This is a genomic window from Pseudomonas sp. PvP001 (genome assembly GCF_040546375.1).
GTDB lineage: Bacteria > Pseudomonadota > Gammaproteobacteria > Pseudomonadales > Pseudomonadaceae > Aquipseudomonas > Aquipseudomonas coleopterorum.
Genome location: NZ_JBEPNQ010000001.1, coordinates 2,908,898 through 2,966,568 on the forward strand (window position 1 = coordinate 2,908,898; position 57,671 = coordinate 2,966,568).

Consider the following 57,671-nt stretch of genomic DNA (forward strand, 5'->3'; position numbering starts at 1 on the left):
GGTGGGTTGGTCGCGCAGCAGGCAGCACAACAAGCTCAAGGCGTGTGGCCAGCCTGGCTGGACGGGTTCTCCAGCGTGGGGATCCAATGTCAGCGACCAGTCGCTGCCGGGCGTCAGCAGCAGAGCGACGGCGTACGGCGCCGGTACGTCGTCGATCCAGCGAGCATAGGCGGCCGGAGGCTGATCCTCGGTGACAACCAGCAGTACCGCCGGTGCACCTTCGTGCAGCAGTGCCACGGCTTCCATCACACCGTGTTCCAAGCCATCGCCTGCCGCTGCCAAAGCCGTCATCTCGCTGGCTTCCGCGCGCATGATCGACCACAGGCCAATGATCGCGTTGTGCACCGAGAGGCTGAATTGCGTGGGAGACAAGGGCTGGTCGGCCGCCAGATCGCTGAGGATGTCGAAAGTGCGCGGCGTTTCGCCGTGGCGGGAGACGAATACGAACGGTAGATCGGACAGCCCTTCGGCAAGTGGCCATCCGACATGAAACGCCATGCGCGCCATGCGGCTCAGTCGACGACGCTGCATGGCCGGCAAGAACGAGACATCGGGCGCCGCTTCGGCGGTATCGTTGAGCGCCTCCAGCGTGGGGGCGCAGCTCCACTGCTGCCAGTCGTCCGCTGACGACAATCCTGGTGTCCAGGCACGCCATTGCGCGATATTGAATGTGATCACGGTGCTCGTTCCTGCCCGGTTCAGGGGCTTCCATTCCATGGTGTCGATTGAGGACAGTGCCAACCCTGGTGGGGTACAGGGTGTAAAGCGGCGCGCATTATCCCGGTAGGGTACGGCTGACGCAAATGTGGTTGCATCCGCACCGGCCCAGTCGCTTCTCGACGCATGACGCAATGTGTTTACGTTGCGCTGCGTTGCAAACGCTCCGTGTATGGGTTCAAAGCCGAAAAAAAGGATCTGAAATGTATAGAAAACGCCAAAGAGGCGGGAGGAGGGAGTTTCCCCGAGTGGCGTAGGAAAAGCTGCGCGGTGCTAGCTAATGTCATGTTCGGGCCACTACACTCGACGTTTCACCGCTTACGGAGGGCTGTGCATGCGGCGCGTGGTGTTCAATCAGAAAGGCGGCGTGGGCAAATCCAGCATTGCCTGCAACCTGGCGGCCGTGAGTGCCAACGAGGGCTTTCGCACGTTATTGATCGACCTCGATGCCCAGGCCAACTCGACCCAATACCTTACCGGGCTGACCGGTAACGACATTCCGATGGGCATCGCGGATTTCTTCAAACAGATCCTGTCGTCCGGACCGGCCAGCAAGAAAGGCAAGGTGGACATTCACGAGACGCCTTACGATAACCTGCATGTCATCACGGCTTCTGCAGAGCTGGCCGACCTGCAGCCCAAGCTGGAAGCCAAGCACAAGATCAACAAGCTGCGCAAACTGCTCGACGAGCTCAGCGAAGAGTACGATCGGATCTATATCGACACACCACCGGCGCTGAATTTCTATGCGGTATCAGCCTTGATCGCGGCGGACCGTGTGTTGATTCCCTTCGATTGCGACAGCTTTTCCCGGCATGCGCTCTATGGTTTGCTCGATGAAATCGCCGAGTTGAAGGAAGACCATAACGAAGGCCTTGAAGTCGAAGGTATCGTGGTCAACCAGTTCCAGCCTCGCGCCAGCCTGCCTCAGCAGATGCTCGACGAACTCATAGCGGAGGGATTGCCCGTGCTGCCGGTGTATCTCAACAGCTCGGTGAAGATGCGCGAGTCCCATGAACTGAACATCCCGCTGATCCATCTGGACCCGCGGCACAAGCTGACCCAGCAATTCGTTGAGCTGCACAACCTGCTCGAACAAGCCTGAACCCGCACTGCAAGCCGCGTCCGGCCTTAACGCGGTCTTCCAGGTACACCGCATGCACCGCCGACGCGGCTCGCGCCGCTGCTACAGAAACACCGCGATCCCCTGTAGCAGCGGCGCAAGCCGCGTCCAGCCTCAACGCGGTCGTCCAGGTGCACCGCATGCACCGCCGACGCGGCTCGCGCCGCTGCTACAGGAACACTTCGACCCCCTGTAGCAGCGGCGCAAGCCGCGTCCGGCCTCAACGCGGTCCTCCAGGTACACCGCATGCACCGCCGACGCGGCTCGCGCCGCTGCTACAGAACACCGCGATCCCCTGTAGCAGCGGCGCAAGCCGCGTCCGGTCTCAACACGGTCTTCCAGGTACACCGCATGCACCGCCGACGCGGTATTCCAGGTGCCCCGCATGCACCGCCGACGCGGCTCGCGCCGCTGCTACAGAAACACCGCGATCCCCTGTAGCAGCGGCGCAAGCCGCGTCCGGGCCGCTATGCAATTCTTCAGGTTCCTACCGATCAACAATCCCTTGGGCGCGTAGCCAGCCCACTAACTGTGGCAGCGGCATTGCACCGCTCTGCCGCGCGACTTCCCGACCATTCTTGAACAGGATCAAGCTCGGTATCGAGCGGATCCCAAGTTGCGTGGACAGCTGCGGGTTGGCCTGGCTGTCCAGCTTGGCCAGTCGGCAGCGGCCCTGCAGTTGTGCCGCCGCCTGTTCGAATACCGGTGCGAAGGACTTGCACGGCCCGCACCAGTCGGCCCAGACGTCCACCAGCAATGGCAGGTCGCCTTTGATCTGGCTGGCATAGTCGCCTTGAGTCAGCTCGAAGGGTGTATCGAGCAACACCGCCACCTTGCACCGCCCGCACTTGGGCTGGTCTTTGAGGCGCGAAGCAGGAATGCGGTTGAGCCCGTTGCAATGCGGGCAGGGGATTACCAGTGAGTCGCTCATGCCGGGCTCCGGTTGTATGAATGCACCACAGGTATGTGGAGGCGGCACAGTTGGATATCAACCGGCGCTGTACGTGCCGATTGCCTGCCGACTGTATCTGTAGCGTTTGACCGCTGCCCAGTAGAGTAAAACCCAACTTGCAATCAGGAACAGGCCATGGCGCTGCTCGGCATTCTGGGTGGGATGAGCTGGGAATCATCCGCCTCCTACTATCGACTGATCAACGAAGGCTACAGAGACGCAAAGGGCGGACTTCACTCGGCTCCTTTGCTGCTGCACTCAGTCGACTTCGCCAGCATTGCCGCCCTGCAGAAGGTCGGGGACTGGCAGGCTGCGGGTGTCCAGCTGTCCGATGCGGCGCGCGGATTAGAGCGAGCGGGGGCGGGCGCGATAGTGCTGGCTACCAACACCATGCACAAGGTTGCCGATGCCATCGAGCAAGCGGTCGAGATCCCCTTGCTGCACATCGGCGATGCAGTAGGTGAAGCCCTGCAAGCCGGCGGTTTCCAGCGAGTGGCCTTGCTCGGCACACGCTTCACCATGCAACAGGACTTTTATCGTCTGCGGCTGGCCGAGCGCTATGGTATCGAGGTGGTACTGCCTGAAGAGACGCAAATGACAGAGATCGACCGGATCATTTTTTCAGAGTTGTGCCAAGGACAGTTCACCTCGGTATCGCGAGCGTACTACCTGGCCTGCCTTGAAAGTCTTCACGGCCAAGGCGCGCAGGCAGCCATTCTGGGCTGCACCGAGATCGGCCTTCTTCTGCAGAGCGTCGAGGCGCCGTTGCCGCTGATCGATAGCACTCAGGTCCATGTGCAGAGCGGCCTACGCTGGTTATTGAGCCGCAGTGGCGAGTCTGACTTGGCAAAAACGTGATTACAGCTTCACCGCCTTGAGCTCATGCTCAAGGCTGCGCTGCACGAACTGATTGATGCTGACGCCCAGCGCAGCCGCCGCTTCAGTGACCTGGGCATGCAGCGTTTCAGGCAGCCGGAGCTGAAATTTCCCCGAGTAGCATTTGACTGGCTCGATCCCTTCCTCTGCGCACACTTGCAGAAATACTCGCAGCGACTCGGCGCCTTCGGTCTTCAATGCGCTGACGCTGTCGGCGTGAAAGTCCGCACCGCCATTCAGATTGATGAACTCCCCGCGAAAAGTCCCGACTTCCGGGTCGTACTGGATGACGGCCCGATGGCCGTCGATGATCATGATGTTGTTCATGGTTCGATTCCGTTGACTGCCAGCCAATTGCGGATGCTCGCCACTGCAGCCTTGTCGGTTTCCGGGGACGGATGAGGGCGATGGAACACCCGCACGGTCCCGAAAAGGACTACCGCCACTCGGGAGCCTTCTCGCTCTTGCACCTTGCCACTCAATTCGATGAACAATCGTTCGATGCGTGACCAGCGGATCGTTCCTGACACAGGGCGAGCGTAGATCGCCTCAAGCACGTCAATGTGTTTGAGCTTTGAAGGGGGCATCGTAGCGCTCCGTACTCTAAAATGGTACCAAAAAAAGGTACCGCTTCAGATATGGGTTTCGGGGCACACGATGATGGGCTGGTTGCAACGAAACGACAGTCGGACAGGCTTGAAAGCAATGTAGGCGGTGTCCGATGCATGCCGTTGATGATAGAGAGTCAGCCACCCCTCACGATGAACAACTGATCTCCAGATGCTTGCCCCATTCCGGTGGGCGTTCAGCGTAACGCTCCATGCCCGGTTGCGCTTCGAACGGGTTCGAGAGCACCTGGTGCAATCGCCGCACCTCGGAATAGTCGCCGTCTTCGGCGGCATCGATGGCTTTCTGCGCCAGGTAATTGCGCAGGATGTACAGAGGATTGACCTGATTCATGCGCTCGGTACGGCCGTCGCTCACATCACGATCCATACGCGCCTGATAATCGGCCGCCCAGGCATCGAAGCCCTGGATATCGACGAAGTCATCGCGCAGCACGGCCAGCGCGCCGACTTCGCCCAGGCGTCGGAAGAACAGGTTGTAATCCACGCCGCTGTTCTGCATCAGCCCCAACAGACGTTCGAGCAGCACCTTGTCGCCGTCTTCGGCCAGGGTGAAGCCCAGTCGCCGCCGCATGATGTCCAGATAGGCGGCCTCGTACAGTGGCAGGAACAACCCCAATGCTTCCTGCAGCGCCGGCACCTCGATCAAGGGTGTCAACGACTGAGCCAGGGCGCTCAGATTCCAGTGTGCCACCGGCACCTGGTTGCTGAAGCTGTAGCGGCCTTCGTGGTCGGAGTGGTTGCAGATGAAGTTCGCGTCGAAGTCATCCAGAAAGGCGAACGGCCCGAAGTCGAAGGTAATGCCCAGAATCGACATGTTGTCGGTGTTCATCACCCCGTGACAGAAGCCGTAGGCCTGCCATTGCGCGATCAGCTCGGCATTGCGCTCGACGATCTCGCGGAACATGTCCAGATAGGGTTCGGGCTGGGTCGCGCACCCAGGGAAGTGCGCCGCCAGCACATGGTCGACCAACTGTTTCTGCAGTTCGGGTTGGCGGGTGTAGTAGAAGTATTCGAAATGACCGAAACGCACGTGGCTCGGCGCAAGGCGCAGGAGCATGGCGGCGCGTTCCTGCTTTTCACGCCATACCGGCGTGTCCGACGCGATCACGCACAGGGCGCGGCTGCTGGGAATGCCCAGGGCGTGCAAGGCTTCGGACGCCAGGAATTCGCGGATCGAGGAGCGCAGCACTGCGCGGCCATCGCCTCGGCGCGAGTAGGGCGTGGGTCCGGCGCCCTTGAGGTGCAGGTCCCAGTGTTCGCCGGCGTCGTTGTACACCTCGCCGAGCAGTACACCGCGGCCGTCGCCCAACTGAGGGGTGTAGCCGCCGAACTGATGACCCGAATAGATCATCGCCCGCGGCTCGGTTTCGCTCCACAGCTTGTGGCCGCTGAACAACTCGGCGAACAGCGGGGTTTGGGCACACGCAGGGTCCAGGTCCAACAGGCTCATGGCTGCATCGCTGGCCACCACCAGCCGTGGGTTGTCGATGGGCTCCGGCAGAACGTGAGTGGAAAAGACGTCGCCCAGGCGGGCGAAACGGTTGTCGAAGATCAGTTCGTCGAGGCCTTTCATGTGCGTTCTCCGTGGGCGTAGTGCGCTCAGTCAAGTTTCGAGGGGGGCGGCTGGGGTGCGTCGACGACTCGAGGCGTGCTCGGCGGCTCCGCCTGTGCAGGCGTGGCGGCCGGCTGCAGGGTGCCGGTGCTTTCGCCTGGCTCGGCGGGCACCAGCTTGTACTCTTTGCCGGTGGTGTTCTTCAGGTAGATCTCCATCTGCCGGAACGAAATATTGATGTTCTGGCGTTTGAATTCCTTGTTGATGAACCGATTGATCTCGTCCAGCACCGGGTTGCGGTCGCCCAGGTCACGCACGTGCATGCGCAGCTCGTGGTCCAGGGTGCTCTCGCCGAAGTTGAGGAAATACACCAGCGGCTCCGGTTCCTTGAGCACCCGTGGATTGTCCCGTGCCGCCTTGAGCAGCAGGGTCCGCACCAGGTCCAGGTCCGAGCCGTAGTCCACGCCCAGCTTCAAGGTCACCCGGGTGATGGTGTCGGTCAGCGACCAGTTGATCAGTTGCCCGGTGATGAAGGTCTTGTTGGGGACGATGATGTCCTTGCGGTCGAAATCGGTGATGGTGGTCGCGCGGATACGGATCTTGCTCACCGTGCCCGACAGGTTGCCGATGGTGATGGTGTCACCGATACGCACCGGACGCTCGAAGAGAATCATGATGCCGGAGATGAAGTTGGCGAAAATCTCCTGCATGCCGAAACCGATACCCAGCGACAAGGCCGCGACCAGCCATTGCAGCTTGTCCCAGCTCACCCCCAGGGTCGACAGCGTGGACACGAAACCGACACCGGCAATCACGTAGGACAGCAGGGTAGTGGTGGCGTAGGCGCTGCCCTGGGCCAGGTTCAGCTTGGACAGGACCAACACTTCCAGCAGCCCCGGCAGGTTGCCGGCCAGCACGATGGTGATGCCGATGATCATGGCTGCACCGATGAAGTCGCTCAGGCTGATCGGCACCATGCTCATGGCGGCGCCGGTGCCGCTGGTGTATTCGTACAGGGTGATGTTGTCCAGGTAGGCGAACACGCTGATCAGATCGCTCCAGACCCAATACAGCGCGCCGATGAAACCGGCCAGCAAGGCCAGGCGCACCAGGCGCAGGGATTGCTGGTTGACCTGTTCGATGTCCAGGGTCGGCTCTTCGGCCACCGGTTCGCCTTCGCCGCTGTCCTTGGCCAGCTGTCGCTTGGCCAGCGCCCGTTGGTAGGCCAGTCGCCGGGCGGCGACGCTCAGCCCTCGCACGAACGCGGCTTCGATGACCAGCCAGATCATCAGCAGGTACAGGGTGTCGATCAGCCGGTCGGTGAGCTTGAGCGCGGTGTAGTAGTAGCCGAAGCAGACTGCCACGAACAGGGCGATCGGCAACGCTGTGAACAGCAGGCCGATGGCGCGGCGAAACAGTGAAGCGCTCTTGTGCGTCGGGCTGCTGATCAACAACCGTCCCAGCAGCCAGGCCATCAATGCATAACAGGTGAGCACCACGGCGATGCCGAGCACGTCATCGGCCAGCGCCGAGGGTTGCAGTTCGGCCACCGCCACCACTGAGACCAAAGCCAGCACGACGAAGCCCAGGCGGCGCACCCAGCCTTGCAGAAAGGCCACCTGCGCCCGCTCCCAGCGGAAATGCAGCTCGGCAACGCCGCCGGGGGCGAGGATGCGGTACGCGGTATAGAACACCAGCCACGCCTGGGCGATCTGCAACATGGCCGCGCCCAGGCCGGCATTCTGCCCGCGGGCATCGATCAACAGGGCATAGCCGCACAGTGCCAGGCCCAGGGCCACCGGCATGGCCAGCAGAATGTTGATTAGAATGGCGGCAGGCGTGTGCCACTGGCGGTCGCGCTTGAAGTGGCCGATGTCCTGATGCACTGCATTGAGTTTCTGGTAGAGAAACGCGCGCTTCCACTGCAGCAGACCGATCACCAGCAGCAGCGGCAGGAACAGCAAGGGTCGCTGCACCAGACCGTCGGTCAGCTCGCTCACGCTGGACGCCCAGGGCAGGGTGGTGACCTGGTTTTCCAGGCGCCGCGGCACCGCCTTGAACCACTCGTCATCCAGCGGCTTGTTGCTGGGGATCCAGAACATCTGCTCGTCCAGCGTGGCACGCAGGCTTTGGGCGGTGCTGAGCAGCTGTTTCTGGTTGAGCTGCAGGGTGATCGATTCGTTGAGCAGTGCGCTCAGTTCCCGGTTCAGCCGTTCGAGCAGGTCGCTGCGGGTGACCGCCAGCTCCAGCAGGCTTTTGCGCAACTGCGGCGTGTTCTGGTCCTGCGCCTGATTGGCCAGCAAGTTATCCACATAGGCTGCCGGATTGCTGATGGCTTCCCGCTGTTGGTTGACTTCGAACTGGTACAAACGGATATCGGCGATTTCGTCGGCCAGGTCGCGGTCGACCTTCAGGTGGGGCAAGGCCTGCTTCTGCTTGTAGAGAATCTTGGACAGCAGCAGGCTACCCTTGAGCACGCTGATCTGCTCATCCAAGGCCTGGTCGCTCTGGGTCACGCTGTCGAGCTGCTGGCGGGTCTTGAGGTTCTGCTGGGTCAGTTCGTTGAGGCGGTCGGTGCTGCGCAGCAGGTAGTCGGACAATTTGACGTTGGTCGCACTTTCAGTGGCCAGCACGCTGCTGCCGCCGGCTTTCTGTGCTTCCAGCGATTGCTTGGTGACCGTTTCCTGAGACTGCGCCAGACGCTTCTGATTGATCAGCGTCTGCAGGTCCTGGATTTCCTGATCCAGCCGAGTGGTCTTCTCCAGCACCAGGTCGTGACGGGCGTTGCCCAGGTCCTGCAGGGTGCTGTTACCGGCCAATTCCTGGCGGCGCAGGTTGATCAAGGCGCCGATGGAGGCCTGTTCGGCCACCAGTTGGTTGCGGGTGTCGGGCGTCAGCGCCTTGCCGTCGTTCTTGCCCAGCTTGAGGATGCCGTTGATCTGCTGGATACGGTTCTGGCTGGCACTGATCTCGGTCTGCGCGCGTTCCGGGCGGGTCTGCGCGGTGATGATCAGGCTGTTGGCGTCGGACAGCGCCTTCTGCAGCTCACCTTGTTCGGTGGTGCGCTCGCTGAAGATCTGCTCCAGCTGCGGCACACTCAAGGTCGCATAGCGCTGAGTCACCGGGAGGACCGGCGTGCTCTTGAGGCGGCTCAGTTCGCGCTGTGCCTCAAGGGTCTGCTTGGGGGCATCGGCCAGTTGCTGCTTGAGATCAGCCAGCTTGCGCTCGTTGTCTTCCTGGTTGCCGATCAGGCTCAGGGTCTGCTCGAACACTTGCTGCAGAGCCTTCTGGTCGGCTTCTGGCAGCTTGCGTTCGGCGATCTTGTCGAGGTTCTGTTGCACCGTTTCACGGTTCAGCGGGTCGGCAGCCTGAACACTGGCGACAGCCATGCACAGCCCCAGCAGGGCTGCGGAAAGAAAATTGCGCATAGGTTAAAAGTCGTACAGCTCGAAGAGAGATGGGCAGTTTAGAGGAAGAGCCCAGGCGCTGGACGACTTCCTTCGGGGAATTTGACGCCCACTTTCATGATCCGGTTCCCGTCCATGACCGCGACCGTCCACAGCGTGCCGTTCCACTCCACGTGGTCGCCGACGATCGGCGCGCCGCCGACCCGCTGCATGATGAAGCGGCTGAGCGGCATTTGCGGATCCAGACCGTCGAGCTTGAGGCCGTAGAGCGCCGAGACGGCGCCCAGTTCGGCGTCGCCTTCGAGCACGAAGTCGCCGAAGAAACGCAGGTCCAGACCGCGTTGTGGCGCGCGGCTGAACAGTTTGCCCAGAGCGGGCAGGTTGTGCTCATGGCCGATCACGCACAGCAAGTCGTCCACTTCCAGGACCGTACTGCCCGACGGGTGGAGCAGTTGCTGGCCGCGAAACAATGCGGCGATGCGCGTGCCTTCGGGCATCTTCAGCTCGCGCAGGGCGGCGCCGATGCACCATTTTTCCGCGCCCAGGCGATAGACGAACAGCTCCCACTCGCTGGTGATGTGCACTTCCAGGGCCGAGCGGGAGATCGGCGCCGGGTCCGGCGGCACGGTGACCTTGAGCAGCTTGGCCACCCACGGCAGGCTGGTGCCTTGCACCAGCAGCGACACCAGCACGATGAAGAAGGCCAGGTTGAAGAACAGCTGCGCATCCGGCAGTCCGGCCATCAATGGGAACACCGCCAGGATGATCGGTACCGCACCGCGCAGCCCGACCCAGGAAATGAACGCCTTTTCGCGGCCTTGGAAAGCCTTGAACGGCAGCAGGCCGACCATCACCGACAGCGGCCGTGCGATCAGGATCATCCACAGCGCCAAGGCGAGGGCGGGCAGGGCGATGGGCAGCAGGTCGTGGGGCGTGACCAGCAGGCCCAGCACCAGGAACATGCCGATCTGTGCCAGCCAGGCCATGCCGTCGAGCATGTGCAGAATGCCGTGGCGGCTACGGATCGGTTTGTTGCCCATGACCAGGCCGCACAGGTACACGGCGAGGAAGCCGCTGCCGTGCAGGGCGTTGGTCAAGGCGAACACCAGCAAGCCACCGGCCACTACCAGGATCGGGTACAGGCCGGTGGCCAGGTTGATGCGGTTGACCAGTTGCAGCATGACCCAGCCGCCGCCCAGACCAATCACGCCGCCGATGCCGAACTCGCGCAGCAGGTGGCCGAGCAGGCCCCAATGCAGACCGGTCTGGCCGCTGGCGATCATGTCGATCAGGGTCACGGTGAGAAACACCGCCATCGGGTCGTTACTGCCCGATTCGATTTCGAGCGTTGCGGTCACCCGCTCGTTCAGGCCCTTGCCACCCAGCAGCGAGAATACCGCCGCGGCGTCGGTGGAGCCGACGATGGCGCCGATCAACAGCCCCTGGATCATGCTCAGGTCGAACAGCCAGGCCGCGACCGCGCCGGTCAGCGCAGTGGTGATCAGCACCCCGACCGTGGCCAGCGACAGCGCCGGCCACAACGCCACGCGAAAACTCGAAACCCGCGTGCGCAAACCGCCGTCGAGCAAAATCACTGCCAGCGCCAGGTTGCCGACCAGGTAGGCCGTCGGGTAGTTGTTGAAGATGATGCCGCCACCATCCACACCGGCGGCCATGCCGACGGCGAGGATGATCACCAGAATGGGAATGCCCAGCCGAGAGGACAGCGAGCTGACCAGAATACTTGCACCCACCAGCAACGCGCCGATCAAGAACAGGCTGTTGATGAAGGTGGCGTCCAAGGGCAGTACTCCGTAAGCAGTGGCAGAACCGGCAACATGCAGGCCTCGTGCCAACGGATTCTAACCCGTGTAAACGCATGTATGTCAAAGGATTTGCCCGGCGCCGCCCATACGTCGCAGGCAAGCGCGCAGGGTGCGCGGCCCACAAACACAACGGGCGCCCTGAGGCGCCCGTTGTGTCGAACCGATCAGCTTCAATCGGTCAGCATCAGCCGATGCTCATCAAGCTGGCGTTGCCGCCGGCCGCAGCGGTGTTCACGCTCAGTGCCCGCTCGATCACCAGACGCTCCAGGCAGATCCCGGTTTCACCCTGGGACAGGCCGTGCACGCCGACGATGGCACCACCGCGTTTGGCGACTTGCTCGCAGACCGCACGCAGCTGATCGGAATCACCGTGATGCAGCACTGCGTCGAACAGCACCTCGTCCTTGTTCCACTCCGGTACCAGCTTGACCCGTGCCTGGACTTCCTTGGGCAGACGGGCGCGCACGGCCTTGCTCAAGGCGTTGTCCGGCAGCACTGCGCTGGAGCCCACGGCCATCACCGCCGCCAGTTGCACCAGCAGGTCGGCTTCCACCTCGGCCAGGCACAGCACGTGCTCGCGCGGCAGGATGGTGTAGCTGTTGCGTTCACCGGTCGGGCCATCGAGCAGACGGGTCACGCCGCTCTGCGACTGAGTGGCAAATTCACCGCACAGTTGCGCCAGCTCGGCCTGCTGAGTGCTCGCGGCCCAGGCTTGCAACGCCTGCAACGGCTTGCCCAGGGCATCGCGCAGGCGCACGTCGGGGGCGAGCCCGGCGTCGCTGCGCTGGAACGACTGGGCGATGGCATCGTTGGGTCGGGTCGACAGCAGCCGGTACAGGTACAGCGGGCCACCGGCCTTGGGACCTGTGCCCGAAAGGCCCTCGCCGCCGAACGGCTGCACACCCACCACGGCGCCGACGATGTTGCGGTTGACGTAGACGTTGCCGGCATGGACGTTGTCGATCACCTTGGCGATGGTCTCGTCGATGCGCGTGTGCACGCCCAGGGTCAGGCCATAGCCGGAAGCGTTGATCTGAGCGATCAACTGATCCAGATCGCGACGCTTGTAGCGCACCACGTGCAGCACGGGGCCGAAGATCTCGCGTTGCAGCTCATCGAAGCTTTCCAGTTCGATCAGGGTTGGCATGACGAAGGTGCCGCGCTTGATCTCGGCGCTGTCGGCAATGGCCATCTGATAGACATCACGGCCTTTGTCGCGCATGCCCTGGATGTGCTTCTCGATGCCGGTCTTGGCTTCGGCGTCGATCACCGGGCCAATGTCCACGCTCAGGCGCTCGGGGTTGCCCAGGCGTGCTTCGGCCATGGCGCCCTTGAGCATTTCGATCACACGGTCGGCGGAATCCTCCTGCAGGCAGAGCACGCGCAGGGCCGAGCAACGCTGGCCAGCGGAGTCGAATGCCGAGGACACCACATCGATCACCACCTGTTCGGTGAGCGCCGAGGAATCGACGATCATCGCGTTCTGGCCACCGGTTTCGGCGATCAATGGAATCGGACGCCCTTGCGCATCCAGACGTCCGGCGATGTTGCGCTGCAGCAGCCGCGCCACCTCGGTGGAGCCGGTGAACATCACGCCTTTGACCCGGTCATCGCCCACCAGCCGTGCGCCGACGGTTTCACCGCGGCCCGGCAGCAGTTGCAGCACGCCCTCCGGAATGCCGGCGTCGAGCAGCAGGCGCACGGCCTGAGCGGCCACCAACGGAGTTTGCTCCGCAGGCTTGGCCAGCACCGGGTTGCCCGCGGCCAACGCCGCAGCCACCTGGCCGGTGAAGATCGCCAGCGGGAAGTTCCACGGGCTGATGCACACCACCGGCCCCAGCGGGCGATGGGCGTCGTTGTTGAAATCATTGCGTGCCTGCACCGCGTAGTAGCGCAGGAAGTCCACGGCCTCGCGCACTTCGGCGATGGCGTTGGCGAAGGTCTTGCCGGCCTCGCGGGCCAGCAGGCCCATCAACGGCTGAATCTCGGCTTCCATCAGGTCCGCGGCGCGCTCCAGTACGGCGGCGCGCTCGGCTGGCGGGGTGGCCTGCCAGATCGGGCCGTTGATCAGCGCACACTGAATGGCGTTGTCGACGTCGGTGACCGTGGCCTCCTGAACATGGCCGACCACGTCGCGCAGATCGGACGGGTTCAGCACTGGCTGGGCCGGTTCGTTGCTGGCCTCGCAGCCCAGCAGCGGCAGGGCTTTCCAGTCGTTGTGAGCAGTGGCCAGCAGGGCGGACGACAGCGATGCGAGGCGATGTTCGTTGGCCATGTCGATGCCGGCCGAGTTGGCCCGGTCGCTGCCGTACAGATCGCGCGGCAGGGGGATGCGCGGGTGCGGCAAGCCGAACTGACCTTCCTGGGTCGCCATCCGCTCGATGGTGGCCACTGGGTCGGCGACCAGTTCCTGGATGGAGATGGACTGATCGGCGATACGGTTGACGAACGAGGTGTTGGCGCCGTTCTCCAGCAAGCGGCGGACCAGGTAGGCCAGCAGCGTTTCATGGGTGCCGACCGGTGCATACACGCGGCATGGACGGTTCAGCTTGCCATCGGCAACCTTGCCCACCACCTGCTCGTACAGCGGTTCGCCCATGCCGTGCAGGCACTGGAATTCGTACTGGCCGGGGTAATAGTTCTGGCCGGCAATGTGGTAGATGGCCGCCAGCGTATGGGCGTTGTGGGTCGCGAACTGCGGGTAGATGACTTCCGGCACCGACAGCAGCTTGCGTGCGCAGGCCACGTAGGACACGTCGGTGTACACCTTGCGGGTGTACACCGGGTAGCCTTCCAGGCCCTCGACCTGGGCGCGCTTGATTTCGCTGTCCCAGTAGGCGCCTTTCACCAGGCGGATCATCAGGCGATGACGGCTGCGACGAGCTAGGTCGATGACGTAGTCGATCACATACGGGCAGCGCTTCTGGTAGGCCTGGATGACGAAGCCGATACCGTTCCAGCCGGTCAGCTGCGGCTCGAAGCACAGGCGTTCGAGCAGGTCCAGCGACAGCTCCAGGCGGTCTGCCTCCTCGGCGTCGATGTTCAGGCCGATGTCGTATTGCTTGGCCAGCAGGGTCAGCGACAGCAGGCGCGGGTACAGCTCTTCCATCACGCGCTCGTACTGGGCCCGGCTGTAGCGCGGATGCAGCGCCGACAGCTTGATCGAGATGCCGGGGCCTTCATAGATACCGCGGCCGTGGGAGGCCTTGCCGATCGAGTGGATCGCCTGCTCGTAGGAGGCCAGGTATTTCTGCGCATCGTGCTCGGTCAGCGCCGCCTCGCCCAGCATGTCGTAGGAGTAGCGGAAACCCTTGCTCTCGAATTTGCTGGCGTTGGCCAGGGCTTCGCCGATGGTTTCGCCGGTGACGAACTGCTCGCCCATCAGGCGCATGGCCATGTCTACGCCCTTGCGGATCATCGGCTCGCCGCTCTTGCCGATGATGCGGCTGAGCGACGACGACAGGCCCGATTCGTTGTGCGTGGACACCAGCTTGCCGGTCAGCAGCAGGCCCCAGGTCGCAGCGTTGACGAACAACGATGGGCTGTTGCCCAGGTGCGGGTGCCAGTTGCCGGTGCTGATCTTGTCGCGGATCAGGGCATCGCGGGTGCCCTTGTCGGGGATGCGCAGCAGTGCTTCGGCCAGGCACATCAAGGCCACGCCTTCCTGGGAGCTGAGCGAAAATTCCTGCAGCAGGCCCTGAACGATCCCGGCACGACCGCCCGCGCTTTTCTGGTTGCGCAGCTTCTCGGCGATGCGCGCCGCCAGCTTGTTGGTGGCATCGGCCATGTCGGCCGGCAGGCGTGCCTGCTCCAGCAGCATCGGCACCACCTCAGGCTCGGGACGACGATAGGCGCCAGTGATCGCGGCGCGCAGTACCGACTGCGGCAGGATGCTTTCGGCGAATTCGAGGAAGCACTGATGGGCATGGTCGGGCTGGATGTCGCCCGCATCGTCATTGCCACTCACCCCGGCACTGGTCAGCTCGCTCAGCGTCGCGCCACCTTCCAGCTTCTCCAGGTAGTTGAAGATTGCCTGCTTGATCAACCAGTGCGGCGTACGGTCGATGGACTGCGCGCAAGCCTTGAGGCGTTCGCGGGTCGGGTCGTCCAGTTTGACGCCCAGGGTGGTGGTTGCCATTTCTTGTCCTCATCAGGGCCACGGTGCGTGGCAATAAAGCCGGCGGCAAGATTAGCCGTGCGCTTTGCGGGGTGCAACCAGGTGCAACCTGGATCTCGATGAAAGTTGCACCGCTCGACGGAAAATCTTTTTGCATGGGTTGAATCTGCACAAACCCGGTGCAGATGTGTAGCCGTAAACAGGCAAATGCTCCGAAAGGAAGCACATGCGGGGTGTTTGTCCAGATGTTTCCAAAGGTGCAACTACCTTGCCAAAAGGGTTGCGCCTGTTCGTGGAGCAGGCCTAAAGTTCGGGCCCTTCCAGCCAATCGAGACGTTTTGCAATCTGCCGACCCGCACGCGAAGCGCCTGAGCGCGCTCGCTGGCTCATAAAAACAAATCAAGGAGACACCCCATGAGTGTCAGCAACCCCACTCTGATCACCTTCGTGATCTACATCGCTGCCATGGTCCTGATCGGCCTGTTCGCCTATCGATCCACCAACAATCTTTCCGACTACATTCTTGGCGGACGCAGCCTTGGCAGCGTGGTCACGGCACTGTCCGCCGGTGCCTCGGACATGAGCGGCTGGCTGCTCATGGGCCTGCCGGGGGCGATCTACATGTCCGGTCTTTCGGAGGGCTGGATCGCCATCGGCCTGATCATCGGCGCCTACCTGAACTGGTTGTTCGTTGCGGGCCGGCTGCGCGTGCAGACCGAACACAACGGCGACGCGCTGACCTTGCCGGACTATTTCGCCGGGCGCTTCGAAGACACCAGCGGCCTGTTGCGGATCATCTCTGCGGTCGTGATCCTGGTGTTCTTCACCATCTATTGCGCATCCGGCATCGTCGCCGGGGCGCGGTTGTTCGAAAGCACCTTCGGCATGTCCTATGAATCGGCCCTGTGGGCTGGCGCCGCGGCGACCATCGCCTACACCTTCGTCGGCGGCTTCCTGGCGGTGAGCTGGACCGACACCGTGCAGGCCACCCTGATGATCTTCGCCCTGATCCTCACACCGATCGTCGTGGTGCTGGCCACCGGCGGTGTCGACACGGCGTTCCTGGCCATCGAGGCGCAGAACCCGGCCAATTTCGACATGCTGCGCGGCACCACTTTCATCGGCATCGTTTCGCTGCTGGGCTGGGGCCTTGGCTATTTCGGTCAACCGCACATCCTCGCGCGCTTCATGGCGGCCGATTCGGTGCGATCCATCGCCAAGGCTCGCCGCATCTCGATGACCTGGATGATCCTTTGCCTGGGCGGTACCGTGGCTGTGGGCTTCTTCGGCATCGCCTACTTTTCAGCCAATCCTGAACTGGCCGGACCGGTCACCGAAAACCACGAGCGCGTGTTCATCGAGCTGGCCAAGCTGCTGTTCAACCCATGGATTGCGGGCGTGTTGCTGTCGGCCATCCTGGCCGCAGTGATGAGCACGCTCAGCTGCCAGTTGCTGGTGTGCTCCAGCGCCCTGACCGAGGACTTTTACAAGGCGTTCCTGCGCAAGGGCGCGTCTCAGCGCGAGTTGGTCTGGGTCGGCCGCATGATGGTGCTGCTGGTGGCGCTGGTCGCGATCTGGCTGGCGTCCAATCCCGAGAATCGCGTACTGGGTCTGGTCAGCTATGCCTGGGCAGGATTCGGCGCGGCATTCGGGCCGGTGGTGCTGATTTCGGTGGTCTGGAAAGGCATGACCCGCAACGGCGCCCTGGCCGGCATTCTGGTGGGCGCGGCGACGGTGATCCTGTGGAAACACTTCGAGCTGCTGGGGCTGTACGAGATCATTCCGGGCTTCGCGTTTGCCAGCCTGGCCATCATGATCGTCAGCAAGCTGGGCCGCGGTCCGTCACCAGCCATGATCAGCCGCTTCGAACGCGCCGAGGCGGCTTTCCACCAAGGCAAGTGATGCAGTGCCTGGGCGATCGCCTTCGCGGGCAGAGGGCTCAGCCGCCCGCCCCGCTCCCACATGTTCTCCGCCGTCCTGTGGGAGCGGGCTCTGCCCGCGAAAGGGCCCGTCCAGCCACCGCAAAAATCCCATCCGAAATGCTAGACTCCTGCCCATCTGCAGGAGTCCCCATGAACTATCGTCATGCCTTCCACGCCGGCAATCACGCCGACGTGTTCAAACATATCGTCCTCACCCGGTTGATTGCGCTGATGTCGCGCAAGGAACAGCCGTTCGCCTATATCGACACCCATGCCGGCCTCGGCCTGTACGACCTGCGCGGCGACCAGGCGACCCGCACCGGTGAATGGCTCGAAGGCATCGCCCGGCTGTGGCATGCCACTGACCGTCCCGCGCTGACCGACGATTACGTCAAGGTGATCAACCGCCTCAACGCCGAAGGCGAGCTGCGTTACTACCCAGGGTCGCCCGAACTGGCGCGGCGGCTGATGCGCCAGCAGGACCGCGTGCTGCTCAACGAAAAGCATCCGGACGATGGCCAGTTGCTCAAGGACAACATGAAGAAGGACCCGCGGGTGGCGGTGCACCTGGGCGAGGGCTGGCACGTGCCGCGAGCCTTGCTGCCCGTGGCCGAAAAACGCGCGGTGATGCTGATCGACCCGCCGTTCGAACAACTGGACGAGTTGCAGCGCTGCGCCAAGGCCATGAAGGAAACCATCGGCCGCATGCGCCAGACCGTGGCCGCCATCTGGTACCCGATCAAGGACGATTCGCGCGCCCTCAAGCGCTTCTACCAGGAACTCACCAGCAGCGGCGCGCCCAAGCTTCTGCGCGTGGAGCTGCTGGTGCACCCGCTGGACACGCCACAGAGCCTGAACGGCTCGGGCCTGGTCATTTCCAACCCACCGTGGGGGCTGGAAGAAGAGCTCAACACGCTGATGCCCTGGTTGGCCGATCTGCTCGGCCAGAGCCAGGGCGGCTGGAAGATGGACTGGCTGATCGCCGAATGATCCTCAGGGTGTGAGGCACACCCCGGTTCCGCCCAGCCCGCAATAGCCTTGCGGGTTCTTGGCCAGGTACTGCTGGTGATACGCCTCGGCGTAGTAGAAGGTCGGCGCCGGTTCGATCTGTGTGGTGATCTCACCGTGTCCGGCTGCGGTCAGCTCGGCCTGGAAAGCCTCGCGGGTCGCCTCGGCAGCGGCCAATTGTTGCGGGCTTGTGCAGTAGATCACCGAGCGGTACTGAGTCCCGATGTCGTTGCCCTGGCGCATGCCCTGGGTCGGGTTGTGCGATTCCCAGAACACCTTCAGCAACGCTTCGTAGGACGTCACCTGCGGGTCGAACACCACCAGCACCACTTCACTGTGCCCGGTCAGGCCCGAGCAGGTTTCCTCGTAGGTCGGGTTGGGCGTCATGCCGCCGGCGTAGCCTGCCGCCGTGGTGTACACGCCAGGCTGCTGCCACAGGCGACGTTCCGCGCCCCAGAAACACCCAAGGCCGAAAATCGCCGTTTCGAGTCCCTCGGGAAAGGGACCCAGCAGCGGCTTGCCGTTGACGAAATGCGCCTCCGGTACGCTGATCGCGGTGTCCCGGCCGGGCAGGGCCTGTTGGGCGGTGGGCAAGTCTTGTTTCTTCACCAGAATTTCCGAACGCAGGACCATCGTGCTGTTCCTCTCTCGTGTGCGGGCAAACCCTCAGACCTGCAGTTTGCCCGAATTCGCCGAGAACGTCAGACCGCCGGGCCGCGGGGGTAGCGTTTGAGCCGTTCGATCAGCTCGGCGCCGGGAATCGGCTTGTCGAACAGATAGCCCTGGCCCACATCACAGCGCTGACGGCGCAGGAACGCCAGTTGCTCGGCGGTCTCGATGCCCTCGGCCACCACCTTGAGCTTGAGGTTGTGCGCCATGGCGATCACGGCCGAGGTGATCTCCATGTCGTCCTGGTTGTCCGGGATCTCGTGAATGAAGCTGCGATCGATCTTGATCACATCGATGGGGAATTTCTTCAGGTAGCTGAGCGAAGAATAGCCAGTGCCGAAGTCGTCCATGGCCAGGGTCAGGCCCAGGCGCTTGAGCTGGTCGAGTTGCTGATGGGTGTCCACGGTGGCTTCCAGCAGCAGGCCTTCGGTCAGCTCCAGCTCCAGCAACGAGGCGTCCAGCGCTTCTTCTTGCAGAATATTGGCGATGGAGGCGACCAGGTCGGGGTCGGAAAACTGCTTGGGCGACAGGTTGATCGCCACCTGCAGACGGCCAAGGCCAGCGGCGGTCATGGCCTTGCTCATGCGACAGGCCTGCCGGGCGATCCACTTGCCGATGGGAATGATCAAGCCCGTCTCTTCGGCCACGCTGATGAACTGATCGGGCCGGATCATGCCTTTTTCCGGATGGTTCCAGCGCAAAAGCGCCTCCATGCCCAGCAGGCGACCCGAGCGCAGGCACAGTTTGGGCTGGTAGAACACATCCAGTTCATTCTGGGTCAAGGCGCGCCGCAGGTTGTTCTCCACGAACAGCTTGTAGCTGGCCTCGGCGTTCAGCGCTTCGGTGAACACCTGCACCTGATGCTTGCCGTTGGCCTTGGCCTTGTGCAGGGCAAGGCCGGCGTTTTTCATCAGGGTCTGCGGGTCGCGCCCGTGCAGCGGCGCACAGGCCAGGCCCACGGAGCCGGTGACGTTGATCAACTGGTTGTCCACGAACATCGGCTTGTCGAGGGTCAGCAGCACCTGCTGGGCGATACGCTGGCCGGCCTCCAGGTCGGTGTCGTGCAGCAGCACGGCGAACTCGTTGCTGGCAAAGCGTGCCAGGCTGCCGGCCGGGCTCAGGCTGTTGCGCAGGCGACGCGACAGGCTGACCAGCAGCTTGTCGCCGGTCTGGTGGCCGAGGCTGTCGTTGATTCGCTTGAAGTTGTCGATGTCCACCAGCATCAGGCTGATCGGCCGGTCGCTGTCGTGGGCGAAGCTTTCGTCCAGGCTGCGGATGAACGCCGGGCGGTTGCCCAGATTGGTCAGGTTGTCGGTGTAGGCGAGGCGCTCGATGCGCTGCTGGGCCAGCTTGCTTTGGGTGATGTCCTCGTAGATGCCGATGTAGTGGGTCAGCTCACGGTCATCGCCGTAGACCTTGGAGATCGACAGCTGGCCCCAGTAGGGCTCCAGATTCTTGCGCCGGCTCTTGAATTCGCCTTGCCAGCTATTGCCGTTGGCCAGGCTCGACGGCGCGTCGAACAGCAGTTCGCTGAGGTTTTCCAGGGCCGGTAGGTCCGCCAGACGCTTGCCGTGGACTTCCTCGGTGCTGTACTGGGTGATCGCGGTGAAGCTGGGGTTGACGTACTCCACCACGCCATCGCAATTGACCAGCAGAAAGGCATTGGCACTCTGTTCCACCGCACGTTGAAACAGATTCAAGGCGCTGGTGGCGGCGCGGCGGTCATGGTTGTTGATCACCTGGGCGAATTGGTCGGCAAGCTCGCCGGCGAAGGCAATCTCGTCGGCGCGCCAGACACGTCCGCCGCCACTCTGCTCCAGGCACAGGACACCGACGACCTGACCGTCGATGCGGATACTGGCATCGAGCACGGAGTGAACGTCGCGCAGCGCCAGCAACGGCGCCAGCTGGCAGGTGCGCGGATCAGTGGCCACATCGCTGGCGTCGATGGCACGGCTGGTGTGCAGGGCCCTCAGGTAGTCGGGGTAGTCGCTCAAGTCTACGGCCTGCGGGCAACCATGGGCCTGGCGTTCGCGATGATAGGCGGTGATGGGCGCCAGTTGCTGACCTTGCAGGTTCCACAGGCTGGCGCAATCCACGGCGTAGATTTCACAGGCGTTGCGAGTAATCAGCTCGGCGGCTTCGAGCAAGGGCTTGTGAGTGCCGTAGCGCTGCTGGGCCAGGCTCAGGATCAAGGCCTGCTGGGCGCTGGCGCGCTCCAGATGCTGCAATTGTTCGCGTTGCGCCAACTGGTTCAGTTCAAGCGCCATCTGCAACGGGCTGCTCACGTCGTTTGGCTGCGCAGCATTGTCGAACACGCTATCGACGGCGTCGTCGATGACCACCAGATAGCCGCGCAACAGCTGTCGGTTGCGTTGGCGAAACGCCTCGCCCAGCTCCATCAGGTGCAGGCTGCCTTGGTTGCTGTGCAGGGTGTAACGCACGATGTAATGGGTGCTATCGACCAGTTGCGCCTGGATGGCGTCGTGCAGACGGTGACGGGCCGCCGGTTCCATCAGGCTGGCGTAGGGCGCACCTGTCAGCGAGCACAGTTCTGCCGCAGGCAGACCGAACACGCGTTCGCAGTTCGGATCCAGGAAAAGCAGGGCCCAACTGGCCTCGTTCAGCCGCTCGAAACGCAGCATGCCCAGGCGCGAGGGCACCGGCAGCTGCGTCACTACCTCGGCCACCATGCGGTTGGCGGCATCGGGCTGGCTTTTCATTGAACACTCGCTTCAAGAGTACTGGTCGCGCAGAGACGACAATCCCTACAGACTGGGGTCCCTACAGGCTCGCGCGTGGGGCAAGGTTGCATCATGGCGCTCGGGCTTACAAGCGATACAGTGGCTCGGTGCTTCCATGTTGTCGGCAGGCGCACAAAATTCTGGAATTGGATCCGAAAATAGCGGGTGATGAAGGCATCTACCGTATGGATTGCGTGCGAATAATGAACTTCGGGGTCAAATTCAGGGCAAAAAAAACCCACCGTGAGGTGGGTTTTTCTTATCCGGCCAGCCTTACAGCAGCATGGTACGGATGTCGGTCAGCAGCTCGCCCAGACGCTTGGTGAAGCGGGCAGCGGCAGCGCCGTTGATCACGCGGTGATCGTAGGACAACGACAGCGGCAGCATCAGCTTGGGCTGGAACGCCTTGCCATCCCAGACAGGCTGGATGGTAGCCTTGGAAACACCCAGGATCGCCACTTCCGGCGCGTTGACGATCGGCGTGAAGCCGGTGCCGCCAATGTGCCCGAGGCTGGAAATGGTGAAGCAGGCGCCTTGCATGTCGTCTGCCGAGAGCTTCTTGGTCCGGGCTTTTTCAGCCAGGGCCGCGGCTTCGGCAGCCAGTTGCAGCAGGCTCTTCTGGTCGACGTTCTTGATCACCGGCACCAGCAGGCCGTCCGGCGTATCGACTGCGAAGCCGACGTTGACGTACTTCTTGCGGATGATCGCCTTGCCGCTAGGGGCCAGCGACGCGTTGAAGTCCGGTAGTTCCTTGAGCAGGTGCGCGCAGGCCTTGAGCAGCAACGGCAGCACGGTCAGCTTGACGCCGGCCTTTTCCGCCACGGCTTTCTGCGCCACGCGGAAGGCTTCCAGCTCGGTGATATCGGCCTGGTCGAACTGGGTCACGTGCGGCACGTTCAGCCAGCTGCGGTGCAGGTTGGTAGCACCGGCCTGCATCAGGCGGGTCATCGGCACTTCTTCGGTTTCACCGAAGCGGCTGAAGTCGACGACTGGAATCGGCGGAATGCCTGCACCACCGGTAGCGCCGGCCGCAGCGGCCGGTGCTTCCTTGGCTTTCTGCATCATCGCCTTGACGTAGACCTGCACGTCTTCCTTGAGGATGCGGCCGTGTGGGCCGGTCGGGCTCACTGCGTTCAATTCGACGCCGAACTCGCGCGCCAACTGGCGAACGGCCGGGCCGGCATGAACCTTGGCGCCAGCGGGCTTGGCCGGTGCGGCAGCAGGCTTTTCAGCGGCAGCAGCAGGTGCAGGCGCGGCAGCTGGTTTCGATTCAGCGGGTGCAGGGGCAGGGGCAGGGGCTGCCGCCTGGGCAGGCGCCGCAGGTGCAGCGCCAGCCACTTTCAGCTTGAGGATCAGATCGCCGGTACCGACTTCGTCTTCCAGCTTGACGCTGATACTTTCGACCACGCCGGCAGCCGGAGAAGGAATCTCCATGCTGGCCTTGTCCGATTCCAGAGTGATCAGCGATTGATCGGCCTCGACCGTGTCGCCGGCCTTGACCAGTACTTCGATGATCTTGGCTTTGCCAGCCGAACCGATGTCCGGCACATGGATGTCCTGCACGCTGTCGCCGGCAGGCGCTGCGGCCGGCTTGTCAGCCGGTGCAGGCGCCGCCGCGGCAGGCGCGGGAGCAGCGGCGGCCGGGGCAGCAGCGGGGGCTGCGCCTTCGACCGTCAGCTTGAGGATCAGGTCACCGGTGCCGACTTCGTCGTTCAGGTTGACGCTGATGCTCTCCACCACGCCTGCGGCAGGCGAGGGGATCTCCATGCTCGCCTTGTCCGATTCCAGGGTGATCAAGGACTGATCGGCGGTGACGGTGTCACCCACCTTCACCGAAATCTCGATGATCTGCGCCTTGCCCGACGAACCGATGTCCGGCACGTGGATGTCCTGGCTCGAAGAGGCGGCAGCGGGAGCGGCGGCCGGGGCAGCGGCAGGCGTGGCCTCGGCTTTCTCTTCCAGCTTGGGCTCGGCGGCAGGCTCGGAAGCCTGGGGCGCTTCCTCAGCACCCTCGACGTCCAGCTCCAGCAGTTCGTCGCCTTCTTTCAGGCGGTCGCCCAGCTTGACCTTGATGCTTTTCACGACGCCCGCCTTGGGCGCCGGCACTTCCATGCTGGCCTTGTCCGACTCGAGGGTCAGCAGGCTCTGCTCGGCCTCGATGCGGTCGCCGACCTTGACCAGCAATTCAATGACTTCACCTTCACCGCTGCCGATGTCAGGTACGCGAATGAGTTCGCTCACAAAAAATCTCCTCAGCAGTCCAGTGGGTTGCGTTTGTCAGGGTCGATACCGAACTTGACGATGGCCTCGGCCACCACCTTGGCTTCGATATCGCCGCGATCTGCCAAGGCTTCCAGGGCAGCCAGCACGACGAAGTTGCGGTCCACTTCGAAGAAGTGACGCAGCTTCTTGCGGCTGTCGCTGCGACCGAAGCCATCGGTACCCAGGACTTTGAATTCCTTGGAAGGAACCCACTGACGAATCTGCTCGGCGAACAGTTTCATGTAGTCGGTCGACGCGATGACCGGACCCTTACGGCCGCTCAGGCATTCTTCGACGTAGGTGGTCTGCGGCTTCTGCCCAGGGTGCAGGCGGTTCGAACGTTCCACGGCCAGGCCGTCGCGGCGCAGCTCGTTGAAGCTGGTGACGCTCCACACGTCGGCGGCAACGTTGAACTCTTCGCGCAGGATCTTCGCCGCTTCGCGGACTTCACGCAGGATGGTGCCCGAGCCCAGCAACTGGACGTGGTGCGCCGCTTCCTTGGTGTCTTCCTCGAGCAGGTACATGCCCTTGATGATGCCTTCCTCGGCGCCGGCCGGGATGGCAGGCTGGGTGTAGGCTTCGTTCATCACGGTGATGTAGTAGAAGATGTCCTGTTGCTCTTCGGTCATCTTCTTCATGCCGTCCTGAATGATCACCGCCAGCTCGTAGCCGTAGGTGGGGTCATAGGTGCGGCAGTTCGGGATGGTCGCGGCAAGCAGATGGCTGTGGCCGTCTTCGTGCTGCAGGCCTTCGCCGTTCAGGGTGGTCCGGCCGGCGGTGCCGCCGATCAGGAAGCCACGGGTACGGCTGTCGCCGGCGGCCCATGCCAGGTCACCGATACGCTGGAAACCGAACATCGAGTAGAAGATGTAGAACGGCAGCATCGGCTGGTTGTGGTTGCTGTACGAAGTACCGGCAGCGATGAACGACGACATGGCGCCGGCTTCGTTGATGCCTTCCTCGAGGATCTGGCCCTTCTTGTCCTCGCGATAGAACATCACCTGGTCTTTGTCGACGGGATCGTACAGCTGGCCGACGGAAGAGTAGATGCCCAGCTGGCGGAACATGCCTTCCATACCGAAGGTGCGGGCTTCGTCCGGGATGATCGGGACGATGCGCTGACCGATTTCCTTGTCCTTGACCAGCTGCGACAGGATCCGCACGAAGGCCATGGTGGTGGAGATTTCACGGTCGCCCGAACCGTCCAGGATCGCCTTGAGGGTTTCCAGTGGCGGGGTCGGAACGCTGAAGCTCTTGGCCCGGCGCTGCGGCACGAAACCGCCCAGGGCAGCACGGCGCTCGCTCAGGTAGCGCGCTTCGGCACTGCCTTCTTCAGGCTTGTAGAACGGCAGGCTTTCCAGGTCCTGGTCCTTGACCGGGATGTCGAAGCGGTCGCGGAATTTGCGCAGGCTGTCGACGTCGACCTTCTTGGTGTTGTGCGCGGTGTTCTTGGCTTCGCCTGCACCGGTGCCGTAGCCCTTGATGGTCTTGGCCAGGATGACGGTCGGCTGTTCCTTGTGGTTCACCGCCTGATGGTAGGCCGCATAGACCTTGTACGGGTCGTGGCCACCACGGTTGAGCTTCCAGATCTCGTCGTCGGACAGGTCGGCGACCATGGCCTTGAGTTCCGGAGTATTGAAGAAGTGCTCACGGACGAACGCGCCGTCCTTGGCCTTGTAGTTCTGGTACTCGCCGTCGATGACTTCGTCCATGCGACGCTGCAGGATACCGTCGACGTCCTTGGCCAGCAGTGGGTCCCAGAAACGGCCCCAAACCACTTTGTTGACATTCCAGCCACCGCCGCGGAACACGCCTTCGAGTTCCTGGATGATCTTGCCGTTGCCGCGAACCGGGCCGTCGAGGCGCTGCAGGTTGCAGTTGATGACGAAGATCAGGTTGTCCAGCTTCTCGCGGCCTGCCAGGGAGATCGCACCCAAGGATTCGGGCTCGTCGCACTCGCCGTCGCCCATGAAGCACCAGATCTTCTGCTTGCCGGCCGGGATATAGCCGCGCGCTTCCATGTACTTCATGAAGCGTGCCTGGTAGATCGCCTGGATCGGACCCAGACCCATGGAAACGGTCGGGAACTGCCAGAAATCAGGCATCAGCCAAGGGTGCGGGTACGAGGACAGGCCTTTGCCGTCCACTTCCTGGCGGAAGTTGTTCATCTGATCTTCGCTGATGCGGCCTTCCATGAAGGCGCGAGCGTAGACGCCAGGCGAGGCGTGGCCCTGGAAGTAGATGAGGTCGCCGCCGTGTTCGTCGGTCGGGGCCTGGAAGAAGTAGTTGAAGCCGATGTCGTACAGGGTCGCGCTGGAGGCGAAGCTGGAAATGTGGCCGCCCAGATCCGGGTCGCGCAGGTTGGTCCGGACCACCATCGCCAGTGCGTTCCAACGCACCAACGAGCGAATGCGGCGTTCCATGAACAGGTCGCCAGGCATGCGTGCTTCGTGGGTGACGGGGATGGTGTTGCGGTACGGCGTGGTGATGGCGTAAGGGAGTTGTGAACCACTGCGGGTGGCCAACTCACCCATGCGGGTCATCAGGTAGTGAGCGCGGTCTTCGCCTTCTTTGTCGAGGACCGACTCCAGGGCATCCAGCCATTCCTGGGTTTCGACGGGATCGAGGTCTTGCATGGCTTGCTCCAGGGCGGAAAGGCTTCCAGAATCGAAGCCTGAGTTTGCGACTGGCCTTGTGGGCAGACGATATTGAATTCTTGGATTACCGGCAGCTTTTCCGGCGCGCTGTAGTTTTACTACAAATCCCTGCCCTTTTCATGCCCTTGCGGGTGGAGGGCAGCGGGGGAAACACAGGATACAGGCTTTTGGCCCCCTGTCCGGTTGTGGCTTGCATCGCAACCTGTGATCGAATGTATTCATGTGCAGGCTGTGCTGGGGATAATTCTGCCAAGTTCAGCCGGTATTTAGCTATTTATCACCTTTGTTCGACAGTTCAGGGACAGATGAACCTGTCTATACAGACCTTTACTGGGCTCTTCACGCTGCACAAGGATAGACCATGAACCTGCCTTTGCTGGTCGAAATTCCGGCCGTTCTCATGCCTTTGGTGTCGCGCAATCGCGAGTCGTTCCAGGCTGCTGTGGTGGGGGCTGAGGGCCTCTTCGCGGGCAGAGGGCTCAGCCGCCCGCCCCGCTCCCACAGTGAAATTGTGGGAGCGGGCTCTGCCCGCGAAGAGGCCCCCCCAGTCACCACACCCCTCAACTGGCCCACCGACCGCTGGCAACAATGGGACCGCGTCACCACAGCCAGCGACTTCGTCCTGCAGCAAGCCATCCAGAACCCCGCCATGCTGCTCGACCTCATCGCCAGCGGCGATCTGGACCGGTCCTTCAAACCCGGTGAACTGCGCGAACAGATCGCCCAGGCCGTGGCCCAGGCAGACAGTGAAGACGAACTGGCGCGCACCCTGCGCCGCCAGCGTGCGCGGCAACAGGTGCGCATCATCTGGCGTGACCTCAACCGCCTGGCCGACCTGGTGCAGACCTGTCGCGACCTGTCGGACATGGCCGACGCCTGCATCGACCAGGCCTACCAATGGCTGTACCCGCGCCACTGCCAGCAGTTCGGTACGCCCATGGGCCGGCGCAGCGGCGAGCAACAGCACATGGTCGTGCTGGGCATGGGCAAGCTGGGCGCGGTGGAGCTGAACCTGTCGTCCGACATCGACCTGATCTTCGGTTACCCCGAAGGCGGCGAAACCCAAGGGGTCAAGCGTCCGCTCGACAATCAGGAGTTCTTCATCCGGCTCGGCCAGCGCCTGATCAAGGCCCTGGACCCGATCACCGTCGACGGTTTCGTCTTCCGCGTCGACATGCGCCTGCGCCCCTACGGCTCGTCCGGTGCCCTGGTGCTCAGCTTCAACGCGCTGGAACAGTATTACCAGGACCAGGGGCGCGACTGGGAACGATACGCCATGATCAAGGCCCGCGTGGTGGCCGGTGACCAGCACGCTGGCGCGCAGTTGCTCGACCTGCTGCGACCGTTCGTCTACCGCCGCTACCTGGACTTCTCGGCCATCGACGCGCTGCGCACCATGAAACAGCTGATCCAACAGGAAGTGCGGCGCAAGGGCATGGCCGACAACATCAAGCTGGGCTCCGGGGGCATACGCGAAATCGAGTTCATCGCCCAGGCGTTCCAGCTGATCCATGGTGGGCGTGACCTGAGCCTGCAGCAACGCCCCTTGCTCAAGGTGCTGGCGACCCTGGAGGGGCAGGGCTACCTGCCGGCTGCGGTGGTCGATGAGTTGCGCGAGGGCTATGAATTCCTGCGTTACACCGAGCACGCCATCCAGGCGATCGCCGATCGGCAGACGCAGATGCTGCCCGATGACGAGCTGGACCGTGCGCGCATCGCCTTCATGATGGGCTTTGCCGACTGGAACGCCTTTCACGAGCGGCTGATGCACTGGCGTGGCCGCACCGCCTGGCATTTCGCGCAGGTGATCGCCGATCCGGATGAAGACGCCGACGCCAGTGATGCCCTGGTCATCGGCGGCGAATGGCTGCCGTTGTGGGAAGAAACCCACGACGCCGATTCGGCCTGCCGACAACTGCAGGAAGCCGGTTTCAGAGACGCGCGCCAGGCCCTCAAGCGCCTCGAAGACCTGCGCGCCAGCCCGCAACTGCGCGCCATGCAGCGCCTGAGCCGCGAACGTCTGGATGCCTTCATCCCGCGTTTGCTGGCCCAGGCGGTGGAACACGCCGACCCGGACCTGATCCTGGAGCGGGTATTGCCGCTGGTGGAAGCCGTGGCACGGCGTTCGGCGTACCTGGTGCTGCTGACGGAAAACCCCGATGCCCTGCGTCGCCTGCTGACTCTTTGCGCCGCCAGCCCATGGATCGCCGAGCAGATCGCCCGCTTCCCCTTGCTGCTCGACGAATTGCTCAACGAGGCGCGCCTGTTCAACCCGCCACTGGCACCGGAGCTGGCGGCCGAGCTGCGTGAACGGCTCACCCGCATCCCCGAGGACGACCTGGAACAGCAGATGGAAGCGCTGCGTCATTTCAAGCTGGCGCACAACCTGCGCGTGGCGGCCTCGGAAATTGCCGGTGGGTTGCCGCTGATGAAGGTCAGCGATTACCTGACCTGGCTGGCCGAAGCGATTCTGGAGCAGGTGCTGGCGCTGGCCTGGCGTCAGACCGTGGCTCGCCACGGAGTACCCAAGCGGCCCGACGGCAGCGACTGCGATCCGGCGTTCGTCATCGTCGGCTATGGCAAGGTCGGCGGTATCGAGCTGGGGCACGGCTCGGACCTGGACCTGGTGTTCATCCACGATGGCGATCCGAGCCTGGAAACCGATGGTGCCAAGCCGATCGACAGCGCCCAGTTCTTCACTCGCCTGGGGCAGCGCATCATCCACCTGCTGACCGCGCAGACCAACTCCGGCCAGTTGTACGAGGTCGACATGCGCCTGCGCCCCTCCGGCGCGGCGGGGCTGCTGGTCAGTTCGGTGGCGGCGTTCTCGCGCTATCAGCAGACCGAGGCCTGGACCTGGGAGCACCAGGCCCTGGTGCGCGCCCGGGTGCTGGTGGGTTGTCGCCAGACCGGTGAGGCGTTCGAGCAGGTGCGCGGCGCCGTGCTGGCCAAGCCACGCGACCTGGACACCTTGCGTGCCGAGGTCAGCGATATGCGTGCGAAGATGCGCGATAACCTCGGCACGCGTCAGACCGCAGCAGGGCGAGGCGCCAATGCCTTCGAAGCTGGCCAGCGCTTTGACGTCAAGCAGGACGCCGGTGGTATCGTCGATATCGAATTTATGGTGCAATACGCGGCTCTGGCGTGGTCGGGCAAACACCCGGACCTGCTGCGTTATACCGACAACATTCGCATTCTCGAAGGCCTGGAAGAGGCCGGATTGTTGCCCGCCGCCGATGCCGGATTGCTGCGCGAAGCCTATAAGGCCTACCGCTCGGCCGCCCATCGCCAGGCCCTGCAGAAGCAGGCCGGGGTGATCCCGGGCGACCAGTTCACCGATGAACGGCGCGAGGTGATGCGGATCTGGGGTGAGCTGGGGTTGAGCTGAATTCGATGGTGCCTGTGCGGGCCTCTTCGCGGGCAGAGCCCGCTCCCACCAAAGCCCGCGCCACATGAGGTCAACTGTGGGAGCAGGCTCTATTGTGGGAGCGGGCTCTGCCCGCGAAGAGGCCCTCATGAACACCCCGACCTGCAAAACCAGCACCACCCGACTGACTGTTCTGGAAAACTATGAGAATTCTGATCATTGGGCCTAGCTGGGTCGGTGACATGGTAATGGCACAGACCCTGTTCCAGAGCCTCAAGCAACGGCACCCCGATTGCCTGATCGACGTGCTGGCACCCGAATGGAGCCGCCCGATCCTGGAGCGCATGCCGCAAGTGCGCGCGGCCTTGAGCTTTCCGCTCGGCCACGGCGCGCTCGAACTGGCCACGCGCCGACGCATCGGCAAAAGCCTGAAGGGTCAGTACGACCAGGCCATCCTGCTGCCCAACTCGCTGAAATCGGCGTTGGTGCCGTTCTTCGCCGGCATCCCCAAACGCACCGGCTGGCGTGGCGAGTTTCGCTATGGCCTGCTCAACGACGTGCGCACGCTGGACAAGCAACGCTACCCGTTGATGATCGAACGCTTCATGGCCCTGGCCTTCGAGCCCGGCGCTCTGCTGCCGCAGCCGTATCCGCGCCCCGAGCTGCGCATCGACCCAGCCAGCCGCGACGCCGCGCTGGCCAAGTTCGGCCTGGCCCTGGACCGTCCGGTACTGGCTCTGTGCCCCGGCGCCGAGTTCGGCGAGGCCAAGCGCTGGCCGTCCGAGCACTACGCCGAAGTGGCCGAGATCAAGATCCGCGAAGGCTGGCAGGTCTGGCTGTTCGGTTCCAAGAAGGATTTCCCGGTAGGCGAGGCCATTCGCGAGCGGCTGATTCCGGGCCTGCGCGAGGAAGCCTATAACCTGTCCGGCGAGACCGCGCTGGCCGAGGCCATCGACCTGATGTCCTGCGCCGACGCCGTGGTTTCCAACGATTCGGGCCTGATGCACGTGGCCGCCGCGCTCAACCGACCGCTGGTGGCGGTGTACGGCTCGACCTCGCCCGGCTTCACGCCACCCTTGGCGGAAAAGGTCGAAGTGGTGCGCCTGGGCCTAGACTGCAGCCCGTGTTTCGACCGCACCTGCCGCTTCGGCCACTACAATTGCCTGCGCCTGCTGGAACCCCAGCGGGTTGCCGATGCGTTGCAGCAGGTGGAAGGGCCGGCCACGGTCGAACTGACAGTCAAGGCGGAATGAATTGCGGGTACTGCTGATCAAGACCTCATCCATGGGCGACGTCATTCATACCCTCCCGGCGCTGACCGATGCGGCCCGAGCCGTGCCGGGCATCCGTTTCGACTGGGTGGTGGAGGAGGGCTTCGCCGAGATTCCGAAATGGCATCCGGCCGTGGACACGGTCATTCCGGTGGCCATCCGTCGCTGGCGCAAAAACCTCTGGCAGGCCTACAAGAGCGGTGAATTCAAGCAACTGCGTCAGCGTCTGCGCGCCAACCGCTACGATCTGGTGATCGACGCCCAGGGGTTGCTCAAGAGCGCCTGGCTCACACGCCTGGTCAAGGCCCCGGTGGCCGGCCTCGACAAGGGCTCGGCGCGCGAAGGCCTGGCCAGTCGTTTCTATCATCGGCGTCTGGCGGTCGCGCGCGGCCAGCATGCGGTCGAACGCGTGCGCCAGCTGTTCGCCCTGGCGTTGGGCTATGACCTGCCCGAAGGCACCGGCGACTACGGCCTGAATCGTCTGCAATGGCGTGATCTGATTCCCGGCCCGGCGTTCGTGGTGTTCCTGCACGGCACTACCTGGGACACCAAGCACTGGCCGGAAATCTACTGGCGCGAGCTGGCCGAACGCCTTGGCCATGCCCATATCCAGGTGCGCTTGCCGTGGGGCAACGAAGCCGAACAGGCGCGCGCGCAACGCATTGCCGCCGGCCTGAAGAATTGCGTGGTCCTGCCCCGGTTGAATCTGGCCGGGATGGCGCAGACCCTGGCCGAGGCCCGCGCCTGCGTGGCGGTCGACACCGGCCTTGGCCATCTGGCCGCCGCCCTGGACGTGCCGACCATCTCCCTGTTCGGGCCGACCAACGTCGGCCTGACCGGCGCCTACGGCCGCAGCCAGGTCCACCTGGCCAGCGATTACCCGTCGTGCGCACCCTGCATGCAGAAAAAATGTACCTACCAGCCGACGCCGGACGACCAGCGTCGGTTCGATCTCAAACGCGAGTGGCCGCTGTGTTTCACCCGGCTCAATCCCGAGCGCGTGGCAAGCCGATTGAGCGCCGTGTTACTGGCCGAGGATCTTCGTTGATGCAACTGGCATTCGTGCTCTACAAATATTTTCCCTTCGGTGGCCTGCAGCGCGACTTCATGCGCATTGCCCTGGAATGCCAGCGCCGTGGCCACAGCATCCGCGTCTACACGCTGATCTGGGAGGGCGAGGTGCCCGAAGGCTTCGAGGTGCAGGTCGCGCCGGTCAAGGCGTTCTTCAACCATCGGCGCAACGAGAAACTGCTGAGCTGGATGCAGGCCGACCTGGCCAAGCGTCCGGTCGACCGCCTGATCGGTTTCAACAAGATGCCCGGCCTGGATGTCTATTACGCCGCCGATGGCTGCTATGAAGACAAGGCGCAGAACCTGCGCCATTCGCTGTACCGCTACTGGGGTCGCTACAAGCATTTCGCCGACTACGAACGCGCAGTGTTCGGGCGCGGCGCCAAGACCGAAATCCTGATGATTTCCGAAGTCCAGCAACCGCTGTTCATCAAGCATTACGACACCCCGCTGGCGCGCTTCCACCTGCTGCCGCCGGGCATTGCCCAGGACCGCCGTGCGCCGCCGGATGCGGCCTTGATCCGCGCCGAGTTCCGCGGTGAATTCATGCTCGAAGACGACGAACTGCTGCTGGTGCAGATCGGCTCGGGCTTCAAGACCAAGGGCGTGGATCGCAGCCTCAAGGCCATGGCGGCCTTGCCGACGGCGCTGCGCAAGCGCGTGCGGCTGATGGTCATCGGCCAGGACGACCCCAAGCTGTTCCAGATGCAGAGCGCAGCGCTCGGCCTGGGTGACCGGGTGCAGTTCCTCAAGGGCCGCAGCGACATTCCGCGCTTCCTGCTTGGCGCTGACGTGCTGATCCACCCGGCGTACAACGAGAACACCGGTACCGTACTGCTCGAAGCCGCCGTGGCCGGCCTGCCGGTGCTGGTGTCGGCGGTGTGTGGCTATGCCCATTACATCGCCGAGGCCGACGCCGGGCTGGTGCTCAGCGAACCCTTCGAGCAGGAAGAGCTCAACCGCTACCTGCAACGCATGCTCGAAGACGACAGCGCGCGAGCCGCCTGGTCGGCCAATGGCCTGGCATTCGCCGACAGCGCCGACATCTACAGCATGCCTGAGCACGCCGCCGACGTTATCCTGGAGGCGCGACCATGAAACTGGTGCTCGAGGAGCCGTTCAAGACGCTGTGGGCCGGGCGCGATCCGTTCGTGGCCGTCGAAGCGCTGCAAGGTGAAGTGTTCCGCGAGCTCGAGGCGCGCCGTACGCTGCGCACCGAAGTCGATGGCAAGGGCTATTTCGTCAAGATCCACCGCGGCATCGGCTGGGCGGAGATCGCCAAGAACCTGCTCACCGCCAAGCTGCCGGTGCTCGGCGCCGGCCAGGAATGGAAAGCCATTCAGCGCCTGCGCCAAGCTGGCGTGCCGAGCATGACGGCGGTGGCCTACGGCGAGCGCGGCAGTAACCCGGCCGATCAGCATTCGTTCGTCATCACCCAGGAGCTGGCGCCGACCATCGACCTGGAAGTGCTGAGCCTGAACTGGGTCAAGCAGCCACCCGAGCCTGCGCTCAAGCGCGCCCTGATCGCCGAGGTGGCACGCCTGGTCGGCATGATGCACCGCGCCGGGGTCAACCACCGCGACTGCTACATCTGCCACTTTCTGCTGCACACCGACAAGCCGGTCACGGCCACGGATTTCAAGCTGTCGGTGATCGATCTGCACCGCGCACAGGTGCGGCCGCGCATCACCCGCCGCTGGCGCAACAAGGACCTGGCCGCGCTGTATTTCTCGGCGCTGGACATCGGCCTGACGCGCCGCGACAAGCTGCGTTTTCTGCGTGACTATTTCCAGCAGCCGCTACGCCGCGTGCTCAAGGAAGAAGCGCAGCTGCTCGGCTGGCTCGATGGCAAGGCGAACAAGTTGTACGACCGCAAGCAACGTTACGGGGACGCGCTCTGATGGCCGGCTGGAATCTGGAAGCGGGCTATGAACACCTGCAGGCCGACTTCGGCAGCCTGGAAGCGGTGTTCGCCCTGACCGGCGAGCGTCTGACCCGCGACCCGTTGTCCGAGGTGATTCGCGTCCAGCGCGGCGGGGTGACCTATTACGTCAAGCGCTACGTGGGCGCCGGCAAAGGCCTGCGCGCACACCTGGGCAAGCCGCGGGTGAAGGCCGAATGGCAGAACCTCAAGCGCTTCGCCAAGTGGGGCATCCCGACCGCCGAGGTGGTGGCCTGGGGCCTGGAGCGCAATGGCGCCAGCTATGACCGCGGCGCGCTGATCACTCGCGAACTGCCCAATACCCAGGATCTGCATCACCTGGCGCAGAGCGGTGATCCACGCCTGCGCAACCGTGCCTGGGTCGACCACATCAGCCGCCAGTTGGCGCAACATACACGGACCCTGCACGACAACCACTTCACGCACAACGATCTGAAGTGGCGCAACCTGCTGGTCGACGACAAGGACGTGCTGTACTTCATCGACTGTCCCAATGGTGCGTTCTGGCGCAGCTTCATGTTGCGGTATCGCATCATCAAGGACCTCGCCTGCCTGGACAAACTGGGCAAGCGCGAGCTGTCCAACACTCAGCGTTTGCGCTTCTACCTGCAGTACCGCCGCCGCGAAAGGCTCAATGCGTCGGACAAGCTGCGCGTGCGCAAAATCGTCAAATTCTTCGAGGGCCGCGAATGAGCGACTTCATCGCCAGCGAGGAGCGCGCCTTGCTCGAGCGCCACGGGCTGGCCACGTTCGACGCACTGTGGAACCTGCAACTGGACGCCGTGGATGAACCCAACACCGGTCGTGGCGGCTGGAGCAGCGTGTACCGCCTGGATCTGGAAGGCCGCGGCTTCTACCTCAAGCGCCAGAGCAACTACCTGACCCGGACCCTGGCCCGACCGTTTGGCGAGCCGACCTTTGCCCGCGAGTTTCGCAACATCAGCCGCTATCGCAAGCAGGGGATTCCGGCCTTGCAGGCGGTGTTCTACGGTCAACGGCAGGTTCAGGGCGATACCCGCGCCATGCTCATGACCCGCGCGCTGGACGGCTGGTCCGACCTTGACGCGGTATTGCAGCAATGGCCGACCTTGGCCCCCGATACGCGCCGAGCGGTGCTGGTGGCGGTCGGCGAGCTGGGGCGCATCCTGCATTCGGCAGGGCAGGTGCATGGCTGTTTCTACCCCAAGCACATTTTCCTGCGCGCCACGGCGAGCGGGTACCAGGCGCAGTTGATCGACCTGGAAAAAACCCGGCCATTGCTGTTCGGCCAGCGCGACCGCGCCAAGGACCTGGAACCGCTGCTGCGCCGGTCGCCGCGCTGGCAGGCGGCGGATATTCGTGTATTGCTGGCTGCGTACCTTGCGCAGCCTGAAGCCAGCCCTCTGGTCGACGCCTGGCTTCAACGCTTGAGCCGCCGTCGCAGTCACAAGGAAGGGCGCTAGATGTGTGTTGCTGCAGCTGGCCTCTTCGCGGGCAGAGCCCGCTCCCACAGAAGAATGCACGGCATGTGCTCTTTGTGGGAGCGGGCTCTGCCCGCGAAGAGGCCCTTCCTGCCAGCCACCCATCCAGCGCCCCACCTTACCTACAACAAGAGGCCCGCCGATGCGCCTGTCTGAACTGACCCAAGCCGGCCGCACCCCAGCCCTGCCATTGAGCATCACCTTGGCCGACGCCGCCGGTCCTGCCGAGCTGCAACTGCTGACCCTGCTGCGCGTTCTGCCCGGCCAGCGCTACGTCGGCGCCGGTGTCTGGCGGGGCCGCACCGTGCTCGCCAAACTTCTGGTCGGCAGCAAGGCCGCACGGCATTTCCAGCGCGAACTGGCCGGCGTGCGCCTGCTCGCCGAACAGGGCCTGACCACCCCGCAACTGCTCGCCGACGGCCTGCAGGAAGGCGAGGGCGGCTGGCTGCTGTTCGAGTACCTGGAAAACGCCCACAGCCTGGCCGACGAATGGGCCCGCGTGGAAACCCTGCCACCCCTGGCCGATGAACAGAGCGCCGTGCTCAGCGAGGCCCTCGGCGTCATCGGCCAGATGCATGGCAAAGGCCTGTGGCAACAGGACCTGCACCTGGACAACCTGCTGCGCCACAACGGCCAGGTGTACCTGATCGACGGCGCCGGCATCCAGGTCGAAGAGGCGGGCAAGCCCCTGTCGCGGCAAAAGGTGCTGGAAAACCTCGGTGTGTTCTTCGCTCAGTTACCCAAGCACCTGGAACCCTTCACCGAAGAGTTGCTGGTGTACTACCTGCTGGCCAACGGCGAACACGGCCTGCCCATGGAAGCGCTGCAGAAGCAGATCGACAAGGTCCGCGCCTGGCGCCTCAAGGACTATCTGGGCAAAGTCGGCCGCGACTGCAGCCTGTTTAGCGTCCAGGACAACGCCTCCAGGCTGCGTGCCGTGCGCCGCGAAGAAGAGGCCGCCATGCTGCCCGTGCTGGAGCGTGCCGACGCCCTGCTCGAACAAGGCCACATCTACAAGACCGGCGGCGCCGCCACGGTCGGCCGTGTTCACAGCCAGGGCCGCGACCTGCTGATCAAGCGCTACAACATCAAGAACCTGCTGCACTGGGGCAAGCGCTTCTGGCGCCCGAGCCGTGCCTGGCACTCCTGGGTCGAAGGCAACCGCCTGCTGTTCCTCGGCATCGCCACGCCCAAGCCCCTGGGCGTGCTGGAGAAACGCGTGCTGTGGTTGCGCCGCGAGGCCTACCTGGTCACCGAGCACCTGAGTGGCCCGGACCTGATCGAATGCTTCGCGCCCCATGTCGACACCGGCGAGGTCCCCGAGGCGCAGTTGCAGGCACTGGATCGATTGTTCGCCGACCTCAAGCGCGAGCGCATCAGCCATGGCGATCTCAAGGGCCACAACCTGTTCTGGCACAACGGCCGCTGGGCGCTGATCGACCTGGACGCCATGCAACAGCACGCCAGCGATAGCCGTTTCGCCGAAGCCCATACGCGCGACCGCGAGCGGTTGCTGCGCAACTGGCCCGAGGCCAGCGCGTTGCGCGTCTTGCTGGATCGGCGCTTGCCCTGATCCCAGCGCTGGCGCGGTGCCAACTATGCACGTCCATGGCAGGCGGGTGGGTTTCTAACCTCGTGGGCTCCCATCCACGAGGTCCCGCCATGAGCACCACAACCCCTGATTCAGCTGGCAACGACACCTTCGAAGCACACAGAACTGCGCAGGTGAATTACTGGCGGCAGCGTATCAAGCAGATCGCCACCCAATACCCCGACATCGAAAGCGCCGCCTTCGATGCGGCCCGTACGCTGCTGGCACAATTGGGCAGCGGCGCCCACGACCCGTATCAGGTCTACTGGCACTGGTTCGACTCCGCCAACAGCAGCCCACGCACTTTCACCGGCTGGGAACACTACGGCAGCCCCAGGCAGTCCATGACCTTGGTCGAACTGGTGATGCGCCGTTTCGATCTGGATCAGCAGCGCAACAGCGACCTGCTGGCGCAGATGGGCGGGTTCTACACGGCCGACGAAAACGCCCATGTCTATAACGAGCACAACGAGGTCCGCCTGGATCCTCGCGAAGTGCTCACCTATTTCTGGCGCATCGACTTCGCCAGCCAGTACCTGTCCCGCGTGCGCGGTTTCTGGATCAACAACCAGACGACCTATCGGTTCGTATCCAAGATCGGCCTGTTGTGCAGCGCCGTGCTGCAATGCCAGCGTGGCGACATGACCCCCGAGGATTTCATGGACGTCTACGACGCCGTGGCCAATGATCCCAGCGGCCCTTTCAGTCCGGAGAAGCTGTACGGGGACATCGTTGCGGGCTCGACCACGGTATTGCGCCCGCTGGACATCGGGGGGATGGTCTGTCAGAGCGTCATCCGTTTCTGCACCCGTCAAGGCCGGGAAATCCTCTATTGCGCCATGCAGCATCCGGCGTTCGTGACGGTGGCGGGCAAGCAGCAGCTCTACGAGTGGCTGCAAGCCCAGTTGCAGACTCCCGCCGCCCGGCGCGTGTTCGGCGTCCAGTTCGTCAAGCCCGAACACAATCAGGGCGCCGAATGGAGGACCTTGCAAGGCCACTTGGCCGACATTGCCCAGTCTCCCTGGAAAAACAGCGAGACACCCATCAACACCCAAGAGCGTCTGCTCGACGGTTATGGCTTCGATTTTCTGACTGCCAACCTCAAGACCGACATGGAGCTGGATGCCAAGTACCTGCTGACTTCCAACGCTCGGCTCGACAAGGGCCTGTGGCTCGGCTACCTGGACAGTTTTCTCAAGCTGTATGGCGGTTTCAGCCTGATCGGTTGGCCCATCGCAGCCGTGTCCATCGCTGCAGGCCTGATCGACATCGGCCTGTACACCGACAAGGCGATCAACGCCCTCAGCGACCAGGAACGTACCCAGGCCATCCGCGGGGCGGTACTTCAAGCCTTCAACGTCATGCTGACCCTGCCGCTGCTCGGCGATGCCAGCTCGCTGGGCGACTATGCACAGCTGGAAGTCGAGTCGACGGATGATCTGGATGCCGAAGCCGAGCTGCCGCCGCCCAGTGGCGAAGCCCGCGAAGACGACACGCCGACTTCGTCCGACGACGACTCGGATACGTCCTCCTCGGTCGCCTCGACCAGCGGGCAGGGTGATACCCCGGCAGCCCTGTCGCGTCGCAGCGCCCACGACCTGGCGGCGTGGCGCCCGGCGCTGTTGCGGGCCAACGATTTCACCCTGCACCGCACGGGGCGGTTCGCAGGCCTGTGCGTGCGCGCAGGCCTGGAGACCTTCGCACCGATCGACAACGCATTGTACCGCGTGCGCTTTGTGAGCCAGATCAAGCAGTGGGCAGTGGTGGATCCGTTCAACCCCTACGCGCTGAACAGCTACATCCCCATCTCGCTGGATGCCAAAGGCGTCTGGCAACCGGCCCAGCGAGTCACTGCGAGCATCGACACCCCGTTACAGCAGCCGTGGGATTGGAGCGGCGCGCCACTGGACGGCGACATCGGCCTGCAACCCCCCGCCGCGCCCATCACCGTCGACGTACCCCTGGATGGCGTCGAGAAGGTCATGGACCGCTACATGGTCCGCACGGTGGAGCGAGGTCCTCTGCTGGCCATGTACGATGCCGGCGAGAAGACCTGGCGGGCCAACCACCTGGGCAATACCGCCTATCTATGGCGCACGCCCGAGGGTGCCTGGCACAGCGGCGAGCGCGGTCAGTGGCTGGAGGCGGTCGCACACGCCCCCGCGCCCCATGACGTGAAAACGGTCACCCTGCCACCCTTGCCCGCGCCGGTGACCCAGGCCACGCCGATCCCCAAACTCCTGCATTACCTCTGGCTGGGCCATGAAATGCCCAGCCAGGCGCTGCTGGACAACCTGCTGGTCAACGCCGCCCGCATGAAAGGCTATCGCGTCATCATCCACACCGACATGGACACGCCCAGGCTCCTGCATCAACTGACCCGCCAGTTCGCCGGCAAGGATGAGTTCGAAGTCAGAGCGCTGGCCGAGCAGGACTTCTTCAAGACGCTTTGCGCAGGCCCCAGTGGCCCTCAGTACCGGGCGCTGCGCACCGGCCCGGCGAAGAACTATGCCGCCGCCAGCGACCTGCTGCGCTACCCGTTGCTGGACACCTACGGCGGTATCTACACCGACGTCGACAACACCTTCAAGGCGGCGACCCATGACATCGATCTGCCTGCCGGGCCGAACGATCTGTTGCTGGACGATGCCGTCACTCACGCCGACGTGCCATACAGTGGCTACAACAGCCACGTCCTGGGCAGCCATCCCGGCAATCCGGTGCTCAAGGCCGTGAGCCGGTCCATTCAGCGCCGCTTCAAGGCTCGCCCGCAGTTCTACGCTCAGCCACGGCCGACCCTGAGCAAGACCGCCAGCGCCGTGGAAACGAAAATCTTCTGGGCCTACATCAAGGACACCTTCGAGATGACCGGTCCGCAGGTGCTCGACGACGTCCTGCGCGAAACCCGCCCCGACTACTACGACCTGGCCCTGCGCGCCGACCTGCGTCGCTCGCTGGGCATCAGCAGCGAGGAATACGAGCTGCGCCTGCTGGCGCGAGTGGAGCACTACTTTCCTTTCGCCAACCGCGCGGAAATCGTCGTGGGCAATCTCCATTCCTGGAAGTCCACGCGCTGAGGCTCGGCCGCTAGGCGTACCTTGCATCCGCAAATCAGGACACTTCCTGCGTTCGTATAGGATTAATCCTACAGACGTCCTTCCGGTACTCCCGGAGACTCCTGTCGCTTGGCGGCCCCTTGCGGGCCAGCGGCGGAGCAGGGAGGGGTAGACATGAGACTGGGGTACTTCATTCGGCTGGGTGACAAGACCTCGTGCGGCGGCACGGTGCTGGGCGGCGAGCGTGGCGTTACGCTGCTTGGCGTCCCGCGCTCGCGCGAAGGCGATCGCGTGTCGTGCGGCAAAAGCACGGGCGAGTTTCACATCGTCGGCGGTGTGGATCAGCTCAAGAGCAACGGCCGGCGCGTTGCGGGCAGCCTCGACAGTACCAGCAGCTGCCAGTGCAATGCGCTGCTGATCCCGTCCTCGTTCAGCACCCAGTACGAGTCCGTGCGCCAGGTCAAACCCCGGCCATCGGTCTTGCCGCGGCCGGACACGGCGTTGAACTGCGGCCATCCAGACCAGTTGCTGTCGATCACCACCTACCTGGCGAGCGAGATCAACGGCAACGTTCGCCACCCGACCATCGCCAGGATCGGCCAGCTCAATCGCTACGATGCCAGCCGGGCCATGCTCACCTACAAGGCGCTGCCCTGGCATGCGCGCTGGTGGACGCGCGACCCTCGGGTAGTGGCCAAGGCCTGCAAGGACGAAGCCGTGGCCCTGTGGGTCGAGCAGATGGACGACAACCGCGAATGGAATTACCGCGCCAAGGTCGCGCAGCTGCAGGACTCTTCCTGGCACAAGCAAGGCCGCTACCTCTACCACGTGGGTCTGTGGGCCGGTATTCACTACGGCTACCTGGGCATGGCGGCGGGGTTTCGGCCCGGCGTACTGGTCGACGGCATCGATGAGCACACGTCCCTGGAGCAGCGCCGCACCTTGCGCCACTGGCGCACCCCTGCCGATCGCCTGGCGATCAACATCGGCGTGGAACTCTACAAGCGCTATCCCGAAGGCGTGGTAACGGGCAAGGCGCTGCTCAGCGTGATCCTCGCAGCCGACCCGCAGAGCTGGGGCGCCGGCAGGCGGGAGCATCGCTGCGGCGCGCGCCTGCGACAGCCCGGCGCGTCGGTTCATGCGCTGGCCTCATACCCGCAGCGGGTGCCAACCATGTAGGCAGTCCGGCTCGCGCGGTTGCTTAAGCTGGGCCTCCCGAATGTGCGAGGCAAGACCATGAACGAGCCAACATCCAGCGCTGCAACCTCAACGACCATCACCGACAACAACACCGTCCAGCCCGATCCGATCGTTTCGAACATCCTCTTTTGGGAAAACAAGATCGCCGAGCTGATGCAGCAGTACCCTGACATCGAACGTGCCGCGCTGCAGATCGCTCGTCAGGTATTGGCCAGGGCAGGGCTGTTCGGTCTGGACCCTTACCAGGTGCACTGGCACTGGTTCGATTCGGCCAATAGCAGTGCGCGCACCTACACCGGCTGGGAGCATTACGGCCCGCCCAAGCAGTCGATGAACCTGGTTGAACTGGTCATGCGCCGCTTCGATCTGGATCAGCAGCGCAACAGCGACCTGCTGGCGCAGATGGGCGGCTTCTACCGTGTCGATCAGTCGGCCCACGTCTTCAATGAACAGAATGAAATCCGCCTGGACCCGCGCCAGGTGCATGCGTACTTCTGGCGTATCGACTTCGCCGCCTATTACGCTTCCAGGTTGCGTGGCTTCTGGATCAACAATCATGCCCTGTACTGCATGGTGTCCAAGCTCAGCATGTTGTGCAACGCCACCCTCAACTGCCAGAAGGGCCTGTTGCGCATCGAGGACTTCATCGAGGTGTATGCCGCAGTGGTGAATGATTCCAGCACGCCTTTCCGGCCGGAAAAACTCATGGGTGCTGTAGCGATGTGGTCCACCACCAAGATGCACAGCTTCGATATCGAGGGCATCGTCAGCCACACCATGTTGCGCTTTCGCACGGCGGCGGGCCGGGAAATCATCTATTGCGCCATGCAGGATCCAGCCTTCGTCGCCTTCGCCAATGCTCAAGAAATGTACGAGTGGGTGCAGGGGTATTTGACCACCGAAGAAGGCCGCCACCGTTTCGGCCTGCAGTTCGTGCGGCCCGAACACGACAGACACGGCCAATGGAATACCCTGCAAGGGCATCTGCGCGACATCGCCAGCACACCCTGGAACCAGCGCAAGACCCGGCTCAACGCGCAGCAACAGACACTGGATGGTTATGCCTTCACCTTCCTTACCGACCATTTGAAAACCGACATGGAGAACGACGCCAGCTACCTGTTGATTTCCAACAACCAGATCAGCAAGGGCATGTGGCTGGGTTATCTGGAAGCCTCGTTCAAGTTGTATGGCATTTTCAGCATGATGGGCTGGCCCATTGCGGCGCTTTCCATCGCAGCCGGCTTGGGCGCGGTGGGGTTGTATGCCGACAAGGCCATCAACGCGGTGAACGAGCGCGAGCGTTCCGAGGCGATTCGCGGTGCAGTGCTGCAGGCCTTGAATGTGTTTCTCACGCTGCCCTTGCTGGGCGACCTCACGACCATCGGTGACTATGAAGAGGTCGGTGTGCAAATAGACGTGGAGGCCGATGGCGAAGGTGCCTGGGGCAGTGTGGTCGAGGAAACCGGTGAAGGGGCCAGCGGCAGCGGCGGCAGTGGTAGCGACGATTTCGAGCCGCTTTATCTGGGCAGCGACGATGATCTTTCCAGCGCTTCCACTTCCAGCGATTCGCCTTCGCCCAGCCATGGGGCCGACGCCAACCGCCTGCTCGAATGGCGACCGGCCGTGGTACGCGGCCGCGATCTGCACGTCCAGACTCACGGCCTCATGGCCGGGCTCTACGTGCGTCAGGGAATCAGATCTATGCCCAGGTACAGAATGTGCTGTACCGCGTGCGCTACATGGTCGCGCTCAAGCAATGGGCAGTGGTCGACCCGCTCAACCCCTATGCCATCGACGCCTGCATCCCGCTAACGGTGGACGCCAAGGGGGCCTGGCATCCAGGCGAGCCCATCACCCTGGACTCGGTGGTCGAACCCCAGGACGCGATCGCATGGGATGTACCGCGTACCGAGCTGGCCAGCGACGTCCGCGTACCGCCTTTGGCTACGGCGATTCGTGTGACGGTGCCACTGGACGGTGTGGAAAAGGTCCTTGATCGCTACATGGTCCGCATCTCTGGCCGAGGATCGCTGTTGGCCATGTACGACGCCGACGAACAGACCTGGCGTCTCAACCACCTGGGCAACAACGCTTACCTGTGGCAGAGCGCCGAAGGTGAATGGCGCAGCGGCGACCGCCTGCAATGGCAAGGCGCTGTGGCTGACGCACCGGTCGCGCGCGCTACCAAGCGCATCGTGCTGCCACCGCTGCCCGCACCGCCCGTCAGCGCGCCGGCCATTCCGCAGGTGCTGCATTACATCTGGGTGGGCCATGAGCTGCCCGGTCAGGCCCTGCTCGACAACCTCGTCGGCAACGCCACGTTGATGAAAGGCTGGCGCACAGTCCTGCACGTGGATCTGGAAAGCGACGCGCTGCTGACCAAGCTCAAGGGCATCTTGGCCGACAAGCCTGAGGTGGAGATCGAACCCCTGGCCGATCAGGACTTTTTCAAAACCCTGCTGGCGGGCGACAGCGGCCCTCAGTACCGCGCGTGCCGCACGGGGCAGGCGAAGAACTATGCCGCTGCCAGCGACGTGTTGCGCTACCCGTTGATCGATGCTCACGGCGGGGTGTACATGGACGTGGACAACACCTTCGCCACCGCCCATGCCGACCTGCAACTGCGTGCAGGCCCCGAGGATGTGCTGCTCGACGACGCCGTGGTGCTGGCCGACGTTCCCTACAGCGGCTACAACGGTCATGTCTTCGCCAGCCATCCCGACAATCCGGTGCTCAAGGCTGTCACCCGTGCCATGCAGACCCGATTCAAGGCCAGGCCTGAGTTCTACGCCAAGCCACGGCCCACCCTGAAAAAGGGTGCCAGTGCCGGCGAAACCCTGACCTTCTGGCGCTACGTCAAGGACACGTTCGAGATGACCGGCCCGCAACTGCTCGACGACGTCCTGCGCGAAACACGCCCGGACTACTACGACCTGCTGCTGCGCGCCGACCTCAAGCAATCCCTGGGCATCAGCTCGCAAGCCTACGAGCGACAACTGGACGCCTGTGTAGAGCATTACTTCCCGTTTGCCAGCAAGGTTGAGGTGGAGGTGGGGAACCTGCACTCCTGGACGTCGACGCGCTGATCCGAGCGGCGGTACCTGCCGCATCAGACCACTGCGCACCCCTGTGATGAGGTTTGCAGCACCGCAACATCTGTCCACGGGGGCACCACGCCCGGTCGCTGCTTGCGCAGCGACCGGGCGTGCGTTCACTACCGTTTTTGCGAGACGACAGTGAGCGTGCGCGACACGGAAGTTGCACCCTCGCCCTAGAGCGCCTTTGCCGCCACTGGGGTGCCGGTCGACTTCACCGTGTAGATTTTCGGTGTAAAGACAACGGCAGCCGCCTCGTTCGTTCCTCCTGCCGTGTCCACTTTCAACGTCAGCGTCAATGAGCTGGCATTCATGAGCCCCTGGAGTTCGGCGGCTGGTAAATAAAATGTCTTGGTCTCTGTGTTGGCCCAGCCTCGGTCGACGACGTCGGGTGGGCCGATCACCTGTTTGCTGTAAGTGCTGCCATCCTGATTGGTACCCGACACTGTCAGCCATGCCGACTGTCCCTGGGTAATGAACGGCCATCCGCCGACGCGCAGGGTAGCCCTGTCGGTGAGGCTGCCAACGTCTAATTCCGGCCCAGCCCCTCCGTTGTCGGCCTCCCGGATGATCAACTCTCTCAACGCCGAAGGTGGCAGAGCTTGCAACTGCCAGGTCAACATTTCGGATGTAGGACCCGGTACGCCGCCCAGAACCGGAAAGCAGGACACCCGCACCGTCGTGCCCAATAATCCGGCCAGCGTGTCGGATGCAATTTCGCCCTGGGCAAAGCCTGCTGTAGTAACGGTTATCACTCTTATGCCCTGAACTGTACCATCCGGCAATCTCAAGGCGCCCGACACCTTATCGTTCACCTGCAGCCGTGCATCACGCAGCGTGAAGCGGGCGATATTGGCCTGGGTGGTGCCGGGTCTGACCGGGTTCCACGGATTGACCGGCTTATCGGTGAAATCCCACACCTCGGGCATTGGCCACACCAGGCTGGCGCCGCTGATCACCGAGATCAAGACATGCTCCGACCGGCCTACTTGGCCGCCCGGCCGCACGATCTCGTACCAGACGTCCACGCTTTGATCCAGGTTGGGATCGATCAGGGTGGCGCGATCCACCGACACCCGGATCACCCCGGTGCTGGACACGGGCGCTTCGAGGATCCGAGCAGCGCTTTGGCCCTGCCAGTGCACCTTCAACATACCGCCGACGAACACGGTGTCGACGATGTTGACCTTGACGTTGAATGCCCCGGTCAGGTTATCCACGTCCAGCTCGTCGTCGGCGGTGAGCGCCGGCTCGAACTCCGGTACGGGCAGCAGAATAGCTTTTCCGGCGATGTTGAGCGGCAGCACGTTGGAGACGTAGGTCACCGACGCCGTGCCCGGCACGATCAGGTTGTAGTGAAGCTCGACGCTGCCGCCAGCGATTTCTTCGGCCCAGCCTTTCTGCACCTTGAAGGTGACGGCATCGCCGATACTGGCCGGCGTGACCGTCTGGGGCAGCTCGTGGTGAAAGGTATCACCCGCGTCGTTGATGCCTTCCCACACCAATTGGACCAAGGTGTCGTGCACGAACGCGGTGTTGGCCGGGGCGGTGAGGTCGAAGGTGGCGCCGGAAATCTTGTTCAGGTCCAGCAGACCGCCTGGACCATCGGGGGCTACCAGGGCTGGCAGGTCGATGGCGGTGCCGATCACCTGCGCCTGGGCATTGAATGAACGCGCGGTGGTACCGTCGGTGACCGCTTCATAGAACACGATCGTCTCGCTGTTGACCAGGCTGCGGCCCAGCACGTTGGGCACGGTGAAGGTGTGGAATTCCGCGCTGCCGAACCGGATCGGGCCAAGGCTGAAGTCCAGATAAGGCCAATCCTCAGGCTGGCCCGTGAAGTGCAGGGTGATGTCGGCGGTGGGGCTGATGGTGTTTTGCATCACCATGATGTCGATGTCCGAGCCGGCCAGGCTGTCCATGTTCAAGGTGTCGTTGACTTCGCGCGCGATCAGGGGCGCAGGCAAGGTGGCCACGGGCGTCACGTTGCTGAAGACGCTCGGGCTGTACAGCGAATAGTTTCGCACGGCGTCGTAGACGTGGTAACGCACCACGATGTTGTTGCCGGGACGCGCGAGAATGACCGCCTGCGGCACCTCGACATACACCACGCGCCCCACCTGAGCCGCGGTCAGGGGTGGCGCCACAACCCCGGCCCCGCCCCAGAACACGGTGATCACATCGCCTTCGGCCATGTTGGCGTACGCTGGCACCCCCACTGGCACGGTGGTCACGGCGTTGGGATTTGAAATGCTCTCGGGAACGTCCACAGGCGCACTGAGGTAGGGGTTGACCCCAGGCTCAATTGGGTCGCCCGGCGGGTTGCCCGGCACCGTGGTCTTGACCCGCACGCTGACCGGGTAGGAGGCCTCCTCGTTGACACCGTTGAAGCCGGTGAAAGCGTGGTAGTGCACGGTGTTGTCCGAGTCACCGCGCGGCAGTTCGCGTGCCGGAATGTAGGTCAGCAGCGACTGGTTCTCGTCGATCACGACACGGGTGTCGACGATGTTGTCGTTGAGGTAGAGCACCACGTCCTGACCGGTTTCGATACCGTAATAGACGGGCACCACGACCGGGGCCTCGCCGGATTCGACGTGGCCCTGGTTGAGGCCGCCGGTGTGGTTGGCGGGAATGCCGGGCGGTGACAGGGTGGGCGTGATGAGATGGCGCGCGCCCAGAGTGCGTAAGGCCGAGGACGCGGTGCGGTTGAACAGTTTGGCCAGCAGTGCGCGGGGCGGATTTTTCACGATGGTTCACCTCGGAGAAGTTGAGGGAGTATCGAAAGTGTGAGGAGCAGTGCGATAAATCAAGTATCGCCTGGTGAAGAAAGTTAGTCTGAGTGCGCAATAAGCGCAAACACAGTCAATAGTAATAAGGTAAGCGAACTAGTATGGATAACCGTTTGTAATGCAATGGATTTCCCGGAGAGAGGGCGTCGAACTTGGAAGATCATAATCAAGTATATTTTTGTACGCGACAGGCCGTCAGGAAAAAAACAATTCAAACTTGCACGTCATGAATTCTAAAATCTTTAGTTGGCTGTTTGATATTGGCGGGTTTATAACGATGCCAGGTGTCCAAGTAAAGTCTTCTATTCCCAGCGTCCATTCTGCATCCTTCATCGTGTGGGCCGTCGCGTATGCCACTGTTTGCAGTCGGTCTGGAAGGGAAGCATGAGTGCCCCCCTCCCAGCGCTGAGTCACACCGTCGGAATCGTGCAGTAGCCCAGAACACGCACGCTGACAATCACGGGTGAGCGAGGTGAAGTGGCTGAACCCGTGGCATTGGTCAGGGTGATGTAACTGTTGGCCGTCAAAGAGCAGATGGCTTTGAGCTGATCTTCAGTGATAGGGGCGTCCCAGTAACCAGCGGCCAGGTCTTCGTGCTTCAAGGTTCGCGTGACAATCACCTCCGTTGCAGGGATCTCGGCGGCAGCAGGGTCGGTAAGATGGTTCACCGCCACAAACCGTACGCTCGCATGGTCACCTACCGCCACGTTCTCAAGCGGGGCTGCCGACGGACCAGGACGCAGCAACGGCACGCGGATAAAGGTGCCGTCCACGCTCGCTGCCTTGTTGATGACCCAATGCCCCAGGCTGATGAACGCTTCCGGATAGTTCGCCAGCGGAACCCCGGCCACACCGCCGGGCAGTGCGGCCAGACTCACCACACGCACCTGCACCGCAGGTGATTGCGCTACACCGTAATGTCCGCCGCCCAATGGGCGCTTGATCCGGTAGAACACACTGACAGGACCGGTGGGTGCTGGCTCGATCACCTGGCCGTGATCAATGACAAAGCGGATATCGCTGTTGTCACCCGCGAGCCTGCGTCCCACCGTAATGCCTGCCCAGTGGATTTCCAGCTCATCGCCATCCTGCCAGACGGCGACGCCAGCCGCATCGAGGTGCGGAATCACCATGACCGCATCAGCGCCGTAGTCACCGGCAGGAATTTCGTCACGTACGCCGCTGTGACTGAAGACCTGGGGAGCTTGCAGGTTGTCGTGTTCCGGCGTCAGCGGGTCGGGGTCCACGCCCCCCGGGGTGCGCAGATCGACCTCGACAACCGCTGCCGGCGATGGTCCGACGTGTACGCCATTGCGCATGACGCAGTAGGTCACGGCGACGGAACCGTTGCCTTGCAGCTGAACGAGGGAGCGGGGCACTGGCACATTCATGAGAGGGTCTGGGTAACCGCCAACGGGTTTTGGTCCGAGTGTCAGAACCACAGCGTTCTGATCGCCCCAGGCGACGCCGATGACGTCGCCTGGAGTGGCGTTGTCGTAGCCAGGAATGCTGACCGGCACGCCTGGCCGCGCGTCGTCCCAGGTCACCAGGCCATCGTCGAAGGCTGGCACACGGGGCGGGCGCAGGTTGCCCGGAGCCTCGTTGAGCAATACGTTGAGCGGCGCCGAAAAGGCAAGATTGCTGCGACGATTGCCCGCCTTGTCCCGCACTTTGTAGCTGAAGGAAATCCAGCCGTCCCCCAATGCCTTGAGCTCATGCTGCGCAATGTTGAGGATCAGCCGTCCACCCGCTTCCTTCACCACCTGCTCGTAGGCAGGCATCTCGATGAAATCGCTAGGTGCGGGGTAACGCCCCTTGGCGACCCACGGCGTAGCGACGTCTCCCACCTGCTGAGAAATCCAGCCGGGAACGAAGGCGCGCAGGGCCCCGTCCACCAGGTTCTGCTCGATCACACCCTGGTAATGCTCGGCGGCGAACAGCAGGGCGCCCAGGTTGTTGGAGCCAGGGGCGGTCAGGTCGACAATCACCGGTCGAGCTTGTTCGGCCTTTAGCGGGTTGCCACCAAAACCATGGTAAAGCACATAGTCCAGGGTGTGCCGACCTTCAGCTTGCAACAGCGCCTGGGGCAGTATCAGCCGTTGAATCATGGACGTCCCATCAATGGGTACCTGGACACCCAATGGTTTGTCATTCCACATGAGGTCGAGCCTGTCAGTCAGAGGGTCGGCATGATCAGGTAGGGGTATTTCCACGATCAGGTCTTGACCCCGCAGAGCGATGGGCAGGGTGCCATCCTCAAGCAGGCCAGGGACCTCGAACGGCGGCAGCCCCGTGGATCGAGCGGGAAGAGAAGAATCGGTCATCATCAAATGCTCCAAGTGGATACGTCTGTGAAGGCACAGAGGTCGATACCCATCTTCGTTGCAATGATGTGGTTGAAGCAGGGTGCAGCGCTTGTAACGTCTGCGCGATACATCTCGACAAGCGCGAACACGGGTGCGGGCAGATCCGCCGCTGCAGCAGCGGATCCGTGGGGGGCGGGTAGAGGTCTAGAAGTTGTAGCGTACGCCTACGCTGGCGCCCCAGGGTTGTTCGATGTTCTTGCCTTGCATGCAGTCGAAGTCGGCGTGCACCTGCAGCCTGTCGCCGATCTGGGCAGAGACACCCAGGCCAATTTCGCCACGGGTGCCCGACAAGTCATTTTCGAAGCGGTTACCGTTGACGTTGACCTGGTTATGGTTGGCGAATTCGTGGGCCACTGCCACCTTGACATGGGGCTGTATGCTGCCGCCATTGGCCAGGGGGAAACGCCGGCCCACCTGCGCCCCCACACCTTGCTGACCAGCGAGTCCGCGTTGTTGCCTTGGGCATGCAGGCCGTTGTCCAGCGAATAATCACCCGCGGTGATCCACAGCCCGGACAGCTGGGCGTAAGGCGCGACGAAGCTGTCTTCGCCCAATGCAATGCGTTTGCCCACCTCCACCGAGGCGCCAACACCGTGCTGGGTGTAGCGACCCTTGCTTTTCTGGCCATCACGCATGATCACGTCAGTGCGGTTTTGCAGGCGGTTGGCCTTGAGCAGCGCATCCACGTAGAACCCGTTGTCAGCCAGCCAGGTGCTGTAGGCACCGATATGGAAGCTGTCGACTTTGCCTGAGCTGTCGGCCTTGAGGTCCAGGGTGGAGTTGCTGTATCCCCCCATCACACCTACCAACCACTGGCCATTGGAGGTAGGCAGCGGCACGTCGGCGCCGAAGGAAATGCCTTGCTGACGCTGGGAGTAGGCAAACTCGCTGCCGCCCGACACATTATGCTTGCTGCCATAACTGCGTAACCAGCCACCACCCTGTCCTGTACCGTTGCGCAGTTCACCCATGCGGGTGCGCAAGGTGCTGGTTTCACCGTACCAAACGGTCGGCGCGGCGCTGAACAGGCCAACGGCAGCGCTGGTGCTGCGCGAAGCCTGCTTGACCTGGACCAGGAACCAGTCGTTGGCGCCACTGCCGTCCGAGCGTTGCTCCAGCCGGTAGGTATAGGCGCCTGCGTCGACGGTCTCGCCCACGACGGCAAAGTCTGCGTCTCCGCCACCGGTATGCACCACACGCAGGTCATCGGCATTCCTGCTCGGTTCAACGCCGGTGTTTTCGACCAGCAGGGAATAGCTGCCGGTGGCAGTGCCGCCGACATCGAGAAAATCGCCCAGACCTGCGGCCAGATCGGTACCCAAGGCAAAGGCACCGCTGCCGCTGAGCTCACCGACCTGCAAGTGGGCGAAGCTGGCGTTGCCATCGATGCCGCGCAGGTCGACCATGCCGCTCAGCGTCAGTTGGTCGACCTGACTGTCGCCAGTGAGGGACCAGCCGGAACTGGCGTCGATGGCCAGTGTGTCGGCACCTTCGATACTGCCGGTGAGCCAGGTAGCGTTATTGAACGTCAGCGCGAGGTCAGCCACTTCATCGGCGACAATGTTGCCGTTCAGTCGGCTGTTGTCCACGGTCATGGCCACCACGTTGCTCTCCCGGACCTCCAGGATTCGGCCATTGCCACCCACCAGACTTGAGCCATTGGCCACAGTGATATCAGCAGTCAGCCCGGAGCCGGTAACACCGATTCCGGCGCCACCTACGGTGATGGCGCTGCCAGCCTTCCCTTGCACGGTTGAATGCTCCAGTACCAACTGGACGGTGTTGCCTGTCGTAACGCTGGTATCACGTATCAGCACCATGCCAATGTGATCGCCTGTCACGGAACTGTCTTGCAGTGATGCACGGGCGCCCAGCAGCATCGCCCCCACCCCGCCCTGAGTCACATTGCCTGTACCGTTACCGGAGCCCCGCACGTGGGTGTTTTCCAAAGTCAGCTGGGCATTGGCAGTGGCGCTGATGCCCCTGCTCACACCTTCGATCTGACTGTTTGTCACTGTCGCCGTGGAGCCACCACCACTGCCCCCACTGCCATCGAGTTGAGTGAGCATCTCAAGGCCATAGCGCTGCGTGGAGCGCATGCTCGAGTTCCGGATAAGAGCGGTACTGTCGATCAACAGGAGGGCAGAGCCGGTATCGGTGATGGTCGCGCCGCTGGCGTTTACGACAGAGGCGCTGTAGGCAGCGATCTTGTTGCTCTCGGCGCCGGGGGTGAGGGTGACGCGAGCGCCGTTCATGAGGGTCCATCTTTCAACGGGAGAGGTTTCGTCCACGGTGGCAGACTGACCCGCGCCCAGATCACCCGCCAGAACCGTGCTGGACAATGTCAGAGCCAAGCCTGTGGCCATGGTGATGGCCGTACAGGCGAGGGGGGTGAAGCGATTACTCACAATCATGTAGTTGATACGCCTTATGTTATCGATGAGGCGTATTAGAGGTGAAGCTCCAAAATTAGACCGTCACCTCCTTCTTTGATTGCTGTAGGAAATATCCTAGATCTTTAGAGGTATACGCGGCCCTACCAGCTGTAACGAAGCCCCAGGTTGACGCCCCAGCGCTGCTCCACGGCGTCACCGGAGGAATAGCTGGTATCGGCATGAACCTGGAGCACATCGGTGATTTGCGCGGCCACCCCGGCACCCACTTCGCCGCGGGTACCAGACAAGTCATCGGTGAAACGGTTGCCGTTGACGTTCACCTTGTTGTTGCGCGCAAACTCGTGAGCAGCGGCCAGCTTTATGTAGGGCTGCACGAACCCGCCATTGGCCAGTGGCATGCGTCGTCCCAAGTGGCTACCTACCTTGCCCAGCATGGAATTGGCATGGTTACTGCGGGCTTCCAGGCCGTTGTCCAGGCCGTAGCCTTCACCCTCCACCCACAGCATCGAGCCTTGCACGAAAGGCTCCAGGTACCAGGCGTCGCCCAGCTCGATATGCTTGCCCACTTCCACCGAGGCACCCACGCCATAGTTGTTGTAATCGCCCTTGGCCTTGGCTCCATCGCTCATGCGCACATCGGCCTTGTTGCGAAAGCGGTTGGCTTTGAGCAGCGCATCCACGTAGTAACCCGCGGGGTTCATCCACGTGCTGTAAAGACCTGCGTAATAGCTGTCGACGGAACCGGAAGTGCCACGCTGCAAGTCCAGATCCGACTGGCTGTAGCCTGCCATCACGCCCAGCAGCCATTGACCTTCCTGGGTAGGCAACGAGGTATCCACGCCCAGCGAAACACCGTACTGCTGCTGGGTGTAGCTGACCTGATCCCCTGCCGAGACGCTGTACTTGTTGCCGTAAGTGCGCGCCCATGCGCCGCCTGCAGTGTGCCCGTCACGCAGTTCGCCCATGCGCGAAAGCACGGTGCTCTGTTCCCCGTACCACACAGTGGGGGCTGCACTGAACACGCCGACCACGGCGCGAGTGCTGGGGCTGATAATGGGTCCCCCACCATCGCCCGGATTGGTTGGAGTGGTCGGTTCCGTGGGATCGGGTGGATTCGTAGGATCTGTAGGGCCAGGGTCCGTAGGATCAGTCGGGTCGGTAGGGCCAGGGTCTGTGGGAGTGGTCGGATCTGTAGGATCTGTAGGATCTGTAGGTCCAGGGTCCGTGGGAGTAGTCGGATCCGTAGGATCTACGGGGCCAGGGTCCGTAGGGTTGGTCGGATCAGTCGGCCCCCCCGTAGTCGCCTGCACCAGAAACCATTCAGTTCCCCGCTTCTCGAGCTGGTATTGGTAAGTGCCGACATCCACTACGCCTCCCACAACCGCAAAGTTGGCCGCACCGCCGCCGGTGTGTACCAGACGCTGCGGCCTGTCATCGGCCGCGGGCTCCACCCCGGTATTGCGCACCCGCAGGCTATGGCTGCCTTCGGCGGTGCCACTCACATCGATCAGATCGCTCAGATGCCCAGCCAGGTCAGTGCCCATGGCAAAGGTCCCGGTACCACTCAGGCTACCCAGACTCAACACTCTGAAATTGCCATTGCCTCCCCCCAGTTCCACGGTCCCGCCATCAAGCGCAAGTGCACCGACAGTGGAATTGCCGCTCAGTGTCCAGCGTGAAGTGGCGTCCAGACTCATGGTCTGCACAGCGTCGGTGGCGCCAGCCAATGAACTGGACAACAGGGCGAGGGCATTCACATTCCTGATGTTGCCCGTCATCGTGCTCCCATCGAGTGAAAACGCCTGGACATTGCTGACGTCACCGGCAAGGGTGGAGCCGTTCGACAGCTTGGCCGTCGTCACGTTGCTGATAGTGCCGGTCTGCTCACTGGCATCCAGCGTCAAGGTGTCTACATCGCTCACCGCCCCAAACAGCGAGGATCCGTTGCGCAAGTCCACCGTCGAGCCGCTGCCTGGCAGCGACGTGACATCGCCCGTCATCGTGCTTGCATCCAGCAATACGCTGTCGGGCATTGGTCACATTGCCGGTCAAGCTTGCGTTGTTGCGCAGATCCACGTTCAAGGTAGCGATCTCCACAGCCTGGATGTTGCCGGTCAATTGACTGTTATCCACAGTGAATGCAAACGTCGCCTCCACGGGTATATCGAGGATCACGCCATTGCCACCGGTGAGCGTCGAGCCATTGGCGACCCGTACCGTGGCGTTGGCCACACCATTGGCCACTGTGGAAAGTGCACTGTTTCTGGAAGCCACGACCGATGAACCATTGTCCAGCGTCAGGCTGACATTGGTGGCGGTGACACCATCGGCCCCGATGAGGACGCCGACGTTAGGGGCGGTAACGGCGGTATTGTCCAGCACCGCAGTGCTACCCAACACTGTCATGCCATACCCGTTGGTGGCGGAGGCACTGACCGTAGAGTCCCGTAACGTCAACTGGCTATTGCGCGTCATGTTGATGCCACGCGAGGCGCCGGTAACACTCGAACTGATCACGGTACCGGTGGAGCCGGGCTGACTGCCGCCCAGATTGGTCGTGAGGGAAAGGGCATAATTGCCGGTACTGGTCAGTGTTGCGTTCTGCATTGAAACAGTGCTGTCATTTGCGTTTATGCCTATGGACGTGCCGCCTTGGACACTCCCGCCATCGACCGTCAGCGTCGACGCCGCCCGTAATGCGATCGCAAGTGTGCTCCCGCCTGGAAGAACATCGAGTACAGCGCTCTCGAGCCCCCAGCGTTCCGCCGGCTGGCTGGCAGTGACGGTGGCCGATTGGCCGGGTCCCAGGTCAGCGCCTTGAGTGGGCATGGAACAGAGTGCCAACAACGAGGCTGCCAGTGGTGCGGGGTAGGCAACTAAAAGCCTGGGGCATTTGATCATGATAACTCCGCTGCGTAACAGGTTACTCGTGCCACACGCCCTCCAATGGCCGGTGACAGAACTCTACGGGTGATGGGTTATATAACTAGTTTGCTGACGGCTCGTTGTCAAACATTGCGCTTGTAAAGTCTGCCGCTGTAAATATATTTACAATTACGTGTCCGTGAAGAAAAATATTTATCACGGTGCGTGATCAGTGCATTATTTTTTATATATGCCGCTTTGGCCTGCAGGTAGGTATTCGATGAATAAATACAATGCCAGCTTGGACTTTCATTAAAAAATCTCTGTAATCAAAAGGTTGCGCAGTTTATCGATGTCTTGATCATAACGCCGTCTCCAGTCGAATGATTAAAGGGACTGGCAAGCATTACAAATACGGCGCAATACTTTGCCGGGCACGAGTGCCGACAGTGGGCATCTCTTTCTGGGTCGTCTCTTGGAGTCGATCTGTATCTGGAGTTATCACGGAGTCAGAAAATGGCCGGTAAAAAGAAAGTCATCGAACACCCCGCAGCCGAACTTCCGCGGGTAAAGATACTTCCCATTCCTCTCTCAGCCGACACCCTGCAGCGTAGAGGCGTACAAACACGGAAACCACCTTATAATGACCCTGTTATCGACCGACGATTGCCTGACGGAACGATACCGAGCGATATGCTGGACAAAGACATCATCGTAAAGGTTCTGGCCTGGCAAGGAGCGGACAAACAGTTTGATAAGGTCGAGCTCATGGTTGACGGCGTGCTTACAGGCATCATCGAGCCCATCGTCGAACCACCGGATTTTACAGAGCTCACACTGACACCTGCGTTGATCCCTGACGAAAGACGTTATGTGATCGACTACATGACGTGGCAAGCGATCGGAAATAATGCTGAGCCAGCGGAAGCCCCAATCCCCGTTATTGTCGACCGCACTCCCCCTGGCTCTGCTGACTTGGGAGCCATGTCGTTTGCCATCGAACATTTGGATGGTGTCACCCCAGGGGAGCTGGATAACAACGATGAGCTGATCACCGTTCTTCCAGGTTGGTATGATGAGGCTACTGGTGATGTAGCAACACTTTTTTACTCAACGGACGAAAATCCAACCGACTCAGACTATCTAGCCTTCAACCCCAATCTGTCACTCACCGTTGGCGATCCCAATGATCATTACGAGATCGGCATTCCAAAAGCCAGTCTCGTGGCCATGGGCGACGGCGACCGTTGGTTTTCTTACCAGATCAGGGATCAGGCCGGGAACGTCAGATCCGCACTGGCACCCGGAGTACGGCTCAAAATCCTGATGAACGCTCCTTCGACACTGGCCGCCCCGCTGGTGCCAGCCAACGATGACGGGTTGATCACTTGGGCAGACGCCGCTCCTGGCTTTCAGCCAGACGGCTTGCCTGTCCAGATCCCGCGGTATACCGATCCGGCGCCTCAGGATCAGATTCTTGTTTATTGGGGAAACTCGGCCATTGGCCTGACGGGGGAGATCGGCACCCCCCCAGGTGGAACCTGGAATGACCCTATGATGGCCATCGGCGTGCCCTTCACCTATGTGAATAACGGCAGCACTTGGCCGGCAACCGTCGATGTCACGTATTCCGTCTTGCGAGCCAGCGTACAGATTCCCAGGTCAGCAGCTACAACCGTGCAAGTGAACCTTACAACGCCAGGTGGCATTGTCGATCCCGAGCCAGGTACGCCTGTACATGAGAACCTGAGGCCTTTGGAAGTACTGAGCAGTGGGGGCTCCTCGAACATGATTCCCGCCGACGAATATGGAAACGACGCCACTGCGATCATTCCGTACACAGGCGCGGATACCAGCCCGATCTGGGCGGCTGGCGATACCTTGGCGGTAACATGGGGGAGTAGGACAGTCACCAGGCCCATTGAAGCCACCGATACCAGCGACATTTCGTTTACCGTCGACCATGCCTCAGTCATTGGCGTGTCCCCCAGTGGAGAGGTTCCGGTTTCCTACTCCATTCGCCGGGTGCTTGCAGGTTCTGCTATCGGTGAGGCGCTTTCACCCGCCACCCCTGTGCAGGTGGTGAATACCGCATCGCTGCCAGGTGGCACAGCGGGCTTGCCGCTGGCGCTGTATCCGGAGGCATTCCAGTCGGGGCCGTATCTCGTGATCAATCGGGCCGCTGGCGCCGATGGCACAAAAATCAGAGTGCCGCTCATAGATGGCGCTGGTACCCCGCTGGCAAACGTGAGTGCTGGCAATACTGTCAACGTCAGGTTTGTGGCGGTGAATAGTCGTACGGATTCTAACGCTGCGGAAATTCCTGCCACGGAAGTGAAGCGCAATCACACGCTTGAGGCTGCCGATTTGACTGCAGGTTACTGGGAGGCCGATATCACGGAAGATGAGTTGAAAGCGATCTGTTATTTGACAGCCAACGCTTACATCACCATCACCAACGCGGTCGGCCCAGCGGTGTCGGCGAAGTCTCCGGTCGTTATCAGTGTGCGCGTCGAAGGGTATTGCACCGTTCCCACACTCCCCTGAAAAAGAAGCGGTGCCGCGCCTGCTCTCCAGTGGAGCAGGTGCGCCACAGGCCTTCACTGGTTCATTTCGGACGCTGACCTGCCTGAGTACTTTCGCGATGAAAAATCCGCCACGCGCACTGCTGATTAAACTGTCCACATTTCCTCTGTAGTAACGCACCCCGCAACGTTGGCCATCGGGTAACTGCAGGC

Annotated in this window: 34 protein-coding genes and 1 pseudogene (1 of these 35 cut by a window edge); 17 read left to right on the forward strand and 18 right to left on the reverse strand. The window is 62.6% G+C overall.

Going from position 1 to position 57,671, the window contains the following annotated elements:
- Positions 1-717, reverse strand: partial view of a beta-ketoacyl synthase chain length factor gene (locus tag ABMD26_RS13245; protein WP_354309982.1) — the 5' portion only. The gene continues 51 nt to the left of window position 1, outside the view; the window shows 717 of its 768 coding nt (coding positions 1-717); its start codon is at positions 715-717; its stop codon lies beyond the left edge, outside the window.
- 334 nt (positions 718-1,051) lie between these two features.
- Here ABMD26_RS13245 and ABMD26_RS13250 point away from each other — a divergent pair, with 334 nt between their 5' ends.
- A complete protein-coding gene (locus tag ABMD26_RS13250; RefSeq protein ID WP_049861465.1) occupies positions 1,052-1,822 on the forward strand; it encodes a ParA family protein in 771 nt (256 codons plus the stop codon).
- A 505-nt stretch (positions 1,823-2,327) separates the two neighbouring features.
- Here the strand turns inward: ABMD26_RS13250 and trxC are convergent.
- Entirely contained in the window at positions 2,328-2,771 is a 444-nt protein-coding gene (gene trxC, locus ABMD26_RS13255) for a thioredoxin TrxC (RefSeq protein ID WP_354309984.1), read from the reverse strand.
- 156 nt (positions 2,772-2,927) lie between these two features.
- On the opposite strand from trxC, the gene ABMD26_RS13260 reads away from it, so the two are divergent.
- Positions 2,928-3,650, forward strand: coding sequence for an aspartate/glutamate racemase family protein (locus ABMD26_RS13260; protein ID WP_354309986.1), 723 nt, complete (start codon positions 2,928-2,930; stop codon positions 3,648-3,650).
- Here ABMD26_RS13260 and ABMD26_RS13265 read toward each other — a convergent pair whose 3' ends face one another.
- The 6 genes from ABMD26_RS13265 to putA all read right to left on the reverse strand — a co-directional run bounded on the left by ABMD26_RS13265 (position 3,651) and on the right by putA (position 15,220).
- On the reverse strand, positions 3,651-3,983 hold the full coding sequence (locus ABMD26_RS13265; protein WP_244633854.1) for a type II toxin-antitoxin system HicB family antitoxin: 333 nt from the start codon (positions 3,981-3,983) through the stop codon (positions 3,651-3,653).
- Between the two features lie 8 nt (positions 3,984-3,991).
- Entirely contained in the window at positions 3,992-4,255 is a 264-nt protein-coding gene (locus ABMD26_RS13270) for a type II toxin-antitoxin system HicA family toxin (protein ID WP_354309989.1), read from the reverse strand.
- A gap of 169 nt (positions 4,256-4,424) precedes the next feature.
- Complete coding sequence (selO, locus tag ABMD26_RS13275) at positions 4,425-5,870, reverse strand: protein adenylyltransferase SelO (RefSeq protein ID WP_134721671.1); 1,446 nt, start codon at positions 5,868-5,870, stop codon at positions 4,425-4,427.
- Between the two features lie 26 nt (positions 5,871-5,896).
- Entirely contained in the window at positions 5,897-9,277 is a 3,381-nt protein-coding gene (gene mscK / locus ABMD26_RS13280; protein ID WP_354309992.1) for a mechanosensitive channel MscK, read from the reverse strand.
- Between the two features lie 38 nt (positions 9,278-9,315).
- Positions 9,316-11,058: a potassium/proton antiporter gene (locus tag ABMD26_RS13285; protein ID WP_134721669.1), complete on the reverse strand. Its 1,743-nt coding sequence runs from the start codon at positions 11,056-11,058 to the stop codon at positions 9,316-9,318.
- A 208-nt stretch (positions 11,059-11,266) separates the two neighbouring features.
- Positions 11,267-15,220, reverse strand: coding sequence for a trifunctional transcriptional regulator/proline dehydrogenase/L-glutamate gamma-semialdehyde dehydrogenase (gene putA / locus ABMD26_RS13290; protein WP_354309994.1), 3,954 nt, complete (start codon positions 15,218-15,220; stop codon positions 11,267-11,269).
- 393 nt (positions 15,221-15,613) lie between these two features.
- On the opposite strand from putA, the gene putP reads away from it, so the two are divergent.
- Both putP and ABMD26_RS13300 read left to right on the forward strand, forming a co-directional pair.
- Positions 15,614-17,101: a sodium/proline symporter PutP gene (putP, locus tag ABMD26_RS13295; RefSeq protein ID WP_354309996.1), complete on the forward strand. Its 1,488-nt coding sequence runs from the start codon at positions 15,614-15,616 to the stop codon at positions 17,099-17,101.
- Positions 17,102-17,271: 170 nt separating this feature from the next.
- Complete coding sequence (locus ABMD26_RS13300) at positions 17,272-18,111, forward strand: 23S rRNA (adenine(2030)-N(6))-methyltransferase RlmJ (RefSeq protein WP_354309998.1); 840 nt, start codon at positions 17,272-17,274, stop codon at positions 18,109-18,111.
- 3 nt (positions 18,112-18,114) lie between these two features.
- Here the strand turns inward: ABMD26_RS13300 and msrA are convergent, their stop codons facing one another.
- From msrA to aceE, 4 genes are all read right to left on the reverse strand, one after another.
- Positions 18,115-18,762 (reverse strand): peptide-methionine (S)-S-oxide reductase MsrA, encoded by a 648-nt coding sequence (gene msrA, locus ABMD26_RS13305; protein WP_354310000.1) that lies wholly within the window; start codon positions 18,760-18,762, stop codon positions 18,115-18,117.
- Positions 18,763-18,830: 68 nt separating this feature from the next.
- The gene (locus tag ABMD26_RS13310) at positions 18,831-21,521 is read right to left on the reverse strand and encodes a sensor domain-containing phosphodiesterase (RefSeq protein WP_354310002.1); all 2,691 of its coding nucleotides are present in this window, start codon (positions 21,519-21,521) and stop codon (positions 18,831-18,833) included.
- A gap of 294 nt (positions 21,522-21,815) precedes the next feature.
- Positions 21,816-23,783 (reverse strand): dihydrolipoyllysine-residue acetyltransferase, encoded by a 1,968-nt coding sequence (aceF, locus tag ABMD26_RS13315; protein ID WP_354310005.1) that lies wholly within the window; start codon positions 23,781-23,783, stop codon positions 21,816-21,818.
- Between the two features lie 11 nt (positions 23,784-23,794).
- Positions 23,795-26,440 carry a pyruvate dehydrogenase (acetyl-transferring), homodimeric type gene (aceE, locus tag ABMD26_RS13320; protein ID WP_056844631.1) on the reverse strand — a complete coding sequence of 882 codons (2,646 nt, stop codon included), beginning with the start codon at positions 26,438-26,440 and terminating at the stop codon, positions 23,795-23,797.
- Positions 26,441-26,822: 382 nt separating this feature from the next.
- On the opposite strand from aceE, the gene glnE reads away from it, so the two are divergent.
- From glnE to ABMD26_RS13380, 12 genes are all read left to right on the forward strand, one after another.
- Positions 26,823-29,849, forward strand: a complete 3,027-nt coding sequence (gene glnE, locus ABMD26_RS13325) for a bifunctional [glutamate--ammonia ligase]-adenylyl-L-tyrosine phosphorylase/[glutamate--ammonia-ligase] adenylyltransferase (protein ID WP_354310007.1) — start codon at positions 26,823-26,825, stop codon at positions 29,847-29,849.
- 182 nt (positions 29,850-30,031) lie between these two features.
- A complete protein-coding gene (waaF, locus tag ABMD26_RS13330; RefSeq protein ID WP_049861450.1) occupies positions 30,032-31,081 on the forward strand; it encodes a lipopolysaccharide heptosyltransferase II in 1,050 nt (349 codons plus the stop codon).
- A 1-nt stretch (position 31,082) separates the two neighbouring features.
- Complete coding sequence (gene waaC, locus ABMD26_RS13335; protein ID WP_049861449.1) at positions 31,083-32,147, forward strand: lipopolysaccharide heptosyltransferase I; 1,065 nt, start codon at positions 31,083-31,085, stop codon at positions 32,145-32,147.
- On the forward strand, positions 32,147-33,268 hold the full coding sequence (locus ABMD26_RS13340) for a glycosyltransferase family 4 protein (RefSeq protein ID WP_354310010.1): 1,122 nt from the start codon (positions 32,147-32,149) through the stop codon (positions 33,266-33,268). The genes waaC and ABMD26_RS13340 overlap by 1 nt, the downstream gene beginning before the upstream one ends.
- The gene (gene rfaP / locus ABMD26_RS13345) at positions 33,265-34,071 is read left to right on the forward strand and encodes a lipopolysaccharide core heptose(I) kinase RfaP (protein WP_354310012.1); all 807 of its coding nucleotides are present in this window, start codon (positions 33,265-33,267) and stop codon (positions 34,069-34,071) included. The genes ABMD26_RS13340 and rfaP overlap by 4 nt, the downstream gene beginning before the upstream one ends.
- Positions 34,071-34,805 (forward strand): lipopolysaccharide kinase InaA family protein, encoded by a 735-nt coding sequence (locus tag ABMD26_RS13350; RefSeq protein WP_354310014.1) that lies wholly within the window; start codon positions 34,071-34,073, stop codon positions 34,803-34,805. Before rfaP ends, ABMD26_RS13350 begins: the two co-directional genes overlap by 1 nt.
- A complete protein-coding gene (locus ABMD26_RS13355) occupies positions 34,802-35,554 on the forward strand; it encodes a lipopolysaccharide kinase InaA family protein (protein WP_354310016.1) in 753 nt (250 codons plus the stop codon). Before ABMD26_RS13350 ends, ABMD26_RS13355 begins: the two co-directional genes overlap by 4 nt.
- Positions 35,555-35,714: 160 nt before the next feature.
- Positions 35,715-37,145 carry a lipopolysaccharide kinase InaA family protein gene (locus ABMD26_RS13360; RefSeq protein WP_320522411.1) on the forward strand — a complete coding sequence of 477 codons (1,431 nt, stop codon included), beginning with the start codon at positions 35,715-35,717 and terminating at the stop codon, positions 37,143-37,145.
- Between the two features lie 89 nt (positions 37,146-37,234).
- Entirely contained in the window at positions 37,235-40,240 is a 3,006-nt protein-coding gene (locus ABMD26_RS13365) for a dermonecrotic toxin domain-containing protein (protein ID WP_354310019.1), read from the forward strand.
- Positions 40,241-40,393: 153 nt separating this feature from the next.
- The gene (locus ABMD26_RS13370; RefSeq protein ID WP_354310021.1) at positions 40,394-41,398 is read left to right on the forward strand and encodes a polymorphic toxin type 44 domain-containing protein; all 1,005 of its coding nucleotides are present in this window, start codon (positions 40,394-40,396) and stop codon (positions 41,396-41,398) included.
- 57 nt (positions 41,399-41,455) lie between these two features.
- Positions 41,456-43,234, forward strand: coding sequence for a dermonecrotic toxin domain-containing protein (locus ABMD26_RS13375; RefSeq protein WP_354310023.1), 1,779 nt, complete (start codon positions 41,456-41,458; stop codon positions 43,232-43,234).
- A complete protein-coding gene (locus ABMD26_RS13380; protein ID WP_354310025.1) occupies positions 43,141-44,508 on the forward strand; it encodes a glycosyltransferase in 1,368 nt (455 codons plus the stop codon). Before ABMD26_RS13375 ends, ABMD26_RS13380 begins: the two co-directional genes overlap by 94 nt.
- A 185-nt stretch (positions 44,509-44,693) precedes the next feature.
- On the opposite strand, the gene ABMD26_RS13385 is transcribed toward ABMD26_RS13380, so the two are convergent.
- The 6 genes and pseudogenes from ABMD26_RS13385 to ABMD26_RS13410 all read right to left on the reverse strand — a co-directional run bounded on the left by ABMD26_RS13385 (position 44,694) and on the right by ABMD26_RS13410 (position 54,969).
- Complete coding sequence (locus ABMD26_RS13385; RefSeq protein WP_354310027.1) at positions 44,694-47,264, reverse strand: hypothetical protein; 2,571 nt, start codon at positions 47,262-47,264, stop codon at positions 44,694-44,696.
- 452 nt (positions 47,265-47,716) lie between these two features.
- Entirely contained in the window at positions 47,717-49,414 is a 1,698-nt protein-coding gene (locus tag ABMD26_RS13390) for a hypothetical protein (RefSeq protein WP_134723558.1), read from the reverse strand.
- A gap of 402 nt (positions 49,415-49,816) precedes the next feature.
- A complete protein-coding gene (locus ABMD26_RS13395) occupies positions 49,817-50,098 on the reverse strand; it encodes an autotransporter outer membrane beta-barrel domain-containing protein (protein ID WP_354310030.1) in 282 nt (93 codons plus the stop codon).
- Between the two features lie 14 nt (positions 50,099-50,112).
- Positions 50,113-52,086: pseudogene (locus tag ABMD26_RS13400) on the reverse strand (autotransporter outer membrane beta-barrel domain-containing protein); the annotation flags it as partial.
- Between the two features lie 122 nt (positions 52,087-52,208).
- On the reverse strand, positions 52,209-54,068 hold the full coding sequence (locus ABMD26_RS13405) for an autotransporter outer membrane beta-barrel domain-containing protein (RefSeq protein ID WP_354310032.1): 1,860 nt from the start codon (positions 54,066-54,068) through the stop codon (positions 52,209-52,211).
- Complete coding sequence (locus tag ABMD26_RS13410; RefSeq protein ID WP_354310034.1) at positions 53,953-54,969, reverse strand: hypothetical protein; 1,017 nt, start codon at positions 54,967-54,969, stop codon at positions 53,953-53,955. Before ABMD26_RS13410 ends, ABMD26_RS13405 begins: the two co-directional genes overlap by 116 nt.
- A gap of 480 nt (positions 54,970-55,449) precedes the next feature.
- Between ABMD26_RS13410 and ABMD26_RS13415 the strand changes: the two genes are divergently transcribed.
- Positions 55,450-57,480 carry a hypothetical protein gene (locus ABMD26_RS13415; RefSeq protein ID WP_134723555.1) on the forward strand — a complete coding sequence of 677 codons (2,031 nt, stop codon included), beginning with the start codon at positions 55,450-55,452 and terminating at the stop codon, positions 57,478-57,480.
- Positions 57,481-57,671 lie beyond the last annotated feature (191 nt).

Bases quoted from the DNA above. Each gene is read 5' to 3' on its own strand.
- ABMD26_RS13410 (WP_354310034.1), bottom strand. From the start codon at position 54,969: ATGATCAAATGCCCCAGGCTTTTAGTTGCCTACCCCGCACCACTGGCA.
- waaF (WP_049861450.1), top strand. From the start codon at position 30,032: ATGAGAATTCTGATCATTGGGCCTAGCTGGGTCGGTGACATGGTAATG.
- mscK (WP_354309992.1), bottom strand. From the start codon at position 9,277: ATGCGCAATTTTCTTTCCGCAGCCCTGCTGGGGCTGTGCATGGCTGTC.
- ABMD26_RS13405 (WP_354310032.1), bottom strand. From the start codon at position 54,068: ATGACGGGCGATGTCACGTCGCTGCCAGGCAGCGGCTCGACGGTGGAC.
- ABMD26_RS13370 (WP_354310021.1), top strand. From the start codon at position 40,394: ATGAGACTGGGGTACTTCATTCGGCTGGGTGACAAGACCTCGTGCGGC.
- ABMD26_RS13310 (WP_354310002.1), bottom strand. From the start codon at position 21,521: ATGAAAAGCCAGCCCGATGCCGCCAACCGCATGGTGGCCGAGGTAGTG.
- ABMD26_RS13250 (WP_049861465.1), top strand. From the start codon at position 1,052: ATGCGGCGCGTGGTGTTCAATCAGAAAGGCGGCGTGGGCAAATCCAGC.
- ABMD26_RS13265 (WP_244633854.1), bottom strand. From the start codon at position 3,983: ATGATCATCGACGGCCATCGGGCCGTCATCCAGTACGACCCGGAAGTC.
- ABMD26_RS13375 (WP_354310023.1), top strand. From the start codon at position 41,456: ATGAACGAGCCAACATCCAGCGCTGCAACCTCAACGACCATCACCGAC.
- ABMD26_RS13260 (WP_354309986.1), top strand. From the start codon at position 2,928: ATGGCGCTGCTCGGCATTCTGGGTGGGATGAGCTGGGAATCATCCGCC.
- selO (WP_134721671.1), bottom strand. From the start codon at position 5,870: ATGAAAGGCCTCGACGAACTGATCTTCGACAACCGTTTCGCCCGCCTG.
- trxC (WP_354309984.1), bottom strand. From the start codon at position 2,771: ATGAGCGACTCACTGGTAATCCCCTGCCCGCATTGCAACGGGCTCAAC.
- ABMD26_RS13390 (WP_134723558.1), bottom strand. From the start codon at position 49,414: ATGATTCAACGGCTGATACTGCCCCAGGCGCTGTTGCAAGCTGAAGGT.
- rfaP (WP_354310012.1), top strand. From the start codon at position 33,265: ATGAAACTGGTGCTCGAGGAGCCGTTCAAGACGCTGTGGGCCGGGCGC.
- aceE (WP_056844631.1), bottom strand. From the start codon at position 26,440: ATGCAAGACCTCGATCCCGTCGAAACCCAGGAATGGCTGGATGCCCTG.
- ABMD26_RS13340 (WP_354310010.1), top strand. From the start codon at position 32,147: ATGCAACTGGCATTCGTGCTCTACAAATATTTTCCCTTCGGTGGCCTG.
- ABMD26_RS13270 (WP_354309989.1), bottom strand. From the start codon at position 4,255: ATGCCCCCTTCAAAGCTCAAACACATTGACGTGCTTGAGGCGATCTAC.
- ABMD26_RS13300 (WP_354309998.1), top strand. From the start codon at position 17,272: ATGAACTATCGTCATGCCTTCCACGCCGGCAATCACGCCGACGTGTTC.
- ABMD26_RS13415 (WP_134723555.1), top strand. From the start codon at position 55,450: ATGGCCGGTAAAAAGAAAGTCATCGAACACCCCGCAGCCGAACTTCCG.
- putP (WP_354309996.1), top strand. From the start codon at position 15,614: ATGAGTGTCAGCAACCCCACTCTGATCACCTTCGTGATCTACATCGCT.
- putA (WP_354309994.1), bottom strand. From the start codon at position 15,220: ATGGCAACCACCACCCTGGGCGTCAAACTGGACGACCCGACCCGCGAA.
- ABMD26_RS13365 (WP_354310019.1), top strand. From the start codon at position 37,235: ATGAGCACCACAACCCCTGATTCAGCTGGCAACGACACCTTCGAAGCA.
- msrA (WP_354310000.1), bottom strand. From the start codon at position 18,762: ATGGTCCTGCGTTCGGAAATTCTGGTGAAGAAACAAGACTTGCCCACC.
- glnE (WP_354310007.1), top strand. From the start codon at position 26,823: ATGAACCTGCCTTTGCTGGTCGAAATTCCGGCCGTTCTCATGCCTTTG.
- ABMD26_RS13350 (WP_354310014.1), top strand. From the start codon at position 34,071: ATGGCCGGCTGGAATCTGGAAGCGGGCTATGAACACCTGCAGGCCGAC.
- ABMD26_RS13355 (WP_354310016.1), top strand. From the start codon at position 34,802: ATGAGCGACTTCATCGCCAGCGAGGAGCGCGCCTTGCTCGAGCGCCAC.
- ABMD26_RS13360 (WP_320522411.1), top strand. From the start codon at position 35,715: ATGCGCCTGTCTGAACTGACCCAAGCCGGCCGCACCCCAGCCCTGCCA.